Annotated in this window: 42 protein-coding genes and 1 tRNA gene; 23 read left to right on the plus strand and 20 right to left on the minus strand. The window is 48.4% G+C overall.

Annotated features, from left to right (window positions below):
- Window positions 1-781: patatin family protein (locus ABY802_RS05075; RefSeq protein WP_372625929.1), on the minus strand; the 781-nt coding region annotated here is incomplete at its 3' end.
- Window positions 782-961: 180 nt separating this feature from the next.
- Here ABY802_RS05075 and corA point away from each other — a divergent pair.
- The 5 genes from corA (at window position 962) to ABY802_RS05100 (ending at window position 4,842) form a co-directional block, all read left to right on the plus strand.
- Window positions 962-1,918 carry a magnesium/cobalt transporter CorA gene (corA, locus tag ABY802_RS05080; RefSeq protein ID WP_372625930.1) on the plus strand — a complete coding sequence of 319 codons (957 nt, stop codon included), beginning with the start codon at window positions 962-964 and terminating at the stop codon, window positions 1,916-1,918.
- Between the two features lie 104 nt (window positions 1,919-2,022).
- Window positions 2,023-3,351, plus strand: coding sequence for an amidohydrolase (locus ABY802_RS05085; RefSeq protein ID WP_372625931.1), 1,329 nt, complete (start codon window positions 2,023-2,025; stop codon window positions 3,349-3,351).
- A 9-nt stretch (window positions 3,352-3,360) separates the two neighbouring features.
- Window positions 3,361-3,939 carry a DNA-3-methyladenine glycosylase I gene (locus tag ABY802_RS05090; RefSeq protein WP_372625932.1) on the plus strand — a complete coding sequence of 193 codons (579 nt, stop codon included), beginning with the start codon at window positions 3,361-3,363 and terminating at the stop codon, window positions 3,937-3,939.
- 144 nt (window positions 3,940-4,083) lie between these two features.
- Complete coding sequence (locus tag ABY802_RS05095; protein ID WP_372625933.1) at window positions 4,084-4,317, plus strand: hypothetical protein; 234 nt, start codon at window positions 4,084-4,086, stop codon at window positions 4,315-4,317.
- 27 nt (window positions 4,318-4,344) lie between these two features.
- Window positions 4,345-4,842 (plus strand): hypothetical protein, encoded by a 498-nt coding sequence (locus tag ABY802_RS05100; protein WP_372625934.1) that lies wholly within the window; start codon window positions 4,345-4,347, stop codon window positions 4,840-4,842.
- Window positions 4,843-4,900: 58 nt separating this feature from the next.
- Here the strand turns inward: ABY802_RS05100 and phoR are convergent, their stop codons facing one another.
- Both phoR and phoB read right to left on the minus strand, forming a co-directional pair.
- A complete protein-coding gene (phoR, locus tag ABY802_RS05105; protein WP_372625935.1) occupies window positions 4,901-6,244 on the minus strand; it encodes a phosphate regulon sensor histidine kinase PhoR in 1,344 nt (447 codons plus the stop codon).
- 5 nt (window positions 6,245-6,249) lie between these two features.
- Complete coding sequence (gene phoB, locus ABY802_RS05110; protein WP_372625936.1) at window positions 6,250-6,936, minus strand: phosphate regulon transcriptional regulator PhoB; 687 nt, start codon at window positions 6,934-6,936, stop codon at window positions 6,250-6,252.
- Between the two features lie 368 nt (window positions 6,937-7,304).
- Here phoB and ABY802_RS05115 point away from each other — a divergent pair, with 368 nt between their 5' ends.
- Both ABY802_RS05115 and ABY802_RS05120 read left to right on the plus strand, forming a co-directional pair.
- Window positions 7,305-9,992 (plus strand): hypothetical protein, encoded by a 2,688-nt coding sequence (locus tag ABY802_RS05115; RefSeq protein WP_372625937.1) that lies wholly within the window; start codon window positions 7,305-7,307, stop codon window positions 9,990-9,992.
- Window positions 9,993-10,122: 130 nt separating this feature from the next.
- The gene (locus ABY802_RS05120) at window positions 10,123-12,774 is read left to right on the plus strand and encodes a TonB-dependent receptor domain-containing protein (RefSeq protein ID WP_372625939.1); all 2,652 of its coding nucleotides are present in this window, start codon (window positions 10,123-10,125) and stop codon (window positions 12,772-12,774) included.
- Window positions 12,775-12,854: 80 nt separating this feature from the next.
- Here ABY802_RS05120 and ABY802_RS05125 read toward each other — a convergent pair whose 3' ends face one another.
- The 8 genes from ABY802_RS05125 to ABY802_RS05160 all read right to left on the minus strand — a co-directional run bounded on the left by ABY802_RS05125 (window position 12,855) and on the right by ABY802_RS05160 (window position 21,905).
- On the minus strand, window positions 12,855-13,760 hold the full coding sequence (locus tag ABY802_RS05125; RefSeq protein ID WP_372625940.1) for a porin: 906 nt from the start codon (window positions 13,758-13,760) through the stop codon (window positions 12,855-12,857).
- Between the two features lie 261 nt (window positions 13,761-14,021).
- Complete coding sequence (gene pstB / locus ABY802_RS05130; protein ID WP_019676531.1) at window positions 14,022-14,807, minus strand: phosphate ABC transporter ATP-binding protein PstB; 786 nt, start codon at window positions 14,805-14,807, stop codon at window positions 14,022-14,024.
- A gap of 68 nt (window positions 14,808-14,875) precedes the next feature.
- Window positions 14,876-16,267: a phosphate ABC transporter permease PstA gene (gene pstA, locus ABY802_RS05135; protein WP_372625941.1), complete on the minus strand. Its 1,392-nt coding sequence runs from the start codon at window positions 16,265-16,267 to the stop codon at window positions 14,876-14,878.
- Between the two features lie 3 nt (window positions 16,268-16,270).
- The gene (gene pstC / locus ABY802_RS05140) at window positions 16,271-17,668 is read right to left on the minus strand and encodes a phosphate ABC transporter permease subunit PstC (RefSeq protein WP_372625942.1); all 1,398 of its coding nucleotides are present in this window, start codon (window positions 17,666-17,668) and stop codon (window positions 16,271-16,273) included.
- 169 nt (window positions 17,669-17,837) lie between these two features.
- Complete coding sequence (locus ABY802_RS05145) at window positions 17,838-18,866, minus strand: substrate-binding domain-containing protein (RefSeq protein ID WP_372625943.1); 1,029 nt, start codon at window positions 18,864-18,866, stop codon at window positions 17,838-17,840.
- Window positions 18,867-18,981: 115 nt separating this feature from the next.
- Complete coding sequence (locus ABY802_RS05150; protein ID WP_372625944.1) at window positions 18,982-20,613, minus strand: methyl-accepting chemotaxis protein; 1,632 nt, start codon at window positions 20,611-20,613, stop codon at window positions 18,982-18,984.
- A 171-nt stretch (window positions 20,614-20,784) separates the two neighbouring features.
- Window positions 20,785-21,003, minus strand: a complete 219-nt coding sequence (locus ABY802_RS05155; RefSeq protein ID WP_372625945.1) for a hypothetical protein — start codon at window positions 21,001-21,003, stop codon at window positions 20,785-20,787.
- A 212-nt stretch (window positions 21,004-21,215) separates the two neighbouring features.
- Entirely contained in the window at window positions 21,216-21,905 is a 690-nt protein-coding gene (locus tag ABY802_RS05160) for a phosphate uptake regulator PhoU (RefSeq protein WP_372625946.1), read from the minus strand.
- 139 nt (window positions 21,906-22,044) lie between these two features.
- Here ABY802_RS05160 and ABY802_RS05165 point away from each other — a divergent pair, with 139 nt between their 5' ends.
- The 5 genes from ABY802_RS05165 (at window position 22,045) to folM (ending at window position 27,549) form a co-directional block, all read left to right on the plus strand.
- Window positions 22,045-22,401, plus strand: a complete 357-nt coding sequence (locus ABY802_RS05165) for a metalloregulator ArsR/SmtB family transcription factor (protein ID WP_372625947.1) — start codon at window positions 22,045-22,047, stop codon at window positions 22,399-22,401.
- Window positions 22,402-22,420: 19 nt separating this feature from the next.
- Window positions 22,421-23,431 (plus strand): ArsJ-associated glyceraldehyde-3-phosphate dehydrogenase, encoded by a 1,011-nt coding sequence (locus ABY802_RS05170; RefSeq protein WP_372625948.1) that lies wholly within the window; start codon window positions 22,421-22,423, stop codon window positions 23,429-23,431.
- A 2-nt stretch (window positions 23,432-23,433) separates the two neighbouring features.
- On the plus strand, window positions 23,434-24,663 hold the full coding sequence (arsJ, locus tag ABY802_RS05175) for an organoarsenical effux MFS transporter ArsJ (RefSeq protein WP_372625949.1): 1,230 nt from the start codon (window positions 23,434-23,436) through the stop codon (window positions 24,661-24,663).
- Between the two features lie 136 nt (window positions 24,664-24,799).
- Window positions 24,800-26,701, plus strand: coding sequence for a putative bifunctional diguanylate cyclase/phosphodiesterase (locus ABY802_RS05180; protein WP_372625950.1), 1,902 nt, complete (start codon window positions 24,800-24,802; stop codon window positions 26,699-26,701).
- An 83-nt stretch (window positions 26,702-26,784) separates the two neighbouring features.
- The gene (gene folM, locus ABY802_RS05185) at window positions 26,785-27,549 is read left to right on the plus strand and encodes a dihydromonapterin reductase (protein WP_372625951.1); all 765 of its coding nucleotides are present in this window, start codon (window positions 26,785-26,787) and stop codon (window positions 27,547-27,549) included.
- A 64-nt stretch (window positions 27,550-27,613) separates the two neighbouring features.
- On the opposite strand, the gene ABY802_RS05190 is transcribed toward folM, so the two are convergent.
- Window positions 27,614-27,910, minus strand: coding sequence for a high-potential iron-sulfur protein (locus tag ABY802_RS05190; protein ID WP_290614326.1), 297 nt, complete (start codon window positions 27,908-27,910; stop codon window positions 27,614-27,616).
- Between the two features lie 273 nt (window positions 27,911-28,183).
- Window positions 28,184-29,182, minus strand: coding sequence for an SMP-30/gluconolactonase/LRE family protein (locus tag ABY802_RS05195; protein WP_372625952.1), 999 nt, complete (start codon window positions 29,180-29,182; stop codon window positions 28,184-28,186).
- A gap of 147 nt (window positions 29,183-29,329) precedes the next feature.
- On the opposite strand from ABY802_RS05195, the gene ABY802_RS05200 reads away from it, so the two are divergent.
- Together ABY802_RS05200 and ABY802_RS05205 are read left to right on the plus strand one after the other, a co-directional pair.
- Entirely contained in the window at window positions 29,330-29,953 is a 624-nt protein-coding gene (locus ABY802_RS05200; protein WP_372625953.1) for a GNAT family N-acetyltransferase, read from the plus strand.
- Between the two features lie 112 nt (window positions 29,954-30,065).
- Window positions 30,066-30,524, plus strand: coding sequence for a hypothetical protein (locus ABY802_RS05205; protein WP_372625954.1), 459 nt, complete (start codon window positions 30,066-30,068; stop codon window positions 30,522-30,524).
- 204 nt (window positions 30,525-30,728) lie between these two features.
- Here ABY802_RS05205 and ABY802_RS05210 read toward each other — a convergent pair whose 3' ends face one another.
- Window positions 30,729-31,643, minus strand: a complete 915-nt coding sequence (locus tag ABY802_RS05210; protein ID WP_372625955.1) for a pirin family protein — start codon at window positions 31,641-31,643, stop codon at window positions 30,729-30,731.
- 248 nt (window positions 31,644-31,891) lie between these two features.
- On the opposite strand from ABY802_RS05210, the gene ABY802_RS05215 reads away from it, so the two are divergent.
- The 5 genes from ABY802_RS05215 to ABY802_RS05235 all read left to right on the plus strand — a co-directional run bounded on the left by ABY802_RS05215 (window position 31,892) and on the right by ABY802_RS05235 (window position 37,498).
- Window positions 31,892-33,154 carry a diguanylate cyclase domain-containing protein gene (locus tag ABY802_RS05215; protein ID WP_372625956.1) on the plus strand — a complete coding sequence of 421 codons (1,263 nt, stop codon included), beginning with the start codon at window positions 31,892-31,894 and terminating at the stop codon, window positions 33,152-33,154.
- Window positions 33,126-35,093: a TonB-dependent receptor plug domain-containing protein gene (locus ABY802_RS05220; protein WP_372625957.1), complete on the plus strand. Its 1,968-nt coding sequence runs from the start codon at window positions 33,126-33,128 to the stop codon at window positions 35,091-35,093. Before ABY802_RS05215 ends, ABY802_RS05220 begins: the two co-directional genes overlap by 29 nt.
- A gap of 47 nt (window positions 35,094-35,140) precedes the next feature.
- Window positions 35,141-35,587, plus strand: a complete 447-nt coding sequence (locus ABY802_RS05225; protein WP_372625958.1) for a YfiR family protein — start codon at window positions 35,141-35,143, stop codon at window positions 35,585-35,587.
- A 109-nt stretch (window positions 35,588-35,696) separates the two neighbouring features.
- Window positions 35,697-36,668, plus strand: coding sequence for a GGDEF domain-containing protein (locus ABY802_RS05230; RefSeq protein ID WP_372625959.1), 972 nt, complete (start codon window positions 35,697-35,699; stop codon window positions 36,666-36,668).
- A 122-nt stretch (window positions 36,669-36,790) separates the two neighbouring features.
- Window positions 36,791-37,498 (plus strand): substrate-binding periplasmic protein, encoded by a 708-nt coding sequence (locus ABY802_RS05235; RefSeq protein ID WP_372625960.1) that lies wholly within the window; start codon window positions 36,791-36,793, stop codon window positions 37,496-37,498.
- A gap of 103 nt (window positions 37,499-37,601) precedes the next feature.
- Here ABY802_RS05235 and ABY802_RS05240 read toward each other — a convergent pair whose 3' ends face one another.
- Window positions 37,602-38,909 (minus strand): aminotransferase class V-fold PLP-dependent enzyme, encoded by a 1,308-nt coding sequence (locus ABY802_RS05240; RefSeq protein ID WP_372625961.1) that lies wholly within the window; start codon window positions 38,907-38,909, stop codon window positions 37,602-37,604.
- A gap of 338 nt (window positions 38,910-39,247) precedes the next feature.
- Here ABY802_RS05240 and ABY802_RS05245 point away from each other — a divergent pair, with 338 nt between their 5' ends.
- From ABY802_RS05245 to ABY802_RS05255, 3 genes are read left to right on the plus strand one after another with little or no spacing between them, the layout of a single operon-like run.
- Entirely contained in the window at window positions 39,248-39,757 is a 510-nt protein-coding gene (locus ABY802_RS05245) for a hypothetical protein (RefSeq protein ID WP_372625962.1), read from the plus strand.
- Between the two features lie 21 nt (window positions 39,758-39,778).
- On the plus strand, window positions 39,779-40,369 hold the full coding sequence (locus tag ABY802_RS05250; RefSeq protein ID WP_372625963.1) for a hypothetical protein: 591 nt from the start codon (window positions 39,779-39,781) through the stop codon (window positions 40,367-40,369).
- 21 nt (window positions 40,370-40,390) lie between these two features.
- The gene (locus ABY802_RS05255) at window positions 40,391-40,639 is read left to right on the plus strand and encodes a hypothetical protein (protein WP_372625964.1); all 249 of its coding nucleotides are present in this window, start codon (window positions 40,391-40,393) and stop codon (window positions 40,637-40,639) included.
- Window positions 40,640-40,852: 213 nt separating this feature from the next.
- Here ABY802_RS05255 and ABY802_RS05260 read toward each other — a convergent pair whose 3' ends face one another.
- The 3 genes from ABY802_RS05260 to ABY802_RS05270 form a co-directional block, all read right to left on the minus strand.
- Window positions 40,853-41,743, minus strand: a complete 891-nt coding sequence (locus tag ABY802_RS05260) for a sugar phosphate isomerase/epimerase family protein (protein ID WP_372625965.1) — start codon at window positions 41,741-41,743, stop codon at window positions 40,853-40,855.
- A gap of 30 nt (window positions 41,744-41,773) precedes the next feature.
- Entirely contained in the window at window positions 41,774-42,169 is a 396-nt protein-coding gene (locus tag ABY802_RS05265; protein ID WP_372625966.1) for a VOC family protein, read from the minus strand.
- A 213-nt stretch (window positions 42,170-42,382) separates the two neighbouring features.
- Window positions 42,383-42,469: transfer RNA gene (locus ABY802_RS05270), tRNA-Leu, on the minus strand.
- A gap of 193 nt (window positions 42,470-42,662) precedes the next feature.
- On the opposite strand from ABY802_RS05270, the gene ABY802_RS05275 reads away from it, so the two are divergent.
- The gene (locus tag ABY802_RS05275; RefSeq protein ID WP_372625967.1) at window positions 42,663-43,178 is read left to right on the plus strand and encodes an RDD family protein; all 516 of its coding nucleotides are present in this window, start codon (window positions 42,663-42,665) and stop codon (window positions 43,176-43,178) included.
- A gap of 26 nt (window positions 43,179-43,204) precedes the next feature.
- On the opposite strand, the gene lptG is transcribed toward ABY802_RS05275, so the two are convergent.
- Window positions 43,205-44,272 carry an LPS export ABC transporter permease LptG gene (lptG, locus tag ABY802_RS05280; RefSeq protein WP_372625968.1) on the minus strand — a complete coding sequence of 356 codons (1,068 nt, stop codon included), beginning with the start codon at window positions 44,270-44,272 and terminating at the stop codon, window positions 43,205-43,207.
- Window position 44,273: 1 nt separating this feature from the next.
- Window positions 44,274-44,831 (minus strand): LptF/LptG family permease (locus tag ABY802_RS05285; RefSeq protein ID WP_372625969.1); only part of this gene is annotated, 558 nt, incomplete at its 5' end.

The following is a 44,831-nucleotide window of genomic DNA, read 5'->3' on the forward strand; positions in this document are numbered from 1 at the left end:
CCTGGCAGAAACGGCCGACAGCAAAGCCAACGGGGGGCGCCACTACGCTAATCCGGCAATCTGCGGGTGGCTTAGCAATAAAATCCAGCGCCTGATTATCTCGATGCGTGCGGTTCAGTACTGCGGCAAATAAATCAGGGTGCTGTTTAAAGAAAGGCTTCATTAATACTGGCAAGCGACTGACGCGCTTACGATAGCCGCGGGGCTGCGACAGCACCACGGTAATATCCCGCGCGCCCATTTCATAAGCCTTAATGACCGGAATGGCATCGGCAAGGCCGCCATCGGTCATCCGTTCACCGTCAATCTGCGGAAAGTCCCGATACATCAGCGGTATGGCGCAAGAGGCGGGAAACAACTGATGCATATTGTCCCGGGTCACTTCAAAATAACGTGGGTTACCTGAGTTTACGCTGGTGGTGACCGCATAGAGCGGGACTTGCTGAGCCAGATAATGATCAATATTTAGCGGTACTTCATCAAATGACGCATGCCACAACCAGCTGACATCGCAAAAGTGGCCGCCTTTGAGATAGCGACGCCAGTTAAGAAAATCAGCACGTCTGGCATGGTCCAGCAAAATTTGCCGGCTGCGGCCATGGTTGGCAGCCAGATAGCCAATTAAGGTAGTCGAGCCGGCAGACACACCTATCGCAAACTGATAAGGCTGATAGTGCTGTTCAATAAAGGCATCCAGCACACCGGCAGCGAAAATGCCCCGCATTGCCCCGCCTTCCACCACCAAGGCTGCAATATTCGGCTTAGCGGCCAGGTTCATCATTCCTCCCGTTGCTGGTTTATCGCCGTGTTAATCCCTATCCGACGATCAGTGTGGTTATGATAAACTGCTTCTGTAGAGGATTAAACCCCCGTTTACGCCGGCGCGTGCTGTGACATCGCGCATCGCCGGTACGATCAAGATCCGGCAAATTGACTTATCCCACATGGCTATGGAGGCATTATGATCCGTTTATTTACTATTGAGCACAGTATTATCCGCGAGATCCCCGTGGCAAGTGATACCCATGACATCGAGCTGATGCGCACCGCTCATTGGATTGATGCCCATGAGCCTACCGATGCTGAACGTGACATGCTAAGTACTCTACTCAGTGTCGAGCTGCCTGAGTCTGATGATGTAGAGGAAATAGAAGCCTCTGCCCGTTGCTTTGTCGATCAAGCCGGTATTCATGTGCACTCACTCTTTCTGGCACCCCAGGAGGGCCGCCATGCCACCGTAACGGTTGCCTGTATTTTGCAGGAGGAGCGTCTGATTACCATTCGGGAAGACGAAATTGCTGACTTTCGACTGCTACGGTTGCGAGCACGCCGCGGCCAGGTGAGCTGTTCCGATCCGGCCGGACTACTGGTCACCATATTAGAACAAAAGGTAGAGAACCATGCCGATACCGTAGAGGATTTGCACCGGCAACTGGAAGAGGTAAGCCATCTGGTGCTGGAAGAAAAAGACTCTGAACTGTATCAGGCGATCAGCAAAATGGCACGGCTGGAAGACAGCAACGGTAAAATCCGTTTGTGCTTAATGGATACTCAGCGCGATATTTCGTTTTTACTGCGTAACCTCAAAGGCCGGCCAACTCATGAAGAAACCCTGCGGGAAATCATGCGCGATGTGGAAACCCTGATGTCACACACGACCTTTCTGTTCGACAAAATTAACTTTCTGATGGACTCCACCCAGGGTTTTATCAATATCAAACAAAACCAGATCATTAAAACCTTCTCCATTGCTGCCGTAGTATTTTTACCCCCTACTCTGGTCGCCAGTGCCTATGGCATGAACTTCAGCCATATGCCAGAACTGGAATGGCTGCTGGGCTACCCCTGGGCTCTGGGACTCATGCTATTATCGGGTTTTGCCCCTTATTGGTTTTTTAAACGCAAAGGCTGGTTGTAGGTATGCTGCGGTAAAACAAGACGATTTATGCAATGCCTCTGCTTGGCTTTTTGGCTGGCAGCGCTTAAGGTAGTAATACGCCATTACCTTGAACCGGAATTTTTATGCGCTTGTCATTGCTGAGTCTGTCTTTATTACCTTTTTTATATGCCCCCCTGGCCAATGCTGAGCAGCAGTCGGCTGATAAACATCAATTAAGCGAGCAAATTGAGCAGGTTATGCCTAAGGTGATTGCCTGGCGGCGCGACATTCACCAGCATCCAGAATTATCCAACCGTGAAGTGCGCACGGCGGCCAAGGTTGCAGCACATTTGCAGAAACTGGGACTGGAAGTGCGCACGGGTATTGCCCATACCGGGGTGGTTGGCATTTTAAAGGGCGGCAAACCCGGCCCGGTGGTCGCGCTGCGCGCCGATATGGATGCCCTGCCGGTAACTGAACAAACCGGTTTGCCCTTTGCGTCAACAGTAGTCAGCGAGTTTAATGGCCAGCAAACCGGGGTAATGCACGCCTGCGGCCACGATGCCCATGTAGCGATATTAATGGGCGCGGCCGAAGTGCTGGCGAACCAACAAGCTGATATTAGCGGTACCATTATGTTTGTGTTTCAACCGGCGGAAGAGGGCCCGCCAGCAGGTGAAGAGGGCGGCGCTAAGATGATGCTGGCCGAGGGCTTGTTTGCCAACCCTACCCCGACCGCCATTTTTGGCCTGCATGTTTGGCCAGGAAACCCCGGCCAGTTGCAGGTAAAAACCGAGGGTATTATGGCAGCGGCTGATAGCTTTCAAATAACGGTTAAAGGTAAACAGGTGCATGGCTCCAGTCCCTGGCGCGGTATAGACCCAATTAATGTTACCGGCCAGCTGATTAACGCGATTAACCTAATACCGGCACGGCAGATAGATGTTACCAAAGCGCCGGCAGTGGTGTCTTTTGGGCAGGTGCACGGTGGTATTCGCTGGAATATTATTCCCGATGACGTAAAACTTGAAGGCACTATTCGTACCTTTGACAGCGAAATGCGCGAAGATTTAATTGCCCGCATGGCCCACACCAGCGAGCATATCGCCAAAGCCAGTGGTGCTGAAGCGGAATTCCATGTGCACAATTTCGCTGCCGTTACCTGGAACGACCCGGCACTGACCGACTGGGCGATGCCAAGCTTAATGTGGGCCGCGGGTGATGAAGGCGTAGCGTCGATAAAACCGATTACCGGCGCTGAAGACTTTTCGTTTTATCAGCAGCAGATCCCCGGCGTGTTTTTCTTCCTCGGCATTTCGCCGAAGGGCAAACCGCTAAGTGAAGTACCACCAAACCACTCACCGATGTTTGATGTTAACGAAGACGCCTTGGTTAATGGTGTGAGGGCACTTACCGGTTTAGCTCTGGATTATTTAGCAAACCCGCCTGAGCTTGCCCAAAATAAGAAATAAGGAAATAGCATGACCACCCCCTGCCGCTGTCACTGGGTTGATTTAACCAAACCGGATTACGTGGCTTACCATGACACCGAATGGGGCGTACCGGTGTATGCCGATAACAAGCTTTTTGAGTTTTTAACCTTAGAAGCCGCCCAGGCAGGGCTAAGCTGGTACACCGTACTAAAAAAACGCGATAGTTATCGCGAGGCCTTTGCCAATTTTGACCCGGTAAAGGTCGCCGCCTTTGATGACGCCAAAGTAGCAGAGCTACTGCAAAACCCAGGCATTATCCGCAACCGCTTAAAAGTAGCGGCGGCGATTAACAACGCCAGTCGTTTTTTAGAAGTACAAGCCGAGTTTGGCAGCTTCAGCACTTATCAATGGCAGTTTGTCGGCGGCAAACCGCAGCAAAACAATATTGCCGGGCCTGAAGATTTCCGTGCCACCAGCCCGGAATCTGATGCCTTTAGCAAAGATTTAAAAAAGCGCGGCTTTAAGTTTGTCGGCTCAACCATTATTTACGCCCACATGCAGGCCTGCGGTATGGTCAATGATCATCAACTTAATTGCTTCAGGCATCAACTGGTCGCTGCATTGTAGTTTAAGACAATCATTCCGTTACCTTTAATGTTAGTGTGGCGGCTTTGCACTATTTGTATCTGGCTGCAATACTTAGCTCAATTGTAACTTTTTGTTACCACGGCCGGCGATTGATAGCCCCATCGGTATAACGGATAAAGTGTTATGAAAATCTGTACTCTGTTGCTACTGGCTTTATGGCCCTTGCTAAGCCGGGCAAATACGGTGTTTTCGGTGTGCTATGAAGGCTCTGGTATGGCGCCATTTATCAGTGCCGGCAGCAATGGCAGCCAGCCCGAGGGCTTTCTGGTTGAGATGTTAAATGCGGCGGCAGCACCACTGCCCATTCAGTTGCACTACCAGCACGCACCCTGGCTAAGATGTCAGAAAATGGTATAGGAAAACCACGTTAATGCCACTTTAGCAATGATTTGGTCACCTGAGCGCGCGTTGCACTACCGCTTTCCCGATCAGCAAAGCGGTAGTGAGCAGTCACAACGTTATTTATGGCAGGCAGAATATCCGGTCTTTCATGCCAGAGATATGCGTTTTGCGCTGGCAGAATATCAACCGCAGTTCGGTATTAGCGCGCCGCTGGGATATATCGTTGAAGACTGGCTGCAACAACAAGGTTGGCTTAGCCCTTACAAATTCACGCTGGATGACGGCCTTAAAATGGTTGCCGACGGCAAGCTGGATGGGTATAGCGTCGAACGTCTGATTGGTAATTATCACCTGCAACAGCTGGGTCTTGCGGACAAGGTGACGGTTAGTGATGACAACATATTGGTTAAAAACTGGTATATCGTATTCAACCCGGATTTTTATGCTGAGAATACCCAGCTGGTCGAGCAGTTTTGGTTTAATCTTATTGCCGCCAGAGAAAAGCTCGAGGCGAACTATCCTCACATGCAAAGCAGATAGCCACATTTATGTTGCAGCTGGACGATAATATCTGTATCCGGGCGACGCACCGTTGATGCTATTTTACTTTAAACTTGGCTTTTTTAACGGGAGCGGTATTGCCATTACCCAATACCAGTTCGGCAGGTATGGTAAAAGAAAAACTACTGCCCCGGCCAGGCTCGCTGAAAATCATCAGCTGGCTGTTATGGCGTGATAAAACATGTTTAACGATCGCTAAACCAAGGCCAGTGCCACCGGTATTGCGGGCCCGCGCCTGATCAACCCGGTAAAACCGCTCTGTCAGCCTTTTTACATGATGCGGCGCTATACCCTCACCGGTATCATTTACCGCAAATACCGCGCGTTGATGCTGGCGCTGCCAGCTAACGTTTATGTCACCGCCCGCCGGTGTGTATTTAATGGCATTGGTCACCAGGTTGGAGAATGCGCTGCGCAGCTCCTCTGTCACCCCGGTAACCTTTAGATCGGCTTCGACAGTAAAGCTGATGTTATGCTGTTTTTCCCGATTCAGCGCCTGCGCTTCCTGCTCTATCGTTGCCAGCATGGAGGGCACGTCGACTTCATCGTCAAATTGCACCCGGGCAGAGGCTTCAATCCGCGACAGTGTCAGCAACTGTTGAACCAAACCGTCCATTCGTTTGGTTTGTTCGAGCATTACCTTATGAGCTTTCTGCCACATGGCCGGATCTGGCAATCGCTCGGCATCAATCACTTCCAGATAGCCCTGCAGCACGGTTAAAGGTGTGCGTAGCTCATGCGATACGTTGGCAACAAAGTCTTTGCGAATTTGCTCCAGCTGTTTTAGCTGGGTAATGTCACGAATAATCAGCAAGTACTGCTCGCTGCCGTATGGCATCATCTTGCATTCCAGCACCACACTGTTGCTGCCTTTAGCACTGATTTCAAGCGGCTGCTGAAACTGCTTTTGCTTTAAGAAGCTCTGAAATTCGGGGTTTCTTACCAGGTTATCAATCCGCTGACCTTCATCACTGGGCCAGCGCAAACCCACCAGCATTTGAGCCAGCTTATTACACCAGACAATAGTCCAGTCGCTGGTCAGCACGACTACTGCTTCTGGCAACGCTTCTGCACCATCTCGAAAGCGCCGTACCAGAGTTCGTAACTCTTTACGTTTTCTGCGCTCGCGCCGTTGCTGGTAATAAATGCCATCAAAAATTTGCTGCCAGAAGCCTTTACCTTCTGGTGGCGTTAGCTTGCGGTCGTGCCATAGCCATTTAGTTATTAAAAACAGGTGGTTATAGTTAGATGCCAGCAAATAAAAGCTCAGCAGTAACATAAACAACATGCTCTGGCCAAAAGGCCAGCCCACCAGACCTGCCAGAGAATAAAAAAGGAAGACCTTGCTAAAAATCTTCCCTTTAGAAAGCTGTGGCCGCATAAAACCTACTTAGCAGAAAAGCGATAGCCTGAGCCCCGCACCGTTTGCACCAGCTTATCATGCCCGGCGATAGAAATCGCTTTACGTAACCGACGAATATGCACATCGACGGTGCGATCCTCAACATAGACGTTTGTACCCCACACATGGTCAAGCAGCTGTTCGCGGCTATAGACCCGTTCCTGGTGAGTCATAAAGAAATGCAACAGGCGAAATTCGGTTGGTCCCATATCAAGCGGCTGCTGCTCGGCCATGACCCGGTGTGCTACCGGGTCGAGTTTCAGGCCCTGCACTTCAATAATTTCGTCCAGGCTGGTCGGTGACACCCGGCGAATGACTGCCTTGATCCGCGCCATCAGCTCTTTGGGTGAAAACGGCTTAGTGACATAGTCATCAGCACCGACTTCCAGACCTCGTACTTTATCTTCTTCTTCACCGCGAGCGGTGATCATAATAATTGGGATATTACGGGTCAGATCGTGCTGCTTCATTTTTTTGGCAAACTGAATACCGCTGCCGCCTGGGATCATCCAGTCCAGTAGCACTAAATCAGGATAGGGTTCAATCAGTTGGTTGACCGCACTGGGGAAATCTTCGGCGGTTATGGCCTGATAGCCATTTTGCTCCAACACAAAGCACAACATGTCACGGATTGGCGCTTCATCTTCTACCACCAGGATCTTTCTTGCCATAAGGTTCACCACATTCTGTTAGCCGGTATAAGTGCCGGACGTTTCTAACTGTCTCTGCTACTTAGTATTACTGCAGTTTATGACATTTTTATGAAAACACGAGGTTAATCTTGGTATCTGACTACTCCACCTGACACTCACCCAAATAAATAACATTGTTCACATTATTAAAACCTCAGGCCTACGGCTAGTGCGTGACAGTTAAATGAATTTTTTTTGACAGCCATAGCACCAGAGCACGTCAAATCATGGCAGCCAATGGCTGTCACTCAAGCGTCGTATTTATGTAATAAAAGCGTCATTCGTCTGCTGTAGGGTGCCAGCAACTTAATTGGCAACACCTATAACAACTCAACGGAGAGATGGTAATGGCTTTACGCAAACTGTTAAAACTAAGCGCAATAGCGTCAGCATTAATACTGGCTGGCTGCGGTGGCGACCTGGTGGTAAATGCAGGCAGCGACAACAATGGTGGCGGAAATGGCAGCGGTGGTGGTACCCCTCCACCCGTTACTTCTGATTGCCCGGCATTTGCAGTAGAAGGTGACAGTCTGGCCGGTCTTGATCTGCCAGTATGCGAAATCAGCGGCACTATTACCAGTGACACCCGCCTGACCAATGATATTGCATGGGCGTTAAGCGGCAAAGTTACCGTAGGTAACGACAATGCTGACAATTCAACCCTGACCATCGAACCTGGTACTTTTGTTTATGGTAAAAGCGGCGCTGACTACCTGGTTGTTGCCCGTGGTTCAAAAATTCAGGCAATTGGTACAGCGACCGCTCCTATCGTTATGACTTCAGTTAACGACATGCTGGGTTTATCTGACGAAGAGTCGCACGCTGAGTGGGGTGGTTTAGTTATTCTGGGGAATGCTCCAAGCAACAAATGTGACCAGGCAGATTTAGCCAGTTGTGAAATTCAGGCTGAAGGTGAAGCCGGCCCATACGGTGGTGCAGATCCGGAAGATGACAGTGGTGCGTTACGGTATGTACAGGTGCGCTACGCGGGTTTTGAAGTCATTCCAGACAATGAGCTTAACGGCATTACCTTTGCTGGTGTCGGCAGCGGCACTGACGTTGAATACATTCAGGTACACAATAACCTGGACGACGGTGTAGAATTTTTTGGTGGCACGGTAGATGCTAAATATGTGGTATTAACCGGCAATCGCGATGACTCTTTAGACTGGGCAGATGGCTGGACTGGCCGGATGCAACACGTATTAGTACGTCATAATCCTAATAATACCAAAGCAAACCGCGGCATTGAGGGCGACAATCAATCCGGTAATTTTACCGCGACTCCAATATCTAAACCCCGTATCGCTAATATGACCATCATTGGCAATAACTTCGATGGCGAAGACGACTCTGAAGGCGTGTTGTTGCGCGCAGGCACCGCGGCGGAGCTATATAACTTTATTGTCACGGGCCCAGCTGGCATGGGTGAGTGTTTTGAAATTAACTCTGCAGAGTCAGTAACCAATGCTGGCAACGGCGAGATTATTTTCCGTAACTCTATACTGGACTGCGCAGAACCGACCAAAAACTCTGTTGATGGCGCCGGTAACGTCACGCTGGATGCCAACGCCTGGTTTCGCGCGCAGCCTGGCAATATCGTCGGCGACGCCTTATTAGGTGGCTATATTCCAGCACCAAATTCTCCGGCGCTTGGCAATGGTTACAACGTTGCCAACAATGTAGATGGCTGGTTTGACAGCGTTGACTACATTGGTGCTTTTGATGGCGAAGAAGACTGGACAGTAGGCTGGACCGTCGGCATTCACCCGGAAGACGACCTGGCAGCCTGCCCTGCCGGCACCAGCGAAGTTAACAGCTTATCGGGCCGTTTAAATTGCCAGTTAACCGGTGATATCACCGCAAATGTAACGCTAGCCGCAGGTGCAGACTATGTATTAAGTGGCCGGGTCCGGGTTGGCGTGGATAAAACGACCCCCGCTACCTTAACCGTGCAGCCGGGCGTCCGGATTTACGGTAAGTCAGGCGCTGATTTCCTGGTGGTAACCCGCGGTTCAAAAATTGAAGCCAATGGTACCGCAGCAAACCCGATTGTGATGACCTCAGTGCAAGACATTATTGGTTCACCAACGGCGGCAGGCCAATGGGGTGGTTTGGTTATCCTGGGTAATGCGCCAAGCAACAAATGCGACCAGGCTAATCTGGCTGCTTGTGAAATACAGGCGGAAGGCGAAGCGGGCCCTTACGGCGGTGCTAATGCTAATGATAACAGCGGCACGTTAAACTATGTAGTAGTGAAACATGCCGGTTTTGAGGTTATTCCGGACAACGAACTCAACGGAATTACCTTTGCCGGTGTAGGTGCAGGAACTAAGTGCAGCAACATTCAGGTTCACCAGAATGTGGATGATGGCATTGAAATGTTTGGTGGCAGTGTTAGCTGTAAAAACGTGGTGTTAACCGCAAACGGTGATGATTCAGTAGACTGGGCAGATGGCTGGAACGGTAAGCTGCAATTTGTACTGGTTAAACACGCTGCTGATGGCTCCAAAGCAAACCGTGGTATTGAAGCTGACAACCAGTCAGGTAACTTCACTGCTACCCCGGTATCAAATCCGACTATCGCCAACATGACCATTATTGGTAATAGCTTTGATGGCGATGATGATTCAGAGGGTGTATTGCTGCGCGCAGGTACTAACGCTCAGTTGGCTAACTTTGTAATCACCGGCCCTGAGAGCATGGGCGAGTGTCTGGAGTTCGATTCTAACGAGACCAAAGCATTAGCTGCGGCGGGTTCTCTGACCATGACCCACTCTGTTATTGCCTGTGCAGAGCCGTTCAAGGGTGACCTTGGTAATGGTACCACCACCGAACAGTGGTTCCTGGGACAAACCGGTAACAGTGTTGCCGCTAACCAGGCTGCAGTACTGGACGGCATTTACACTATCGATGCCACCACGCCAAAAGATATGTCAGCACTGGATAACTTCTTTGAAGCGGTCAACTTTATCGGTGCAGTAGAAGCCAGCAATGACTGGACTGCTGGCTGGACTGTCGGTTTAGAAGACTAACAGCACTAAACACTGCCGGGTTTTCCTGGCAGTGTTTTTTTATTTCACTGCATTGAACCCACAGGTTGGCCGTTCAGTGCATCGCAGATGTAATAGTAAAAGCTGATAGGACAAAGTTCAGATGAGCAGCATGCAAAAGTTTAATTTCAGTCGTGTTGGCCGCAGTGTGTTGCTGGCCCTTAGCACGGCAACAGCCCTGGTAACACTGAGTACAGCAGCTCAGGACACGCCACCGGCCCAGGATCAGCAAGAAGAAGATGTTGAACGCATTTCTGTATCCGGCCGTCTGATGAGTACTGCTGCCTCTGCCGCAGCAGAACGTCGCGAGCAGGCCTATGTTGCTGAAGTACTGGGCATGGAGCAAATCTCCCGTGCCGGTGACAGCAATGCAGCCGCGGCGCTACGCCGGGTAACCGGTTTAACCCTGGTAAAAGATAAGTTTATTTATGTTCGTGGCTTGGGTGAACGTTATTCCAGTACCTTATTAAATGGCGCTATGGTACCCAGCCCGGACCCAACCCGGAACGTTATTCCGCTGGATATGTTTCCGGCAGGTATTATTGAAAGCCTGGTAGTACAAAAAGCCTATTCTCCTGAGCTACCCGCTGCTTTTGGTGGCGGTAACGTTAATATCCGGACCACCGCTATTCCGCTGCAAACCAGTTTTAACATTGCAATCGGTACGGGCTACAACAGCCTGAACAGCGACGATGGCTATGAGTATGCCGGTGGTGGTGATGACTGGCGTGGTAAAGACGATGGTACCCGGGGAATACCACCGGTGCTGGCCGATGCCCAGCAACAATTTGGCGTGTTAACCCCCATTAATATTGCCGAGGGCTTAGGGGGCATTAATGCCGGCAATCTGGCTCAGGCAGAAACCATTGTGCGTGAGCTCGGTACTACATTTAACCGTGATATTGATATTAGCCGCACCACCGTAAAACCTGATTTCGATGCCAGTGCCTCCTTTGGCACCCGCTTTGATCTGACAAAAAATATTGTGTTTGGGGTGATGACTGGCTTAAGTTACGATCGATCTACCCAGAATATTGACGAGCAAGAACGTTACTATTCTGTCTCAGGCGACAGCCTGGTGCCGTTGAATCGTTACGATGATATTAAAGGTACTGAGCATCAGGTAAAGCTGTCTGGCATGCTTAACTTTGGTTTAGAGCTGGGTATCGATCACCGCATCGAAACCTCAACCATTTATCTGAGTGACACCAAAGATGAAATAAAGATAAAAAACGGCGACAGCATCGAAACCATTAACGAAAATAACCGGTTTAACACTGATACCAGCATTTTGTATGAAGAACGCACCATGCTGAGCAACCAGTTACGGGGTAAGCACAACTTTCCGTTTCTACTGGATTTAGCGGTTGATTGGCAGTACACCGATGCCAAAGCGCGTCGCTATGCACCGGGTGAAGTGGAATATCGGTATCTGAACGAAACGCAAGCCGATGGCTCAGTATTCTCGTTTTTACGTCGCAACCAAAACGCCGTTAATTACAGTTTCAGTGATATGAAAGATAACACTGAAAACCTAAGCTGGAATGCCAACTTACCCCTTACGCTGGGCAAAGCAGAAATGACCTTCAGTGGCGGTTATAGTTACTTCGAACGTAGCCGTAACGCTCAAACTGACCGCTTTAACTTTGACACGGTGGGTTACAGTCTGCAGCGACTGTCAGGTCGCTTCTCAGAGATTTTCTCTGACAGCGCTATTTTAAACCCGGCCAACGGCTTTAAAATTTCTAACGTGACCACTCAGGCCGATGATTATCTGGCAGCCCAGATGATCGACGCAGGTTACGGAGCCATGGAGCTGACGTACGACTATCTGCTGCGGTTAAATATTGGTGTGCGCTACGAAGATTTTAAACAAATCTCCCTGCCGCTGCGGGCAGATGGCGCAATAAGCGGCAATGTAACCGACTCTATTCTGATGGAAGATGGCTTTTATCCGGCGTTGTCATTAACCTGGTTTGTTAACGACGACTTACAGGCACGCTTTGGCTACAGCAAAACCGTGGTCCGTCCGGATTTACGTGAAGTGACCCCGGTATTGTATGTCGACCCGTTAACGGACTTTAAAGTTACCGGCTTTTCAGGCTTGAAGAGCACCGATATCAGCAGTTTTGATACCCGCTTAGAGTGGTATTATGACAGCAGTAACTATAGTGTCGGTTTATTCTACAAAGATCTGGAAAACCCGATTGAAGCCATTGAATTATCAGGTTCAGACGGCAACCTGCTGATGTCATTTCGCAATGCGCAAAGTGGCAAGGTGTATGGCGTTGAAGCAGAGTTTTTGCAACAGCTGAATATGTTTGGCGGCGACTTTGGTCAGTTTGCTAACAATTTCTTTGTTGCCGGCAACCTGACAGTCAGTGAATCAGAAATCAGCATTCAGCGCTTTCCGGGCGCCGACTTAACCAATCTGACCCGGGGCCTGAGTGGCCATTCCAAGTATGTTGCCAACCTGCAGCTTGGTTTTGATTCTGACAATAACCAGCATAATGCCACCCTTACCTATAACGTATTTGGAAAGCGTATCGCGTTTGCCGGGGTTAACGACAAAGACGATGCTTTTGAGCAACCATTTCACTCACTCGATTTCACCTACGGTTATACCCCGCTGGAAAACATGACTGTGAAACTGGGTCTGAAAAACCTGTTGGACGAAGAAGTTGAAATTTTACAGCAAGGCGAAATCCTGCAGCAACGGACTGAAGGTCAGAGTTACAGTTTAAGCTTCTCTTACAAGTACTGATAACGCTTTCTGCTAAACGCAGTTAAAAGGTAAAAACAAAAACGCCGGTCAATGACCGGCGTTTTTTTCGCACAATAAACTTAGAATTTATGCTTGATACCCACTGCCAAATAGTCACGATCCGGCGCGGCCATATCAAAGTTAAAGCTGCTGTACCAGGCAAACAAAGTAGTGTTTTTACCCGCTTTATAATCGACGCCGACACTTACCGCGTCATCATCTTCCAGTGTTTGGTATTGGGCCTTAAGCTCAGTCTTACCCATCGGGTAAGCTGCACTTAGTAGCCAGCCATCCTGCTCCAGGCCGCTGACAATATTTTCCTGGGTATGGTACATCGCACCCAATTTAACATCGGCCAATTTGCCCTGGGCCTGAACGCGCATCGCATCAAAACCGGCGACATCAGAATCCATAGCAACTGAAGCGTAATACTTACTGTCTTTCAGGTTTTCATCACCGTAATAAACAGCAGCAGAAAACGCGTCCTCGGCATCAGCGGCATCTTCCATGATATAAGTTAAATGTACACCAAAGCCATTATACGTTGGGGTGTAATAGGTAACAGAATCACTGGCCCGCACTTCGCCACGCCAAAGTGCTTTTACGTCAGCTTCATAGTCGCTGAATAAATCAATTTTACCCTGAGCGTCTTTTAATGCCGTGTCGTGCCGACCTAATCGAACCTGGCCAAAGTTACCTTTTAAGCCAACATACTGGTTACGTGAGGTGATATTTTCGCCGCCGCTAACGTCTGCCAGATCGACCGCCCACTCTACCTGATATACCAGAGTAAGACCGTGTTCTAATTCAAAGTCACCTTTCAAACCAAAGCGTGAACTGTTGCTTTTTAACTCAGAAAAGCGGCCTTCTCCTTCGTCGCTCGATTGAGCTGACACATTAAGCTGACCATAAACGGTTACCGGATCAGCCTGTACTGCTGTGGTACTGGCTAATGCGATTGCTAACACCAATGCTGTTTTTTTCATATCTTTTACCTGAGTTAATTCTGCAATTATTGCTGCTATCACAGCCACCGTCGCGATTATTGACAGCGACCATACTATGGTCATTTTATGACAGCTTTATGACAACATGGCACTTTTATGACTTTTAAGTGACCTTGATATGATCTGAAGCCACTTGCATGTCACTTTTTAAGCTCTGAAGTTTAAAGTAATTAGAAAGCTGCAAATAGCATATACCAATTAAAAAGGAGCCGAAGCCCCTTTTTGTGTGAATCAGCAAAATTAACCGTAGCGGCCGGTAATGTAATCTTCAGTTCTCTTATTTATCGGGTTGGTGAAGACTTCATTAGTGGCACCAATTTCAATTAGATCACCCAGATGAAAAAATGCAGTGCGATCCGACACCCTGGCAGCCTGCTGCATATTGTGGGTCACAATAACGATGGTAAAGTTTTGCTTCAGCTCGTCTATCAGCTCTTCAATAATCGACGTGGCTATTGGGTCAAGCGCTGAGCATGGTTCATCCATTAATATTACATCCGGGCTTACCGCAATACTACGGGCGATACATAGGCGCTGCTGCTGGCCACCTGATAAACCGGTGCCAGGCTGATCTAGCCGGTCTTTTACTTCATTCCATAAGCCGGCGCGGCGTAAGCTGGACTCTACTACATCATCCAGCTCTGACTTTCTGCTGGCGAGGCCATGTAAACGTGGGCCATAAGCAATATTTTCATAAATTGATTTTGGAAACGGATTTGGCTTTTGAAATACCATGCCAACCTGAGCCCGCAATTGCACGACATCCAGCGATGGATCATAGATATCCCGGCCGTCCATTTTAATACTGCCGGTTACCCGACAGATATCGATGGTGTCATTCATCCGGTTTAAACAACGTAAAAACGTTGATTTACCGCAACCTGAGGGGCCGATAAAGGCAATAACTTCGTTTTCCATTACATCCAGATCAACACCATGGATAGCTTCATTGTCGCCGTAAAAAACCCTGACATCACGTGCTGTCATTTTTACCTTGCCAATGCTATTTGTCTCAATTGCTGTCATCGCTAAATCCGCCGTAGTTACCACTTGTTCAGTTAATTCGCTAAAGTTGGTTGCGCTGCGCGTCAGACCTACCAACGTTTTTCATATTTTTTACGCAGCCAGATGGCCAGCCCGTTTAACGTCAACATTAACGCCAGTAATACGATAATAGCGGCAGACGTGCGGGCCTCAAAAAAGTTACGCAGCTCATTACCCTGCCACAAATAGATTTGCACCGGTAACGCGGTCGACTGCTCGAACGGACCGCCAGGTATTTGCGCGACAAACGACTTCATACCAATAAGTAATAACGGTGCTGTCTCACCTAAAGCCTGCGCCACACCTATAATTGCGCCGGTCAAAATACCCGGGATGGCCAGGGGTAATACGTGATGAAACACCGCCTGCATTTTAGACGCCCCAAGCCCCAATGCGGCCTGGCGAATTGAAGGCGGAATAGCTTTTAAAGTAGAGCGGGTTGCAATAATCACGGTCGGTAATGTCATTAAGCTAAGAACCAGGCCACCGACAATAGGCGCCGACATCGGCAGTTTAAACCAGCCGATAAACACCGATGCACCGAGTAAACCAAATACAATAGACGGCACCGCAGCCAGGTTATTAATGTTCACTTCCACCAAATCGGTGAATTTATTTTTCGGCGCAAACTCTTCCAGATAAATAGCGGCGGCAACGCCCATTGGTACTGCCAGAAAAATCACCACTAGCATCATATATAACGAGCCGACAAAGGCCCCCGCCAGGCCGGCAGATGCTGGCGAACTGCGGGAGTCGGGATTCATAAACAAGGCAAAACTAAAGCGATTTTCAATAACGCCCTGTTCTGACAGCATTTCAACCCACTGCCGCACTTTCGGGCTTAGCTGCTGCTGCGAGTCTGGCAGACTGCGATCAATATTACCTTTTAACCAGACATCGATATTTGCATCAGTAAGCAAGTGTACCGTTTTGGTCTGGCCAATGATGTCGGGGTTCTCTATTACCATATCGCGCACAGCGTAGCGCTCGCCCGAGGTTACTATTCGCGCTGCATCACGCCGGTACTGGCGCTCTGACGCTTCTGGTATAACTTTATATAAACCGTCCAAAATTAACCGGTTAAAGTTAACCATGCCAACTTCAGTTTGCCATTCAATAAAACGCTGCCGAAATTGATTGTCTGTCTCATCCGCACCTTGCACGGGTTTGTCGCTGATGCTAATAATTTCAGGGTCGAAATAAATATCCAGCGTGATGTGCGCCTGCCAGAATGCGGGGACACCTTTGGCAAAAATATTAACAAATAAAATAGCGACCAGGGTCAGGCTAATGATAACAGCGCCCAGACCAAGGCCTTTAAACAGCTTTTCCTGACGATGCCGACGCGCCAGTGACGCCGCCACTTGTTGCTGGGTTTTACTCAGTACAACCGGTGCAACAGTGACATTGTTGTCGGTGGAGCTCAGTTTGTTATCAGTCATAAGTTACTCGTATTGTTCCCGATATTTACGCACAACAACCAAGGCTACAATATTCAGCAGCAAGGTAATGACAAACAGGGTTAAACCCAATGCAAAAGCAACCAGTGTCTGCGGACTGGCAAAGTCATTATCACCGGTTAGCTGATTAACAATCGACACGGTTATCGTCGACACTGCCTCAAAGGGGTTGGCGGTTAAAGTTGGGCTGTTACCCGCTGCCAGCACCACGATCATAGTCTCGCCAATAGCCCGACTGGCAGCAAGCAGCACCGCACCAACAATACCAGGCAGGGCAGCAGGAAGCACCACCTTGCGAATGGTTTCAGATTTCGTTGCGCCCAGGCCAAGCGAGGCATCTCGAAGTGCCTTGGGCACCTGGGTAATAATGTCATCAGAGAGCGATGATATAAAAGGTACAATCATGATGCCCATCACCACGCCTGCGGTGAGCGCAGACGTTGCCCGGATCGTCAGACCAATACTGGCGCCAAAATCGGCTAAAAATGGCCCTACCGTCACCAGCGCGAAGAAGCCGTACACAATTGTTGGAATACCAGCAAGCACTTCAATAATGGGTTTTGCCGTCGCGCGAAAGCTGGCTGGTGCATACTCTGCCAGGTAAATCGCGACCATTAACCCCAGGGGAATAGCGACCAGCAGGGCGATACCCGCAATCATCATTGTACCGGAGAGCAGTGGCAGCAAGCCAAAACTGCCCTGACTTCCGGTCAGTGAACCTTCACTAACGCCGGTCGTCGAGAACCGAGGATTCCAGGTAGTACCAAGGAAAAAATCTGCCGGAGGGATAAAACTAAAGAACTTGATGGTTTCACCCACCATGGATAACACAATGCCGATGGTGGTTAAAATGGCAACGGTAGAGCAGATTATCAGCACGGCTTTAACGGTGCGTTCGATCTGATGGCGCGCCCTCAAATGAGGCTGAATACGTTTAAAACTGAAAAACAAACCCGCTGCGGCTATCGCTGCCATCAGACCGGTTAATAGTAAAGCACTGCTGGTTTGTAGTTGTTGCATGTACGCTGCAGCGGCCAGCTCCCACTGCTCCGCTTCTGCCACAACCCCAAAATTAGTAGCAAGATTGCTGATCCGGCGCATAATTACATCGGCCGTTAAACCTTCTGCGGCTAATGCTTCTGCTGGCAACTGGGCCGCCACCATGCCATTAATGACGCCGGGGGACAAAAGCGTCCACAATACCAGAATAAAAAACGCCGGGATAACAGCCCACAAGCCGACCATCATGCCGTAATGATGCGGTCTGGAGTGCATTTTTTGCTGCGGGTTAACTATCGCAACCTTGCGACTGCGCACCATGCCAAGCTGATAGCCTATCGCCATCAATGCCAGCAGCAGTACAATTAACGAAAAATTACTCATGGTTGCTCCATTGCCCAATCCGGATTATCCCACAGGGATAACTACCTCTTAATAAGCCGCGCCAGCTTAACGCGCTTATATTGCAGTTTTATTACATTCACTGTCATATTACTGAAATAGAAAAAGAGGACCGCATGGTCCTCTTGCTTCTTTTAGCTCACTAAACCAGTTATAGCGACTTTTTAGCGCGAATGTTAGCAATAATAGCAGCACGCTCATCATCATCAAGTGGAATTAAGCCTGCAGCTTCCAGTGGACTGCCAAAGCCTGATGCCGCATCAGAGACAAAGTATTCAGCGAATTCTTTTAAACCCGGAATAACGCCAATATGCTCACCCTTCACGTAGAAAAACAGCGGGCGTGACACCGGGTAAGTGCCAGCAATGATATTATCTACGGTCGGTTCAACATCGCTTACCGTGGCTACTTTTATCCGGTCACGGTTTGCTTCATAAAAGCTTAAACCAAACACGCCAAGGGCGTTTTTCTGCGCTTGCAGCCGAGCCAGTGTTTCAGTGTAATCACCAGCAATTTCTACTACGCTGCCATCGGTACGCATCGCTAAACAAAAATTGTTTTGCTCCGCTTTTGGCAGTGCCTGCACTTCTGCAAAGGTTTTACAGCCGTCCAGAATCACTTTCTCTTCATAAACTTCACGGGTACCGTGGTTTGAACCCGGAATAGCAAGCAGAATGGCCTGATCGGGCAAAGCCTTATCAATTTGTTGCCAGTTAGTGTAAGGGTTGGCAACCATTTTGCCGTTTTGTGGCACTTTTGCAGCCTGGGCCAGGAAAACATGCTCAGGTTTTAACTTAAAAATTCCCGCGTCAATCCGCGAAGCAAAGACAATACCGTCGTAACCAATTTTCACTTCGATAATGTTGTTAACACCATTGGCATTACACGCTTCTACTTCAGCCGGACGAATGGCTCGAGAAGAGTTAGCAATATCGATAGTGTTGGTACCAACACCCTGACAAAATTGACGTAAGCCACCTGAAGAACCACCTGAACCCACTACCGGGGTGCGGAACTGGGCAAAATTATTACCAAACTCTTCAGCGGCAATAGAAGCGAACGGCAACACAGTTGACGAGCCAGCTACCTGCACAGTGTCACGATTTGCCTGTGCCTGCCCTGCGAATGCCAGGCTAACGGCAGAAGCAACGATCAGTTTAGTCAGCTTATTCATTTTCATTATGTAACTCCTCGGTATGAGATGCGTTTGATGCTGCACAGTATGCGATACTTTTATTTCAGTAATATGACAAACAATTTAAAGTATGTAGCAAAGCATCGATATTAAAAGCTTACTATACTTTGAAGGCCTGACAGCCTTCGGCCAACTGTCTGGCCAGGGTATTAAGTCGTTCACTGGCGTCAGAAGAGCGTCCGGCCCCATTGTTAAGCTGGCGGATATCATCGTTGAGCATGGTAATACTGTCAGCAATGGCGGTAGCAACCTGCTGTTGTTCATCTGTTGCAACTGAAATTTCAGCATTTAGCTGGACAATTTGTTTTACGGCACCGGCTATTTGCCGGAACATCTGATCCGTCTGGCGCGACTGGCCAACACTCTCGCTGGCTTGCGCAGCAGCTTGAGCCATGGCAGCCACTGCCGAGTCAGCCTGCAGCTGCAATTTGCTGATCATGTTACGGATCGACTCCGTTGCCTGCTGGGTATTGGCAGATAACGTTCGCACTTCGTCCGCCACTACCGAAAACCCCCGACCCGCTTCACCGGCCCGGGCCGCTTCAATCGCCGCATTCAGCGCCAGCAAATTGGTTTGCTCTGAAATTTTCCTTATCACCTCCAGCACGCTGGAAATCTGACCGCTATCCTGTTGCAACTGGCTGATCACATTACTGGCTTGCAGCATTTTCTGCTCTAACTGTTCAGTTGTTGCCATGCTGTTAGCGGCAACCAGGCTGCCGTCATGGCTGAACTGTTCTGCTTGCTCGGCACGGTTTGCGGCACTTTTGCCATTTTCAGCAACCTGGCGAATCGCCATACTCATTTGTTCAACTGCCGTTGCCACCTGGCTTACCTGCTCCGTTTGGCGGGCCGAACCAGTGTTCACCTCAATACTCACTGCAGAAACCTGCTCAGACTGCTCACTAACCGCATCTGCACTGCTACCAAGGTTTCGAATAAGCTCAGCAAACGACTGCAGCATGCTGTTTAATGCTCTGGCTGCCTGAGCAATTTCATCTTTGCCCGTACTCGCTGCACGCAATCGCAGATCAGATTGCTGCGCGACTTGCAGCAATAAGCTGCTTAAGCCATTTAACGGGATCGAGACAGAGCGTTGAATAGCGATAATTAGCGCCGCAATGGCCAGTAACAACACTAAACCACCAAACAGATAAACATTAACCAGCATATCGGTGAAGTTCACCGACTGATCACGCACTACTGCTGCAGCGGCAATCTGTTGCTGAATAAACGCATCAGCTAAATCGGCGAAGCTGGTTATCCGCCGTTCGATTTCGCCATTAATGGTTGACTCATTTAAAATGCGAACCAGCAGTGCATCGGTGCCGGCAAACGCTAACCATTCTTCATACTGCTTTATTGCGCCAGCAAATGCATCGTCCAGTGCCTGATAACTGATTTCGTCATCGCCTGCTGGTCGTGTATTGGTAAAATGCAACCAATGTTGCTGTGCCTGCTCCATCTGGCCCAGGACCATGGTTTGGGTATTCTTTGCAGATGCCCAGCCAGTTCGATATTTACGGATCTCTATTAAACCTTGCTGCTGGATAAGTTTCTGAGCACTCATCACATCAGACAATATCGCCAAATGCTGATCATATAGTTGATGAAACAACCTGTCTTTGGTTTGCGCCGCCCAAAAACTGGCCGCCAGCACGAATACCAAAACCAGTAAAGGCAGTACGCCAAGTAGCAAAATTCGTTGGGATATTTTAAGTTTTGACAACATATGGCGGATCTCAGGCAGTATTTACCTGCTGAGAATACGCGCATAACATGACGCTTTTATGACATGGCATAGCGCTGAGAACTGCAGATTGTAAGGTGCCAGGTGCTTTGCCCGTTGACAGATAAAAAACCCACCATATTGGTGGGTTATGTTGCTTAGTCTCGCGCGCGCTTACTGGTCTTTTGTTACTGCAACTCTTTTGGTTGGCGGATTCAACCAGACCACATGACCGGTATGTTTTGCGGTGCGGGTTAAGCTATTTGCTTCAGTTAGTCTGTCGTTATCGATCACATAAGTATATTGCTGTTTGCTCAGACTGGAGCAACCGCTCAGGCCAACAATTACTACTGCGGCTAACGCTGTTACCAAGTGTTTATTGTTCATCTTCATTGCTGTACTCCTGCTACGTCTTAACCTGACTATAGTCAGTGCCGCGTCGGCTGTCTAGCATATTTTTATTACAGTTTAGTGAAGGTGAGAATTATTTTTAAATAAATTTAAGGTACTGACTTAATTGAATATTATTAAGTTAACTAATATGTCAGCTGTCATATTAATGACATGTTTTTTGTTAATCACGCGGTGAGAGGCAGGAATTGCCGTTAACGGAGCCGTCGTGGTTGTAATTCAACCCGCAATGACTGACCGCTGCTGACTCTTGTCAGAAAAACAGCCTGTTTAGCCAAATTAATGCAGTGCTCGGCGATGCGCTCCAATGCTCTGGCAACCCAGTTAATACTTAATGCAACCTCTAACTGCCCGGATTCCAGGTCGCCTGTTGTCAGATTACTGCGCAAAATGGCTCCGTAGCAGCTATTGACGCTGGCGGCATAACGATGGACCTGCTCAGCCTGACTGATATTATATTGTTGCAGCGCAGCCAGTGACAGTTTCAGCATCTTTGCCACCGGCTCTGCCAGGGCACTGATCGCCTGCAATTGCTTTATTGTCGGTAAGGTAGCAGCCGGAACCAGAACCTGCTGCGCAATCTGGCTATTCTGAATACAAATTTGTTCAATATCAGTAATCGCTTTCAATAACGCCAGTATCAGCCTCAGATCTGTATCTTTAGAGGTGTGACTTAATATGTCCAGACAGTGATCGTCTAACGCCTGCTCAAAATCATGCGCCTTTTGCAACTGACTTAGTGCTTGCTGCGCCAACCGGCTGTCCCAAGTCTGATATGCCCGCATGGCCTGCTCAAATTGTTGTAATGCCAGGCTACTTACAGCTTGTAAGCGATGACGTGCTTGCTGCATTTCATTCTTAAAACCTTGTTGCTGATCTGACATAAAAGTCCCTGAAAACGGCTGACTAACCCACGGCATCTTAGCGCTGCAGGTGCCATGGGTAAAGCAGAGAAAGTATTGTTCAATTGCTTGACATATGAAATTTCGCATATATGATATTTCATATTTACAGCGGACCTTGATGACAAACAAGATGTTCTGTCCTTTATTGTTTTACAAAGCACTGGCTGATGACACTCGCTTAAAAAGCCTGTTGTTAATTACCGAGCAACAGGAGCTGTGTGTTTGTGAGTTGATGACAGCTCTTGAGCAGAGCCAGCCCAAAATATCCCGCCACTTAGCCCAACTGCGTAAAGCCAATATTGTCCAGGATCGACGCAGTGGCCAGTGGGTATTTTATTCTTTGCACCCTGCACTACCCGCATGGGCGAATCAGGTATTACAACAAACTGTACTGGCCAACCAGCCTTATCTGGCACCTTGCCGGCAACAACTTACTCTGGTATCTGAGCGGCCGGCTGAACAAGCCTGCTGCTAATGATGAAAAGGAAACTGACATGAGCATAAAAGTGGGTATAAATGGTTTTGGCAGAATTGGCCGCCTGGCGTTGCGCGCAGCTTTTGACTGGCCTGAACTGGAGTTTATCCGGATAAATGATCCGGCAGCAGATGCTGCAACCCATGCCCACCTGCTGAATTTTGACTCGGTACATGGGATCTGGCGCCACAATGCCAGCGCCGAGGGCAGCAATATTCTGATCAATGGTAAAACCATTACCGTCACTCACAATAAAGCGATCAGCGATACCGACTGGTCGGGGTGTGATCTGGTCATTGAAGCCTCGGGAAAAATGAAGACCGTGGCCGCTTTACAGGATTATCTGCGCCAGGGGGTTAAACGGGTGGTGGTCAGCGCACCGGTGAAAGAAGCCGGAGTGCTGAATGTGGTGATGGGCGTTAATCATCAGCTGTATGATAAAACGAAACACCCGATTGTCACGGCAGCCAGTTGCACTACTAACTGTCTGGCACCGGTGGTCAAAGTTATCCATGAAAAACTTGGCATTAAGCATGGTGCTATCACGACCATTCATAACCTTACCAATACCCAAAGTATTATGGACACGCCGCATAAAGATTTACGCCGCGCCCGCGCCTGTGGCAGCAGCTTAATTCCAACGACTACCGGCTCGGCTACCGCCATTGTTGAAATATTCCCCGAGTTGAAGGGTCGGTTAAATGGCCATGCTATTCGGGTACCACTAACCAATGCGTCGCTAACCGACTGCGTTTTTGAAGTAGAGCGGCCAACAACCGCAATAGAAGTAAATCAAATGCTTAAAACTGCTGCTGAAGGCGAGCTGAAAGACATTCTGGGCTATGAAACCCGGCCTCTGGTATCCATCGATTATAGAACTGACCCGCGCTCCAGCATTATTGATGCCCTGAGCACCATGGTTGTTAATGGTACTCAGGTTAAAATTTATGCCTGGTACGATAATGAGTGGGGCTATGCCAACCGCACAGCAGAGCTGGCGAAAATGGTCGGCTTGCAGGATAAGGCCTGAGCATGATGGCAGCGTCGCTGTCGCCCGCCGTACGCCAGTATTTGCTGGTAACGGCTAACTACTGGGCATTTACCTTAACCGACGGTGCGCTGCGCATGTTGGTGGTACTGCATTTTTACAGCCTGGGCTACAGCGGGCTGAGCATTGCCATGTTATTTTTGTTTTATGAAGTATTCGGGGTCATCACCAACCTTGTCGGCGGTTGGCTGGGTGCGCGTATTGGCTTAAATAAAACCATGAATATTGGTTTGTTTTTACAAATTATCGCGTTGTCGATGTTACTGCTGCCCCCAGCGTATCTTATTGTTCCCTGGGTAATGGCAGCCCAGGCGCTGTCTGGCATTGCCAAAGATTTAAACAAAATGAGTGCCAAAAGCAGCATTAAAATGCTGGTATCGAGCGAGGCTCAAGGTACCTTGTTTAAATGGGTAGCGCTGTTAACCGGTTCTAAAAATGCGTTAAAAGGCCTGGGCTTTTTTATCGGTGGCTTATTACTAACCCTGGTTGGTTTTCAGCTGGCTATTCTATATATGGTGATCTTGTTGCTGCTGGTCTGGACCTTAAGTTTAATTAAACTAAAGCAGGATTTAGGCAAAAGCAGCACCAGGCCAAAATTTCGGGAAATGCTGTCAAAAAGCCGGGCGATAAATATTCTATCCGCCGCCCGTCTGTTGTTATTTGGTGCCCGTGATGTCTGGTTTGTCATCGCGTTGCCACTGTTTCTGGCTAGTCAACTGGGCTGGGATCACTGGAGTGTTGGCAGCTTTTTAGCCATGTGGGTCATTGGTTATGGCGCGGTACAAAGTGTTGCGCCGCTGCTGCTGGGAAAAAGCACGCTACCTGACGCAAAAACAATAACCCTCTGGGCACTGCTGTTGTGTATTATTCCGGCGCTTATTGCCATAGCATTAACCATTAACTGGCAGGCTGAACTTGTCCTTCTGGGCGGCTTAATGGTGTTCGGTGCCGTGTTTGCGGTGAATTCCTCGGTGCACAGTTATTTAATTGTCAGCTATGCCAAAAGCGATGGCGTGTCGATGGATGTCGGTTTTTATTATATGGCCAATGCACTGGGCCGGTTGCTGGGAACCGTGCTTTCAGGTTGGTTATATCAGAGTGCGGGGCTGATAACCTGCTTATGGGTATCGAGCAGTATGCTGATTTTGGCCGTATTAATTTCCAGCAAGCTAGCGGGCACGTCAGTCAATGCTGACAAGACGAAAAGCGGCTGATCCGTTAGCCGCCGGACTCTTGAATCGGCCATACAAAGCAATAATATTATCGGTGATAAAACGCAAAGGGCGTTAGCACAAGCGGAAAAAAGCGGCTACAGTAAAGTAACCCGATTAATTTGCAGTATCGACTTGAATGCCGAATAGCCCAGAATACAGCCAGAGCTCCGTTGTTAATTACCCCAACCAGCTTCATAAGCTGCGCACCAAACGTTTATTACAAATAATAGGCCTGACCTTATTCGGCTTGGTGTTGGCAGTAGCGGTGGCCAACGGCACGACAAAATGGGTACTGGTAGCAGGTTGTTTTACCCTGGCATTAGCGGGCATCTTTGCCTATCAACGGCAGATTGTTACCGCAACTATCGTTTTGCTTTGGGCCATGTGCCTGATGTTGTCTGCGCTGGCTTTTATTTCTGGCGGGATCCGGGATCTGGCGTTGCTGGGTTATCCTGGCGTACTGGTGTTTGCTGCTATGCTGGGCAATAGCAGACTGTTTTTCTCGCTAATCGCTTTTATGCTCGCATTTTGTGCCTCGCTTACCTATTTTGCTGTCAGCGGCATAGTTGCCCCGGTTATCCCGACTATCAGCGCTGCGCACTTTGTGTTTGTGGCGGCAATTTTACTGGTCACCGGTGTCAGCGTGTACCTGCTATATCGTGATCAACAACGCTTAATGAGTAGCCTGCACGCTGAGAATCACCGGGTAAAGCAAAGCCAGGCACATATCGAGCATTTGGTCCTGCATGATCCCCTTACCGCGCTGCCCAACCGCATATCCTGTCAACGACATTTTCAGCAATTGTACAACCAGTGTCTGACCAACGCGCAGCAACTGGCTGTGCTATTTCTGGATTTAGACAACTTTAAACCAGTAAATGATTCGCTTGGTCATGCCGCGGGTGATTTATTACTGCAGCAATTAGCCAGAAGACTGGAGAATTTATTGTCAGAGCATGACATCTTATGTCGGTTCGGCGGCGATGAATTTTTAGTACTGGTTCCCGGATTTGCCAGCAATGAAGCGTTAGCGGCTAAAGCTGAAGCTCTGCTGCAGCAAACAACCGCCCCGTTCTATATTATGCAAAATCAGATAGAGATCTCAGGCTCCGTTGGTATTGCTATTGCACCACAGGATGGTATTGAATTCAGCGAAATTTGTAAGCATGCTGATATGGCGATGTTCCAGGCAAAAGCGGATGGTCGAAACGTTTATCGGTTTTATCATGACGAGCTGAACAAGGCCAGTATCGACAAGTTTAACATGTTGCAATTAATGCGTAAGGCAATAAAACAAAAGGAGTTTCAACTTTATTTTCAAGCAAAACTGCAACTGAGCGACCAACAGGTCATTGGTGCCGAAGCCTTGCTGCGCTGGCCGCAACCTGATGGCAGTATGATTAGCCCTGATGACTTTATTCCACTGGCTGAAAGCAGTGGATTAATAGTGGAAATTGGCGAGTGGGTGCTGCAGCAAGCTTGTCTGGCGTGTAGTCGCTGGCATCAGCAAGGTTATCATGATCTTACCGTCGCAGTTAATTTGTCTTATGTCCAGTTTCGTGATGGCAAGCTGGAGCAACAAGTACAACAAGCGCTCAGTGCTGCCGCCTTGCCTGCACATGCCCTGGAGTTAGAATTAACCGAATCATTACTGATTGGTGAAGGCGATAATATTGCCCAGCAACTGGCCGCACTGCATCAGTTAGGCATTCGTTTCTCGATCGATGACTTTGGCACAGGTTACTCCAATCTGGGGTATTTGCGTCGGTTCAATGCCAGTAGGCTGAAAATCGATAAATCCTTTATTTTATCGCTGTGTTTATCGGAACGGGACGAGCCGCTGGTGCGAGCCATTATTCAAATGAGCAAGAGCCTTGGCCTTAAAACCGTGGCTGAAGGCATTGAGAACAGCGCAACCGCGGCGCAACTGGCATTACTTGGCTGCGATGAAGGCCAGGGTTTCTATTGGGCAAAGCCGTTGCCAGAGCATGATTTTCTGGGTTTTGTCAGTGCCGCATTACTCAACGAAAGCCAATAACTTTATTATTGATAAGCACAGCACACTGAACCTGTTACGACTACGTTGCGTAACGAGAACATCAATCCTCAACAGTAATTATTATGTCTGGGTCAACAACAAATAAAGGTGTCATTGTTATTACCGGTGCGGGCCAGCGGGTTGGTCTGCATTGCGCTTTAGCGCTGCAGCAACAAGGCTATCAGCTGGTAGTCAGTTACCGCACAGCAACTCCTGGCATTGCCGCGTTGCAACAAGCTGACGTGCATTGTGTCAGAGCAGATTTTAATCAGCTTACTGATATCGCCACTTTTATCGAGGCAATGGCAGCCTATCCGGCTATCCGGGCCATTATCCATAATGCATCCAGCTGGCAGCCCGACATCCCGTTACCCCAGCAAAACGAACATAGTGTGTTAACTCAGCTGCAGCAGGATGCGGCGGTATTTGATCACATGCACCAGATACATGCCAAAGTACCTTACCTGTTAAACCGTGCGTTACTGCCTAAGCTGTTAGCGGCAGAAGATACGGCTGATATTATTCATCTTACCGACTTTGTAGCGAGTGTAGGTAGCAGCAAACATCAGGCTTATGCCGCCTCAAAGGCAGCGCTGGAAAACCTTACATTGTCGCTGGCACGGCAGTTGGCACCTAAAGTTAAAGTTAACGCCATTGCACCCGCGCTGGTGATGTTTAATGAGAACGACGATGAGGCTTACCGAATCAAAGCGCTGGCAAAGTCTTTAATGGCAGTAGAACCCGGCCCGGACGAGGTGTTACAGACTGTGTTGTATTTACTGAACAGTAATTATATAACCGGCCGGAGCTTACCACTGGACGGCGGCAGGCATTTAAAGCTGCCCTGAACAGCATTATTCTGCGAGAAAGTAAAAAACGGCCAACTGGCCGTTTTTTTATGTGCTGACAGTGTTACGCAGCAATTTTTTTAACCCAGGCTGCACACCAACCTTCATTAGCTACCAACTTACCTGGGAAAATAGCACAAGGCCGCCATTCCTGACCTGCCTCACCTTGGACAAGGTTACAGTTTTCACATTTCTGACCTGCTACTTCTGATTTATGGGTATAGCGCATGGCGGCTGCCAGTGGGTCATCCAGCTTCAGTTGCTCGGCGGCCAGCGCGTTTAAACTTATGCCACCTGCGGTCAGGCCAATGATGGTGCCGGCAGACACTTTAAAAAAAGTTCGACGATTGAAGTTGCTCATACCTACTCTCCTGCATTATGTAGTTAGTATAATACTGGTTAAAACGCCCAGTGGTTTTGACGAATATCAATAAATTAGTCCAAAAAATCGCCAGGGCATAACGGCAGTATCAAAAGCGATGCGTTAGCTAGCTATGGTTTTTGCCTTAGTCCTTTAATAGTAGTGCATATTTCCAAGTTCATCTCAGCCATTGGCGAGTTAGTTGTGGCTTGTCGATGATGCAGCAGCCACAGCCAAGTGATCGGGTTGGGTATCTGCTTGCGCTGATCAACGTTAAGGCGATACGAGCGCAATTCGCAGCAAATAATTAGTAGCGGTAATATACAAATAGCGGTTATCAGGTGTCAGTGCAACATTCGCTGCAGCCACGCCGGTTTGAATAGTGCCTAAGTGCTTGCCTTCTTTAGTAAATACCCATACGCCGCCTGGTCCGGTGGCCAAAAGGTGACCTGTTGGTAATACTTTTAAGCCATCGGGCAAACCGCGGCTTGTCTTGGTGTAGCCTGTAGCGTCAAAAAACAGTTCAGCTGGCCCAAGACTGCCATCCGAGGCAACCGCATAACGCCACCAATGTGCAGCACTCGACTCCGAGTTGGCTACATACAGCCATTTCTCATCTGGCGAAAAAGCCAGGCCATTTGGTCGGTTAAGGTGTGTTATCTGCGCAGTTAACGTGCCATCAGGAGCCAACCGATAAACGGCGTTTGCCATCAGCTGCTTTTGCGCTGATTTATCGCCACCTTTTAAGCCATAAGGCGGGTCTGTAAAATAATACGCTCCGCTACTGTGCTGCACCAAATCATTCGGGCTATTCAGCAACTTGCCCTGATAGTGATTCACCAACTTTTGGTACCGTGGCTGGCCGTCCTGAACCTCAGTTAATATGGCTAAACGCCTATCGCCGTGTTGCGCCAGCACCAGTTGCTGCTTATCATTAAAAATAAGACCATTGGCGCCTTGCTGTGGGTTATCATCCGGATACATGCCGGTATAGCCTGATGGCGCCAGATAAACGGTTAGCCCCTCTTTTACATTCCAGCGATACACCTTATTTGCCGGCACATCTGAAAACAGCACAGCCCCCGTATCAGGCTCAACAACCGGCCCTTCCGACCAGCGGAAACCCTCTGCCAGTATCTCTAGTTGGGCATCGGCGGCCACCACTTGCAACATTTCAGGCTGCTGCACCGAAACCGGTTGTGCAGGCAGCTGGCCAGACGAATCGGCGCTATAAACACCGCACAGCAAACTCAACATAAGTAACGCCCGCATTTTCCCACTCCTTTTAGTCTTTAACAGATCCCACACCTTACCTTGGATCTGCAAACTGGCACTACTTTTTAATAGGTGGGTTAACATTTACCGACGTGCTAGGCTTTGTTAGCATGCTTAGCATTCATCCTGTTACGATTAATTTCTATGTCTGATAACCTGATAACCACCTGGTACCTGCAATATCAGGGGCCAACGCTAACGCTGCCCAACTGGCCGGCTGATAGCGTATTAATGGAAGCAACGATCCCAAGCCCGGAGCTCAGCCAGTTTTTGTTTTGCGCGGTAGGGAATCATTGGCGCTGGTTCAGCCGGCTTAACTGGAATTATCAGCAATGGCTAGATTATCTGAGTAAAGACTCTGTCCGCACCTGGGTGTTGTATCAGGCTGGTACTATCGCCGGTTTTGTCGAGCTGAATTATCATCCTGTTACTGCTCATCTGCAGCAGAGCCCTGGCGTTGAGTTAAAGTTTTTTGGTTTATTGCCTGCTTTTACGGGTAAAGGCCTGGGGCCTAAACTGGCACAAGCAGCCATTGCGCTCGCGCAGCAATGGCTTGCTAATAAAGTGCCCACAACAGATAACAAGATGCCGGTCTGGGTGCATACCTGCTCGGCTGATCATCCGGCAGCACTTGCCATGTACCAAAAAGCGGGTTTTGTGATATACCAGACTGCACAGGAGCCTGCTGACATTCCCAGCGACTATGCCGAGGCGATGTTGTGTCGCAATTTTATTTATTCCCGATTGTCTCATTTCAAGACGACTTAACAAAGAGTTGCGCGTCGCGCCCTGCTGGTCTCATCCTTGCATAGTTCTGCTAGCTAACAATGTTATTTAACGTTCTGGCGGCAGCACTGCCAGCTTTAAACGAGGAGAAATTATGAAAGTGGATTCAATTCGTGGATTACTCGACTGGACGGCTGGCTATCATCAACACTTATCTAACTGCTTTAACCAATCTGCTGATAAACAACAAAATGACCGTTCACAGATGCTGTTGAATTATCTTGCTGACAAGGAAATGGATTTGGCGACCCGGGTCCGTGCTTTTAAAGACGTGGGCGAAGACAAAGCATTAAATACCTGGTGTACCGAGCATATTGATAAGCATCCCTTGATGGCAGAGCCCGCCTGTAATGATGCCTACACCACAATGGATTGCAACGCCATTATGAGTGAGGTGGAGCAGCAGCATCAAATCATTATTCTGCTTTTTGAGAACCTGTATGATCGCAGCCCGAAGGAAGAAATTCAGGAGTTACTGGCGAAGGTACGTGATTTGCAAAAGCAACAAGCCCAGCAAATGATGCAGGGCGCTAACCGGTTAGAAGACATTTAAACCCGCTGTTCATTTAACGCCACTGGTAAGTTTTACCGCTGGAAATGTAGAAGTTTTACAGCGAAAGCTTCCTCTAAGCAAAAATGTAGCAATTATAGTGCCCGGAGTGTCGGGCACAGCGAATTAACCTCACCGGAATAACTCATCAGCAAAGCCCCGCCGGGCGGGATTGTTAATATGCTTTCGCTTTACGATTTAGATTGGCTAGACTGGCAGCGGTATAAACTCATCTTCATCGCCCAGTACTTTGGGGAAACCGCCCTGCTGCCAGTCCAACTTGGCTTGTTCAACCCGCGCCCGCCGACTGGACACAAAATTCCACTCCATGACGCGTTTACCAATTGTTTCACCACCAATAAGCACAATTTGGCTCGGTTTGGTCGCTGTGATGACCACATCTGCAGCCGGTCCAAGCACAGCCAGCTGCTGAGCGTCCAGTTGGCTGTCTTGCAGCTGCAACTGGCCCGACACCAGGTAAAGGCCGCGCTCTGCGCACTCTGGTAACAGCAAGCTTTGACCAGGTTGCAATTCAGCTTCCAGATACAAGGTTTGATAAAACGTTTTCACCGGAGAGTGCAGACCATAAGCACTACCAATCAGGACCCGCACCGCTACACCATTAATAGTGACAGCCGGGATGGTAGAGGCAGGATAGTGATAAAACGCCGGCTCCGTTTCCTCATCCGCTTCGGGCAACGCCATCCATAGCTGTAAACCATGTAACCGGTGTACCTGGTTGGTAACCTCAGGCCGCTCGCGTTCAGAATGGACAATACCCTTTCCTGCGACCATTAGGTTGATATCACCGGGTGTAATTGGCTGATAGCTTCCCAATGAGTCCCGGTGCAGGATTTCCCCAGCAAACAAATAAGTCACTGTAGCAAGATTAATATGCGGATGGGGTCGCACATTCACGCCGTCACCGGCTGCAAATTCGGCCGGCCCCATTTCATCAAAAAAAATCCAGGGGCCAATGCTGCGTTTTTGTTTGACCGGCAAACTGCGCCGCACGGTAAAGCCACCCAGGTCATGCGGCCTGGGGTCTATAATCAGCTCAATAGCGGCACAGCCTTGCTCAATGTCACACTCTGCTTCAGGATGTTTGCTGGTAATACTCATGCTGTCCTCTCACGTTTTAAACTGGTGCTTATTGATAAGCCGTTACAAGTAAAGCACTCAGTCCTGGCAAAGTAAATTTGCGCCGGACAAGTGTTTTATGCACAGTTTTTGTCATTTTTTTCAGGTAACCGAGTCAGCTTTGCCGTTCTTTAGTAACTGCCCAAGGTCATCTATAATCTTCTGCAGCAATGCTGTTTTTCCGAACTTAATGTAGTATAACTTCCATCATGACCAGCAAAGAGACTCAGTTGAGCTTGACGAAACCCCGCCATTCATTGGTTCGCAAACTCACCCGGCAAAACCTGACCGTTTTGCTGGGCAGCATGCTGATCAGTTTTGTACTGATTGCGCTAATGCTATGGCTGACGGCCCGGGAACGCCAGGGTAGTGCAGCAGAATTAGCCGCTATTCAGCTGGCGAGCAATGTGTCTGCCATGCTGGTGTTTAATGACCCGGATGCTGCCGAGCAGGAGCTGACCGTACTTGTCAACAATCGTGATATAAGTGGTATTGCGCTATATAATGCCCAGGGCGAGCTGTTTGCTGATTTAGCCGATACCGCCACCTTGCCATGGCAGTCAATGCCCACGTACCAAGAGCCGCAACGCCGTTATTATGGCCTGGAAATCGAGCTTATTGTGCCGATACAGGTCAGAGATAAGACTGAAGGTGTGCTGTATATCCGGGAAAACCTGCATCAATTGATGAACTGGTTTTTACGGGGCTTACTCATTATGTCCGGATTAATGGCCGCCATCTATTGGTTTGCGGCCAGGCTGCTGATTAAAATTCAGCGCAAAGCGCTCTCGCCGTTAGTCGCCTTATCGGCGCTGGCCGAAAAAGTGGCAGATGAAAGAAATTTTTCGTTGCGGGCCACGGTTATTGATAATGATGAAATAGGCAGTTTGACCCAACGCTTTAATGAATTGCTTAAACGAGCAGAGATTTGGCAGGAAGAGCTGAGCAGCGAATTGCAGCAACAGGCGGCACGGGGTGATGAGCTGGAGCATCTTGCCATGAAAGACAGCCTAACCCAGCTTCCAAACCGCCATAGCTTCACTGAACTTTTAAATGAAATGGTATTGGACAGTAGTAAAAGTAATATGATGTCGGCGTTGATGTTTATTGATGTCGACAACTTCAAATTCGTCAATGATAATTACGGCCATGATGCCGGTGATGAAGTGCTGATAGAAGTCAGCAGCAGGATCCAGGCAGCCATTCGGGCCGGCGACACGTTGTGTCGGCTCGGCGGGGACGAATTTGCGCTTCTATTGCCAAAACAGGTAACTGCGGAACTGACCGAACACGTTTGTAGACGATTACTCGAAAAAATTAATCAACCCATCTGGGTTAAAAATACGCAAATGCCGGTGACATTAAGTATTGGTGTTGCACTGTGTCCGCAGCACAGTAACAGTGCAGCCACATTACTGCAGTTGGCCGATGAGGCCATGTATCAGGCAAAAAGGGCGGGGAAAAATGGTTACCAGATATATAGTGCTGATTAACGTTTTAATGTTGTCTTTTAGCAGCATGCCACTGCAAGCTCAACAGGTGCCAAGCCTGGAAGAACTGCTTAAGCAGCCTACCGCAACAGATCCAACCCGGATTGAAGTGTCGACCTCAGCACGCCACGCTCAGAGTGCGGGTAAATCGGCACAAGTTACCCATATTGTCACTGATGAAGAAATCCGCCGCTTTAACCTGAGAAACTTGATCGAGATCCTCAGTTTCTTTCCAGGGTTGTACGTCAGCTCCGACACCAGCTACGGCTATCTTAGTGCCCGCGGCATTGGTCGGCCGGGTGATTACAATGCGCGTGTTCTGCTGTTGGTTGATGGTACCAGAGTCAATGACAATATTTATGATGCCGGCATGATCGGTAATAATTTTTATATTGATCCGCAACTGATTGATCGGGTGGAGTACAGTCCTGGAAGCGGCTCCGCATTATATGGCAATAACGCGTTTCTGGGCGTGGTAAATGTGATAACGAAGCGGGGTAATAAGTTGCAGGGAGCGCAGTTAGCGCTGGCTGCCAGCCAACGCGATCAACTCGATTTGTCTATGTCCTATGGTCTTCGCCATGCCAGTGGTCATGAAGGCTGGGTGTCGCTAAGCCGCAGCCAGCAGGACAACATTGCTTTTGCTGATATCAACGCACCCGAGCCTGTATTATCACAACAAACCCTGAACAACGATCTTAACCATAAACTGGCTGCCAGCTATCGCTACCGCCGGCTGCAAGTGCAAATGGCGGGCGTGTCGCGCACCCGGGAGGAGCCCGTGGCGCTGGTAGCGGATCCTAGCAGAAGCGACATTTTTAAAATAAAAAACCGTAATTATTTTATTTCGCTGCAGCATGGCCATAGTCTGAGCGATCAGGTTGAGATGTACACCCATTTATCAACCAATGGCTTTGACATTACCACTTTTACACCCTTTATTTTTCCAACCGGCGAGATTCGTCGCTACCACTTTGATGTTACCGGCAGATGGACTAACCTCGATTTACGCTTAAGCTATACCCCGGAACCGTCTCATCATTTGCTATTTGGGATTGATGGCCAGCACGATCAGCATCAGAGTTATCAGTTTAGTATTGATAATGTTATTCCGGTACTTGGTGTCAGCAGTAACAACAACCGAATTGGGCTTTATCTGCAGCATGGCTGGCAATTTGCTGAAAATCATAAATTGATCAGCGGTTTCCGCTACGACTATACCGAACAGAATGTTCGTGAATTCAGCCCTAAGCTTGGTTGGATATGGCAGCTGACTAACCAGCAGAGCATCAGATTCAGTTATGGTACGGCATTTCGCGCGCCCAACGAATATGAGCGGGAAAGTAATATATATAACGAACTGCCTGTGCCTGAATCGGAGTTAATTAACACGCTGGAAGCGAACTGGCAGGCTCAGCTTGCAAATAGCTGGGCTGTTGGCGCCACGGTTTACCATTCTCAGGTGCGCAATCTGATCACCGGTAATTATGGTACAAGCGCCATAGTGCAGTTTTTTAACGACCGCGCCGTCGAATCCTACGGTCTTGAAACAACCGCCACCAAAACCTGGCAAAGCGGCGCTACACTGCAACTGTCTGCCAGTGCCCAGCGAGCCCGTTATAAAAATGATCAGATGGGTTTAACTAACTCGCCGGAACATCTGTTTAAAACTCAGTATAGCCAGCCGCTCTGGCGTGACGATTTGTATCTGAACTGGCATATGTTTGCAACATCAGCCCGCACCAGCCCCAGCGGCCAAATGCCCGGCTATGCCCGGCACGATCTGTTGCTGTCCTGGCAACTCAACCCCACATTACATGTTGTGCTGGGATTGAAAAATGTCTTCGATAAAGCCTACTTCGACGCCCCGCTACCAACAGGAGTTCCGCTGCAACAAGCTGAACGCAGTGCTGAATTATCCATTAACTGGAGTTTCCTGTAATGCGCAGGTTATTGGCGGTATTGATCGGGGCGACCTTGGTTCTCTTTATGTCTCCCGTACGGGCACAGCCGGCGCAGGCATCGTTAAAAGCCGCGCTACTATTCCGATTTGTTCAGTACAGTGAATGGTCAAAAAATCCGCCAGCGCAGCAAAACTATTGCATTGCCGGCGATGTCGGGGTATTCAATGCCCTAACCCAAATTCTGCCGCAGCAGACCGAGGTTTCCCTGTTAACTGCAGCGAATCAGGCAGCCGAGTGCACTGTTTTATACTTAAATGCAGAACTTGCATCTAAACCAGACTGGTCACAGTTACTGCAAACATCCGGCCGCCTAACGGTGGTAGAAGGTGCTGAGTTATTTCGCCAGGGCGCCATGTTTGGCTTAATTGCCGAACCTAACCGGATATCGTTTCGGGTTAATCTGACATTAGCCCGGCAACAGGGTTTTCATCTTAGTGCTCAAATGTTAAAGCTGGCTAAAGAAATTCATTAGTTTTATCTTGTCTGTAGCGGCTATCACAAGCCACTTTTGTTCCTGTCTTAGTACTACTTTCGTAATTATTAGCTAGAATCAATATTCTGTAAATAATTCAGGGTAGCTAATGGACTTTATTAATGCATTATTTAACGGTGATTTTATGCCGCATGGTCATTGTTTGCTGTGGCGCACCGATTTACTCATTCTGCATGTTGGCGGTGACATTCTGACCTTTACCGCTTATATGCTGATCCCAGTTGCCCTGGTGCGACTGGTAAGAGCGAGAGACGATTTACGTTTTGACTGGATGTTTCTAATGTTTGCCGGTTTTATTTTTTTCTGCGGCGCTACCCATTTACTGGGTATCATTAATATCTGGCATGGTTACTACTATATTCACGGCATAATCAAATCTGTAACGGGTCTTATTTCCATCTCTACCGCTCTCTTGCTATGGTATTTGTTGCCGCAAGCCATCAGCTTACCCAGTAAAAAAAATATGCAGGCTAAAATTTCTGAGCTGACTCAGGCTGAACAGCAGTTGGCCAGTTCTAATGCGCGGCTGGAAGCTGAAGTACAAAAACGCACAAAGCAGCTGGAGAAAATGGCGACCACGGATGAACTGACTGATTTAATAAATCGTCGGGAAACCATGCGCATTCTGGATATAGAAATATCACGAACTACCCGCCAGCAAACCCCTTTGACTATTATGATGCTGGACTTGGACGATTTTAAAGCCATTAACGATAACTTTGGCCATCAGACCGGCGATCACACGTTAAGGGCGGCAGCTGACTGCTGCAAAGAACAGCTGAGAAAAACCGATTTTATCGGCAGAATTGGCGGTGAGGAGTTCCTGATTATTTTACCGGATACCGATTTAGTCAGTGCCAGTGAACTCGCTGAGCGGGTGCGGTTTGCGCTGGAGCAGCACACCTCGGCCCAAAGCGCGCTACCGTTATGTACAGTTAGTATCGGGGTGGCAGAATGTCGACGTTCTGATACACCTACCAGCTTGATCCAGCTCGCAGATGAAGCTTTATACCGCGCAAAAGCAGCAGGGCGTAACCGAGTATGCCGGGCAGAACCCTGAAACGCGACGACCCTGTCAGCAATACGGGGAGCAATTTTAGAAAACAAACTGTACACTTAGCACAAAGAACCAGCGTTTTAAGTAAACGATTTTGAGTTTTCAGCTATATAGTGGTTTTAAAAATGCGTGTTATCTTACTATTAGTGTTGATTTTTTCCAGGCAGCTGGACGCAGAGCCTAAAACGCTTAAGGTGGCCGTTAATATCGGTCCGCCCTGGGCGTTTTATCAGGAAGGAAAAGGCATTACCGGTATAGATGTTGAAATTATCCGGCAAATTTTAACCAAAATGGGCTATCATAGTGAATTTCATTTGCTGGCTTATAATCGCCTGATTAAAGAGTTTAATGAAGGCAAATTTGATGTTGCCAGTCCTGCTGCATTTCCCCCAGACAACGGTTATTTAACCACACCGTATTTGCCCTTTGCAGATGTTGTCGTTTCGCTTGAGTATAATAAATACAACATTAATACTCTGGCTGATTTAAAAGGCAAAAATATTATTGCCTATCAGTTTGCTACCTCTGTACTAGGTCAGGAGTTTGCCGATACGGTAAAAGAGGAAAACTATTTAGAAGTTGCAGAACGTGAGCTTCAGCTTAAACTGCTGGTCAATGCCAGAACCGACGTGGTTATCGGCGAGCGGCGGCTATTAAATTATATTATGCAAAAAAATCACCCTGCCGAAAGGATAACCATTCACCCGATATTTATTACCCAACCTTATGGTGCCATTTTCAAGGACCAACCGTTACAACAACAATTTGATCAAGAGCTGGAAAAGTTGCAACAGTCTGGTTTGTATCAAGACATTTTAAATAATTGGCCCTGACCAAACTGCAACAGTTATAGATTTAACTTAACGGTTCCATCTTGGTTTATCAAACAGCTCCACATTTCATAAACACCTTAAGTATTTACAGCACCGAGAGCAATTAACGCACTGTGGTCAGTGCTGCCAATGTTTGTGTTATTTCCTGCTCGTTGTTAATCAGGCTTGGTGCAAAGCGGGCATAAGATTTGCGGTACGGTGTGCTACTCATGATGATGCCTTTACTGTGCATGGCTTTGACCACATCATCCGCAACCATATCGTTGTAATCAAAACACACCAGACCAGAAGATAACTCGGCGCTTAGCGGTGTGTGCAATTTCACGCCCTTAAGCTGACTAAGCCCCTGCTTCGTCAGGCTGTTCAACTGATGAATGCGCTGCTGCACATTGGCTTTACCCAATTGTAAATGTAATTTAAACGCTTCTGGCAGCGCCCAGCGATGTTCAAACGAGTGAAAGCCGCCCGGTGTCATATGCTCACCAATGGGTACCTGATCATAGGTACTGCCGCCCAGCCAGACATCGTAGGAACGACTAAAGCTGGGAATAACCGCCGTACATTGTGCCCAGCCCTTATCACTCCCCCAGACAACTCCCGTGCCGCGGGGGCCAAAAATCCATTTATGGGTGCCGGCAATAAAAAAATCGCAACCCAGGGTCGTTACATCGACATTTTCAATGCCAAAGCCATGAACGCCATCAACACAAAATAGGATTTGATCGGACTCTGCCCGCTGGTTATTTACTGCGTTGAGCATGTCACCAATAGCCCGGATGGGGAGTTTGACACCGGTTGAAGAGTGAACCCAGGTCAGTGCCACCACCTTGGTACTAGCAGCAATCGCCGTTTTTAAGCGGCTGACAATCTCATCAACAGTCGCCGCTGAGGGGTCATCATACAGAGCAACTTGCCGGATCTTTGCACCGGTGCGTGCCGCCCGCAGCTGCAGGGATAAATCCGTTGAGTAATGATCATGTACCGTTTGCAGTATTTCATCACCTGGGCGTAACGTCAGGCCACTGTATACCAGTGCTAAGCCCATGGTGGTACTATCGGTCAGCGCGATTTGAGACGCATCGCCTCCCATGTAGCTGGCCGCGGCAGCAGAGATTTCCTGATCAATCGTCATAAAGTGTTCATGCCAGTAATCAGCCGGGTTAACGTCGAAAGCCCGACGATGCCGCTCAATCGCATCCGCTACCGGTTTAGGATGGGATGCCAGCAGAAATGTGGCCAGATGAATATAATCATGGCTTAGGGCAAACAGCTTACGTAATCCTTGCCAGTCTGCCCTACTGACCACAGCATTGGTGCTTTGCTCAGACCCCGCCTGCAGCAAAGTAGGGAAGGACAGCATACTGCTGCCCACGACCAAAGTAGATTTACTTAAAAATTCCCTGCGTTTCATCTCAACCTCCCTGCTCATATTTTAACCAGTTTAGTTGAAGATTCTGAAAAGAGTAAGCGAACCGCGGATGGCGTATAGTCAAGCCCGACATCCAATACCGCCGCATAAAACACTTTGGCAACACGTTTAAAGTAATTTTTTAAATTAAAAGTTGCTAACCTCTGAAATTGTACAATATTTAATCAGCAAGGATAGGAAATGGTTCACTTTCCGTAGTAGCAGAGCAGGCTTGTCGCTAACGCTCAGATAGTATGTAAGAAAACCTTTCAGTTCCCTGTCAATCCTCTACGTTCAATAGTTGCTGAAGTTTTGGCATAAACATAGTGTAAGGAAAGATAATGAGCCAAAGTCAGATTGAAGATGTCGTAAGCACTTTGCTAAGTGCCCCGGTAAAAGCAGCAACACACGCCAATCGCGAACAAATGTATATTTGGCGAGATTACTTAAAAACCATAGAGGCTGTAATAGGAACTGTCACAGATCCTGCTCAAAAGGTTGCATTGATCAGTCAGTACATTAGCATGGCGCCGACATGGAAAGTCGCGGCGCAAATCGATGTGGGCATTACCATGCGCATTGCCTCAATTTCTAAGAAAACGGTAGGTGGTTCCTTAGGCATCGCTGTCGGTTTAGTGCAAACAGCAGGTCAATTCTCATCAGAGACATCCACTTCAACTGAAAGTTTACTTACAGCGCGAGCGCTTTATTCACTTTCAAATGATAACGAAATACAACTTGAAGGTTTCTTGAATAGCTTGGGGATAGACCTTGCACAGCCAGATCAAGTAGCAACAGCAGTTGGCAAGTTGGAAAGTATTACAGCTCAAGCGCCGTCAGCCTCTCAATAAAATAACAAATGGATTTGCTTCATGGATAATTTGCATTCAGAGCAGAAGAACAAAGTGCACGAAGTGCTTGTTGCATTGCAAAAATCATTATCTCGTGTCAGTAGAGACTCTGCCGATAAAAAAAAGGGTGATGCATATGCTCTCATTACTGGCGATGTTAATTTCTCTTTTACACTAAAATGCGATCTAGAAGATGGTCACAATTTAACCCTTCATAAAGATGGCGCTATTGAACTTCACCTTGACGGCTCTATAGCGACTGATATAGATGTGCAAGATGTCTTGGCCGACTCAGGCCCCCAAGACACGCAGAACGCGACCCCAGGCTCTTCAGAAAAAGACCACACCAGTCCGGCTACGCCTACTTCAGCTGAGGAAACTTTATACACAGATCTTCATAAGCTATCTCCTGAAAAACTTAATGCAACTTTAGAAAAAATTGAATCCGAGCTTGAGAAAAAGCCCCCAGGTTTGAAAAGCACTGCGATCAATGCACTGCTAAATGCGCTTATAAACATACTCAAGAACACTGCGCTTAGTCCTGCTGGAGCAGCAGCTGCTCCAGAAACACAAGCAGTAAAACCGGTTAAAAGAAAAACAAGCCGAAAATAACCAGCAAGTGACGGAGGAAAAATGTCAGGAAAAGCGGAGATACCAGCAGGTTCAGCTGAGAAAGTATTTATTGAGTCAATTAAAAGAGTTAAGCAGTTAGGTGCCGATAACAAAATCAACGCTGCCGTAGACCTGGGCGTAACGTTCAGTTCGGTCATGCTTGATGAAAAGGGTGGCTTACTTGCCTTATTCAAGGGAAAAAGTAGCAATCATCAATCTATAGAATTAAAGCTTGCAACGCGTATTTATCTTGAGGCATCACCTGACTGAGCAAAGTAGTCAACGTTAAAACACCAGAATGTGGATACAATGAAACGATTTACCAACACCCGCATAGCATAAGGGACCAGAGCTACTCATCGCCATGCCAATGCAAGCAACTGAAATGCATATGATTTTTCTGGCGCGCTTTTAATTGTCTCTGCCCCCTTTTTCGGACCCCTTTTTCGGATTACTGGATAGATAAATAACAAAGCGTGGAATTTAGCAGAATATCTGGTTAAAACCGCGAACGCCTTGCTTAAGGGTCGCGGTTAAATCATCTGTTACATCGCGTTCTACAAAAGCGTACTGTAAACCGGCAACCGGGGCTGCGGCGTGTGCTCGCGCAAAATCAATCACGCCTTTGCCAAGGTTGGCAAAGTCGCCATCCGCTGTCATGTCTTTTAAATGCCAGAGCGGAAAACGGCCCGGATAGCGATGAAACAAGGCCGTCACATCAACCTGCATTTTTGCTGCCCAGTAAAAATCAATTTCCATTTTTACCAGGGAGGCATCAGTTTGGCTCAGTAAAATGTCGTATGGCCGAACGTTATCGATGACTGAAAACTCAAAATCGTGGTTATGGTATGCCAGGGTTATTCCAGCAGCCTGACATTGCTCGCCGACCCGGTTGAGCTTTGCTGCCAGTTGCTGATAGCCAGCTAAGCCATTACTGCGCTCAGCGTCAGTCAGGTACGGCATAACCAGATAGCGATGTCCCAGCGCCAATGCATCATCTAACACCCGGTTGGTTTCGTGTAACAACGGCTGTAACATCACGTGCCCAGCAGGCGCTGATAAGCCAAGTTCGCCAAGCCATGTTGCAATTTGCCCTGCCGGCTTGCCAAACAAGCCGGCAAATTCCAGCTGTGTATAGCCCAGCCCGGCCAACAGCTGCAACGTGTTTTGTACATCTTGCTGCATTAAACTTCTGACGGTATAAAGCTGAATGCCCGGTTGAATACCGGAACAGGCAAAGGCCAGTTTACCGGCAAACCCTGAGCCCAACACCAGCCCGGCACCAGTCAGCACCTTAATAATATGGCGGCGCCGGCCATCAACCATACTGCCGTTTTGCCAATCAGCATTGTGCCGCGCTAACTCACTTTTCATGGCAAAACCTAATCGTTTGCACCATGTCGATTACTGCATAGAATGTAAGCCAATTAAATTTCCCTCTGTATCGCCGACAACAGCACAAAAACCGTGATCCCCGATAGACATTTTATGCTGATGAACACTGCCACCATGTGCTACAGCGCGATCTGCCGTTACACCGCAATCATCGCAACCAAAATACACCAGGGTACCACCACTACCAGGCGTATAACCTGCCATCTTAACCAGGCTGCCGCCAGCTCCGTAATAATTCATGCCATTTTCTTTGTCCATCGGAAAAAACCACATGTCCATTTCCATCTCCGGCGTGGGTGATGGCATCTGCACCAGCTCAATTTCAAATAGCGCCTGATAAAAAGCTTTGGCACGCGCCATATCGTTTACATAAATTTCAAAGTGCACTACCGCGTTATGTTTCATTGACTCGCTCCTGGTCTGTCAGAATTAAAGTGATCATAAGTTACATAGCCGTGGCTTGTGGCCTGGCATCAGCGGAAATGCTGCAGCAAAGATAGCAGTGATTAACTTACTTTACGTAGTCGGACAAACAATATGTAGATCGACAATAAGCGGAAACAACACTAAAAATGATTATCGCACAGGTATTCTAATGAATTTAACTTTCAGGAAGTATGGTGCCTAGGGTCGGACTCGAACCGACACGGAGTTTCCCCCGGCGGATTTTGAATCCGCTGCGTCTACCGATTTCGCCACCCAGGCACTGAGGGAGTTTTTGAAGTAAACGCCTGCATTATACGGTGCTGCTAAAGCTTGGCAAGTGCTTTTATGCCTCTTTGTTTTAATTAGCTTTTAAATGCACAAAATTGCAGCAGTGCTGAAAAAAGCCGAACCTTGCATCGCAAAAAAATACCACCATGTTAAACTTGCGACAGTTTACTGACAGGACTTTATTATGCTTGCCAATGTGCTAGCCAATGCTCCCCGAGCCGGTTTTGCCCGGCGTTTAGCGGCAATGATATACGATATTCTGGTACTGGCAGCGTTGGTGATGCTGGCCGCTGGTGTTGCTATGTTATTGGTTCAGGTGTTGGCCTGGGGCGATCTGGTGAACCTGAGTGGTTACAGTGATATTGCTGATTATTTAAATACCGGGTGGCGTCGCTGGCTGTATTTTGCTTATTTGGTGACGGTCATTCTGGGTTTTTATGTGTATTTCTGGTGTAAAGCCGGCCAGACCCTTGGCATGCGCGCCTGGCGACTGGTGGTAGTAAAACAAAATGGTCTGGCGTTAACACCATTTCAGGCACTGGCCCGGGTTTTACTGGCCTTCTTTGGAGTAGGTAACTTCTGGTTGTGGCTACGCTGGGGAAAAGGCCTGGCATTGCAAGACCAGCTTACCGCCAGCCAGATGGTGGTAATTAGCAAAGAGCACAGCAAAAGCCTGAACGTACATCAGCACGCCCGCTGATGTACCCCATCGAATACTAAAGCGCACTACACCTTTTTTCGCATGAAATAGAGCGCCAGGCCCATAAATAGCAGGCTGGGTAACATGGCACCGGCCAGCGGCGGTAACTGGTAAACCAGCGCCAACGGGCCGAACAACTCGTTACTCATAAAAAAACCAAAGCCGGTTAAAATTCCAAGCAGTACCCGCGCAGCCATAGTAACACTGCGCAGCGGTCCGAAAATAAAACTCAGTGCCAGTAACAACATCGCAGCAACCGACAAGGGTTGCAGCATTTTACGCCAGAATGCCAGCTCATAGCGGCTGGCTTCCTGATCATTTTGCTCAAGATAATCAACGTACTGCGCTAACCCGGTCAGTGACAGCATTTCAGGCTTAATGGTAACTACCCCCAATTTGTCAGGGCTTAAACTGGAACGCCATTGCTGCTGCGCCAGGTTGTTTTGTAATACCTGTTCAGCGGTGAAAGACAACTCGGTAACATTTTGCAGCTGCCAGCGATCATTACGATAAACTGCGCCATCAGCAGTGGTAACGGTTTGCAATTGTAGATCAGTGCCAAATTTGTAAATGGTTAAACCGGTTAAATTGCCAATATCATCAACTTCTTTAATATTAACAAAGCTATCGCCGTCTTTAGCCCAGACACCTTGTCGTGCTGCAAAAAGGTTACCATCTGAAATCGCTTTAATTCTAAGTTCACGCGCCGCTCTGTCGCTAACCGGGGCGCCCCACTCTGCTACCGCCATCACAACCAACACCATAACAATGGCTGACTTCATTACTGAGCTGATGATATTTAAGCGAGACAACCCCGCTGCCTGCATTACCACCAGTTCACTGCTGCTGGCCAGCATGCCCATACCAATCAAGCCACCGATTAACGCCGCCATCGGAAAAAACAACACCAAATCGCCTGGCATGCTGTACAAGGTAAAAAGCGCAGCATGCACCATATCGTAATAGCCGCGACCAATGGAACGCATCTGGTCGATAAACCTGAACAGCGCTGATAATACGATTAACACGCTTAAGGTCAGGGCCGACGTGGCAAGAATAGTGCGGCCAATGTACAAATCAAGAATTTTCAGCATATCAGGCGCGCCTCGCAGCCCAGGCACGTAACCGCTGCGCTGAGGAGCGGTTGCGCATAATTAAAAACAGTCCCAGTAACAGGGCACTACCGTGCAGCCACCACATCCCAGCTTCAGGCGGAATTTTGCCGTCTTCCAAAGCTGAGCGGCCAATAATAAGCAGAGCATAATAGCCAAGATATAACAGTAAGGCCGGTAGCAGACGACCGAATTTTCCCTGACGCGGGTTTACCCGGCTAAGTGGCACGGCAATCAGGGTAAGAATAGGAATAGATAGCGGAATGGCGATACGCCAGTGCCATTCTGCTGCCGCTTCAGCGCTTTGCTCTTGTAATAATAATGGCGTACTTAAACTACTGAGCTTTCGACGGCGCTGTTCAACCTGCTGCTCCCTTAACTGGATCTGATAACGACCAAACTCTGTTACTTCGTAAGCGGGAGAGCGGCCATCGCCGGCGTAGCGCCGACCGCGTTGTAATTCGAGCATCTGAGCGCCGGTTGCGGCATCCTCGGTAACGGCACCAGTTTCGGCATACACGATAGCATGCTGTGACTGTTC

The sequence above is a fragment of the Arsukibacterium sp. genome, from assembly GCF_041616895.1.
Lineage (GTDB): Bacteria > Pseudomonadota > Gammaproteobacteria > Enterobacterales > Alteromonadaceae > Alishewanella.

Excerpts from the sequence above, each read along its gene's own strand:
- ABY802_RS05145 (WP_372625943.1), bottom strand. The coding sequence starts at position 18,866 with ATGAAAATGAATAAGCTGACTAAACTGATCGTTGCTTCTGCCGTTAGC.
- arsJ (WP_372625949.1), top strand. The coding sequence starts at position 23,434 with ATGATGGCAGCGTCGCTGTCGCCCGCCGTACGCCAGTATTTGCTGGTA.
- ABY802_RS05260 (WP_372625965.1), bottom strand. The coding sequence starts at position 41,743 with ATGAAAAGTGAGTTAGCGCGGCACAATGCTGATTGGCAAAACGGCAGT.
- ABY802_RS05115 (WP_372625937.1), top strand. The coding sequence starts at position 7,305 with ATGGCTTTACGCAAACTGTTAAAACTAAGCGCAATAGCGTCAGCATTA.
- ABY802_RS05155 (WP_372625945.1), bottom strand. The coding sequence starts at position 21,003 with ATGAAGATGAACAATAAACACTTGGTAACAGCGTTAGCCGCAGTAGTA.
- ABY802_RS05200 (WP_372625953.1), top strand. The coding sequence starts at position 29,330 with ATGTCTGATAACCTGATAACCACCTGGTACCTGCAATATCAGGGGCCA.
- lptG (WP_372625968.1), bottom strand. The coding sequence starts at position 44,272 with ATGCTGAAAATTCTTGATTTGTACATTGGCCGCACTATTCTTGCCACG.
- ABY802_RS05210 (WP_372625955.1), bottom strand. The coding sequence starts at position 31,643 with ATGAGTATTACCAGCAAACATCCTGAAGCAGAGTGTGACATTGAGCAA.
- ABY802_RS05205 (WP_372625954.1), top strand. The coding sequence starts at position 30,066 with ATGAAAGTGGATTCAATTCGTGGATTACTCGACTGGACGGCTGGCTAT.
- ABY802_RS05220 (WP_372625957.1), top strand. The coding sequence starts at position 33,126 with ATGGTTACCAGATATATAGTGCTGATTAACGTTTTAATGTTGTCTTTT.
- ABY802_RS05250 (WP_372625963.1), top strand. The coding sequence starts at position 39,779 with ATGGATAATTTGCATTCAGAGCAGAAGAACAAAGTGCACGAAGTGCTT.
- folM (WP_372625951.1), top strand. The coding sequence starts at position 26,785 with ATGTCTGGGTCAACAACAAATAAAGGTGTCATTGTTATTACCGGTGCG.
- ABY802_RS05090 (WP_372625932.1), top strand. The coding sequence starts at position 3,361 with ATGACCACCCCCTGCCGCTGTCACTGGGTTGATTTAACCAAACCGGAT.
- ABY802_RS05190 (WP_290614326.1), bottom strand. The coding sequence starts at position 27,910 with ATGAGCAACTTCAATCGTCGAACTTTTTTTAAAGTGTCTGCCGGCACC.
- pstB (WP_019676531.1), bottom strand. The coding sequence starts at position 14,807 with ATGACAGCAATTGAGACAAATAGCATTGGCAAGGTAAAAATGACAGCA.
- ABY802_RS05160 (WP_372625946.1), bottom strand. The coding sequence starts at position 21,905 with ATGTCAGATCAGCAACAAGGTTTTAAGAATGAAATGCAGCAAGCACGT.
- ABY802_RS05180 (WP_372625950.1), top strand. The coding sequence starts at position 24,800 with ATGCCGAATAGCCCAGAATACAGCCAGAGCTCCGTTGTTAATTACCCC.
- ABY802_RS05245 (WP_372625962.1), top strand. The coding sequence starts at position 39,248 with ATGAGCCAAAGTCAGATTGAAGATGTCGTAAGCACTTTGCTAAGTGCC.
- phoB (WP_372625936.1), bottom strand. The coding sequence starts at position 6,936 with ATGGCAAGAAAGATCCTGGTGGTAGAAGATGAAGCGCCAATCCGTGAC.
- phoR (WP_372625935.1), bottom strand. The coding sequence starts at position 6,244 with ATGCGGCCACAGCTTTCTAAAGGGAAGATTTTTAGCAAGGTCTTCCTT.
- ABY802_RS05275 (WP_372625967.1), top strand. The coding sequence starts at position 42,663 with ATGCTTGCCAATGTGCTAGCCAATGCTCCCCGAGCCGGTTTTGCCCGG.
- ABY802_RS05240 (WP_372625961.1), bottom strand. The coding sequence starts at position 38,909 with ATGAAACGCAGGGAATTTTTAAGTAAATCTACTTTGGTCGTGGGCAGC.
- ABY802_RS05150 (WP_372625944.1), bottom strand. The coding sequence starts at position 20,613 with ATGTTGTCAAAACTTAAAATATCCCAACGAATTTTGCTACTTGGCGTA.
- ABY802_RS05095 (WP_372625933.1), top strand. The coding sequence starts at position 4,084 with ATGAAAATCTGTACTCTGTTGCTACTGGCTTTATGGCCCTTGCTAAGC.
- ABY802_RS05165 (WP_372625947.1), top strand. The coding sequence starts at position 22,045 with ATGACAAACAAGATGTTCTGTCCTTTATTGTTTTACAAAGCACTGGCT.
- ABY802_RS05255 (WP_372625964.1), top strand. The coding sequence starts at position 40,391 with ATGTCAGGAAAAGCGGAGATACCAGCAGGTTCAGCTGAGAAAGTATTT.
- ABY802_RS05170 (WP_372625948.1), top strand. The coding sequence starts at position 22,421 with ATGAGCATAAAAGTGGGTATAAATGGTTTTGGCAGAATTGGCCGCCTG.
- ABY802_RS05225 (WP_372625958.1), top strand. The coding sequence starts at position 35,141 with ATGTCTCCCGTACGGGCACAGCCGGCGCAGGCATCGTTAAAAGCCGCG.
- pstA (WP_372625941.1), bottom strand. The coding sequence starts at position 16,267 with ATGACTGATAACAAACTGAGCTCCACCGACAACAATGTCACTGTTGCA.
- ABY802_RS05125 (WP_372625940.1), bottom strand. The coding sequence starts at position 13,760 with ATGAAAAAAACAGCATTGGTGTTAGCAATCGCATTAGCCAGTACCACA.
- ABY802_RS05100 (WP_372625934.1), top strand. The coding sequence starts at position 4,345 with ATGATTTGGTCACCTGAGCGCGCGTTGCACTACCGCTTTCCCGATCAG.
- ABY802_RS05265 (WP_372625966.1), bottom strand. The coding sequence starts at position 42,169 with ATGAAACATAACGCGGTAGTGCACTTTGAAATTTATGTAAACGATATG.
- corA (WP_372625930.1), top strand. The coding sequence starts at position 962 with ATGATCCGTTTATTTACTATTGAGCACAGTATTATCCGCGAGATCCCC.
- ABY802_RS05235 (WP_372625960.1), top strand. The coding sequence starts at position 36,791 with ATGCGTGTTATCTTACTATTAGTGTTGATTTTTTCCAGGCAGCTGGAC.
- ABY802_RS05230 (WP_372625959.1), top strand. The coding sequence starts at position 35,697 with ATGGACTTTATTAATGCATTATTTAACGGTGATTTTATGCCGCATGGT.
- ABY802_RS05195 (WP_372625952.1), bottom strand. The coding sequence starts at position 29,182 with ATGCGGGCGTTACTTATGTTGAGTTTGCTGTGCGGTGTTTATAGCGCC.
- ABY802_RS05120 (WP_372625939.1), top strand. The coding sequence starts at position 10,123 with ATGCAAAAGTTTAATTTCAGTCGTGTTGGCCGCAGTGTGTTGCTGGCC.
- pstC (WP_372625942.1), bottom strand. The coding sequence starts at position 17,668 with ATGAGTAATTTTTCGTTAATTGTACTGCTGCTGGCATTGATGGCGATA.
- ABY802_RS05085 (WP_372625931.1), top strand. The coding sequence starts at position 2,023 with ATGCGCTTGTCATTGCTGAGTCTGTCTTTATTACCTTTTTTATATGCC.